The following is a 54,144-nucleotide window of genomic DNA, read 5'->3' as shown; positions in this document are numbered from 1 at the left end:
TGGCTACCACTTCACTTGACCTGGCCAAGGTCCGCAACATCGGGATCATGGCCCACATCGACGCGGGCAAGACGACCACCACCGAGCGGATCCTGTTCTACACCGGTGTGTCTTACAAGATCGGTGAGGTCCACGACGGCGCTGCCACCATGGACTGGATGGAGCAGGAGCAGGAGCGTGGCATCACGATCACCTCTGCTGCCACCACCTGTCACTGGCCGCTGGAAGACGTCGACCACACCATCAACATCATCGACACCCCGGGCCACGTCGACTTCACCGTCGAGGTGGAGCGTTCCCTGCGTGTGCTCGACGGTGCCGTGACGGTGTTCGACGGCGTCGCCGGCGTCGAGCCCCAGTCCGAGACGGTGTGGCGTCAGGCGGACCGCTACGGCGTCCCGCGTATCTGCTTCGTCAACAAGCTCGACCGGACCGGTGCCGAGTTCCACCGCTGCGTCGACATGATCTCTGACCGCCTGGGCGCTCAGCCGATCGTGATGCAGCTGCCGATCGGTGCCGAGGCCGACTTCAAGGGCGTCGTCGACCTCGTGACGATGAAGGCCTTCGTCTGGTCTGCCGAGGCCACCAAGGGCGAGATGTACGACGTCGTCGACATCCCGGCCACGCACACCGAGGCTGCCGAGGAATGGCGCGGCAAGCTGCTCGAGGCCGTGGCCGAGAACGACGAAGAGATCATGGAGCTGTACCTGGAGGGCGAGGAGCCCTCCGCGGAGCAGCTGTACGCCGCGATCCGTCGTGTCACCATCGCGTCCGGCAAGTCCAAGGACACCACCGTCACCCCGGTGTTCTGCGGTACCGCGTTCAAGAACAAGGGCGTGCAGCCCCTGCTCGACGCGGTCGTGCGCTACCTCCCCTCCCCGCTCGACGTCGAGGCCATCGAGGGCCACGCCGTGAACGACGCGGAGGAGGTCGTCAAGCGCAAGCCGTCCGACGACGAGCCGCTGTCCGCCCTCGCGTTCAAGATCATGAGCGACCCGCACCTCGGCAAGCTCACCTTCGTCCGGGTCTACTCGGGCCGCCTGGAGTCCGGCACCGCCGTGCTGAACTCCGTCAAGGGCAAGAAGGAGCGCATCGGCAAGATCTACCGCATGCACGCGAACAAGCGTGAGGAGATCGACTCGGTGGGCGCGGGCGACATCGTCGCCGTCATGGGTCTGAAGCAGACCACGACCGGTGAGACGCTGTGCGACGACAAGCAGCCGGTGATCCTGGAGTCCATGGACTTCCCGGCGCCGGTCATCCAGGTCGCCATCGAGCCCAAGTCCAAGGGTGACCAGGAGAAGCTGGGTGTCGCCATCCAGCGTCTCGCGGAGGAGGACCCCTCCTTCCAGGTTCACTCGGACGAGGAGACCGGCCAGACCATCATCGGTGGTATGGGCGAGCTGCACCTCGAGGTGCTGGTCGACCGTATGCGCCGTGAGTTCAAGGTCGAGGCCAACGTCGGCAAGCCGCAGGTCGCGTACCGCGAGACGATCCGCAAGGCCGTCGAGCGCGTGGACTACACCCACAAGAAGCAGACCGGTGGTACCGGTCAGTTCGCCAAGGTGCAGATCGCGATCGAGCCCATCGAGGGCGGCGACGCCTCGTACGAGTTCGTGAACAAGGTGACCGGTGGTCGCATCCCGAAGGAGTACATCCCTTCGGTCGACGCCGGTGCGCAGGAGGCCATGCAGTTCGGCATCCTCGCCGGCTACGAGATGACGGGCGTCCGCGTCACGCTTCTCGACGGTGCCTACCACGAGGTCGACTCCTCCGAGCTCGCCTTCAAGATCGCCGGATCGCAGGCCTTCAAGGAGGCCGCGCGCAAGGCCAGCCCCGTGCTGCTCGAGCCGATGATGGCCGTCGAGGTCACCACGCCCGAGGACTACATGGGTGAGGTCATCGGCGACATCAACTCCCGCCGTGGCCAGATCCAGGCCATGGAGGAGCGGGCCGGTGCCCGCGTCGTGAAGGGCCTCGTGCCCCTCTCGGAGATGTTCGGCTACGTCGGAGACCTCCGCAGCAAGACATCGGGTCGCGCAAGCTACTCGATGCAGTTCGACTCCTACGCCGAGGTTCCGCGGAACGTCGCCGAGGAGATCATCGCGAAGGCCAAGGGCGAGTAACGCACCGCGTTCACACGCTTTAGGCTTGACTCCGGAGCCTCAGGGGCATTCCGCCACAATCGTGACCACGATCGTGGGGAATGCCCGGGACCCGGCTTTCCAGCAAAGATCACCTGGCGCCGATGAAGCAAGGCGTTCAGAACCACTCCACAGGAGGACCCCAGTGGCGAAGGCGAAGTTCGAGCGGACTAAGCCGCACGTCAACATCGGCACCATCGGTCACATCGACCACGGTAAGACGACCCTCACGGCCGCCATTACCAAGGTGCTGCACGACGCGTTTCCGGACCTGAACGAGGCCTCGGCGTTCGACCAGATCGACAAGGCTCCCGAAGAGCGCCAGCGCGGTATCACCATCTCCATCGCGCACGTCGAGTACCAGACGGAGACCCGTCACTACGCCCACGTCGACTGCCCCGGTCACGCGGACTACATCAAGAACATGATCACCGGTGCTGCCCAGATGGACGGCGCCATCCTCGTGGTCGCCGCCACCGACGGCCCGATGCCGCAGACCAAGGAGCACGTGCTCCTGGCCCGCCAGGTCGGCGTTCCGTACATCGTCGTCGCCCTGAACAAGGCCGACATGGTGGACGACGAGGAGATCCTGGAGCTCGTCGAGCTCGAGGTTCGTGAGCTCCTCTCCGAGTACGAGTTCCCGGGCGACGACCTGCCGGTCGTCAAGGTCTCGGCGCTCAAGGCGCTCGAGGGCGACAAGGAGTGGGGCCAGTCGGTCCTGGACCTGATGAAGGCCGTCGACGAGTCGATCCCGGAGCCGGAGCGCGACGTCGACAAGCCGTTCCTCATGCCGATCGAGGACGTCTTCACGATCACCGGTCGCGGTACGGTCGTCACCGGCCGTATCGAGCGTGGTGTCCTGAAGGTCAACGAGACCGTCGACATCATCGGCATCAAGACCGAGAAGACCACCACCACGGTCACCGGCATCGAGATGTTCCGCAAGCTGCTCGACGAGGGCCAGGCCGGTGAGAACGTCGGTCTGCTGCTCCGTGGCATCAAGCGCGAGGACGTCGAGCGCGGCCAGGTCATCATCAAGCCCGGTTCGGTCACGCCGCACACGGACTTCGAGGCCCAGGCCTACATCCTGTCCAAGGACGAGGGTGGCCGCCACACGCCGTTCTTCAACAACTACCGTCCGCAGTTCTACTTCCGTACGACTGACGTGACCGGTGTTGTGACCCTCCCCGAGGGCACGGAGATGGTGATGCCGGGCGACAACACCGAGATGAAGGTGGAGCTCATCCAGCCCATCGCCATGGAGGAGGGCCTGAAGTTCGCCATCCGTGAGGGTGGCCGGACCGTGGGCGCCGGCCAGGTCACCAAGATCACGAAGTGATCCTGGGCCTGACCTGGTAGCTCCAGCATGAGCTGAGCTCCTGAAGGGGCCCGTACGACTTCGGTCGTACGGGCCCTTTCGCCTGCCCGGTGAGCGGTGGATGGGCGGCAGATGAACCGTCGGCGAATGCTGGCCCGGGTTACCCGTGAGGCAGCTGTGACGCACCTAGCCTGTTCACCGGTATGTGGAGCGGCCTGTGGCGGGGGTGCTGAAGAGGGGCTGGACACGTCGTTCGCGCGGTTGCGGAACGCGGGGGAGAGGAGCTGAGCGATCAGTTCGCCGTGCTCGGGTAGAGCGGCAGGTCCGCTGTGGAGATCGTCCACTCGGCGATGGTGACGTCCTCGCCGTAGACGAAGTCCTTGCGGGTCGCGTAGCGCGGGCCGGCCGGTGTCCGGTGGATGTCGGAGAGGACCGCGCCGGAACCGGTGCGCGGATCGAAGATCACGTACAGCGGGATGCCCAGCAGGGGGTAGTCCCGTACCTTGCTCACCCAGTCGTTGTCCGGGTTGGAGCGGGACACGACTTCGATGGCGGCGATGAGCGTACGAGGGTCGAAGGACCCGTCTCCCTCCATGTCCGCCTCGGAGATCAGCATCACGTCGGGGTGTCGCATGACGCCCTCGGGCTCGTCCTCCACGTCAGGTGTCCCCGTGTGAGCCACGAGGTCTTCCGGCATGACCTTCTCAAGGCGTTTGCGGAGGCGCAGAGTGGTGAGCTCGTGCTGCTTCACGGGCGCCATCATGTCGTGGACGATCCCTTCCTTGGTGATCTCGAATTTGCCGGGGAGGGTGTCGTCCATGGACTGAACGAAGTCCCGCATGGTCCGGTACAGGCGGGAAGCGCCCTGCCGCGCGTTGTCCGGGGCGATGGTCATGGCGCTCGCTCCTCGTCGTCTGTGCCCGGAGGCAAGGATCGTCGCTTTCATGCTAGGCGGCCTCCCGGAGTTCGGATCGGCAGTCGCGGCAGCGACCGGGACCCGCGGCGCGGAAGGCGCGGTCGCAGTCCTCGCAGGTCTGGAGCGGATGTCGGACGGCTGGTGGTGGAGCGGGCGCCCGGAACGGTGGTGGAGGGGGCAGCTGGGCGGACAGGCGGTGGGCCAGGAGGGCGGCGGGGCGGCGTAGGCCTTCGGGCGGCAGGTCGGCGGTCAGGGCCTGTTGTACGGCCGTGGCGCCGACGTCGCGCTCCAGCCAGGCGGCTACGCCGGGGGCGAGGTGGCTGGTGTCGCACGCGGAGAGGAGCAGGCTGGGGTCCTGGCGGCGGAGGTCCGCGAGGAGGTCGGCGGCCGTCTGGAGGAGTGCGGGGGAGGGGTACGCGGGTTGCGGTACGGCGGGGAGGGGCTTGCGGGGTGTGCGCTGCCTCGGCGCCTTGTGGACGGCTGGTTCGTCGTCCGTACGATGCCGTCCGGGCTGGTTGCACGAGATCGTGCGGGTGACGATACGACCGCTGGGGAGCCGTTCCCGGACGCGGCGCAGGTAGCCGTGGGTCTCCAGCTCGCGCAGGGCGGCGGCGATACGGGTCGTGCCCTCGGGGAAGCGGGCGGCGAGCGTCTTGATGTCGACGCGGGCGCCCGCGGGGAGGGACTGGATGTACACGCCCAGCCCGATCGCGAGGCCCGACAGCTCCCGGTGCTGGGCGAGGTGGTTGCCGATCACCGTGAAGCGGGTGGTGTGGCGGGTGTTGTCGTGGGCGAGGCCGCCGCCGGGGTGGGGGTGCCGCCGGTTCGGGTGTTTGTTGGCGGCAAGCCGGGACTGGGCGTGCGCGGGCACGCTAGGGTTTTCCGTGTCCATCAGGAAGTTGGAGCCTTCCTCGGTGGTCAGGCCCTCGCACTGGGATTGCAGTCCCGGCGAGGGCCGTCGCATGTCTGCGGTTGTTGCGCTGAGCGTAGGGCAGGCAACCGGCCTCGAATCCAGCCGAGTTGGTGATGTTCACCCGCGTGGGTGAGGCGCTGCCGCGGGCGGGAGGAGGGGTGGGGCTTGGTGGGGTGCTTTCACTCTCGTGGTCCTTGGGGGAGACCGCCCGTGGCACCGGAGCACGCGTTTCCGTGGTCCGGCGGGAGGCCGAGTTCGGCCCACACGGTCTTGCGTGGGCACGGTCCCGGCGTCGTACCCCAGCGGTCGGCCAAGGCGTCGACCAGGAGGAGTCCTCGCCCTGACTCGGCGTCCTCGGCGGGGTGCCGGGGCTGAGGCCGGCAGTCGCCGCGGGTGTCGGAGACCTCGATACGGAGGGTGTCGCCCACGACATACAGCAGGCACCGGAAGTCGCGGCCCGCGACTCGACCGTGGGTCGCCGCGTTGGTCGCCAGCTCGGCGACGATGTGCGCTGCCGGGTCCGTCGGCAGTCCCCAGGTGCGGAGTTGTTCGGTGGCGAGCAGGCGGGCCAGTCGCGCTCCGCGTGGCGTGGACGAAAGCTGCACACCGAAGTTGCGGATGGGGGAGTCGAGTTGGGGGATTTCTTGCTTCACGTCACTCAGCGTGGCCGTGCGCGCCTACCGTGAACAGTGACGACGCCGATGCGTACGGTGACTGTCCGGAGCTTGTCCAGTGGTGTCCGGGCTTGTCGGCACCGGCCGTGCGGGTAGGGGCGTCGCGGCACGGTCGTACGACGGAGGGGCGCGGGATGTCGGTGGACGGTGAGGCTGGGCGGCTCAGGAGTGAGGCGGACGAGCCGGGGTGGGAGGTGGACCCGGACGACGACTGGGGAATCGCCGTAGTAGCCACTGTGGGGCGGCAGTTGAAGCTGCGGCGGGAGGCGGTGGGGATGCGGGCCGCCGACTTCGGGGCGGCGGTCGGCTACGGCGAGGACATGGTCTACAAGATCGAAGGTGGGAAGCGGATTCCCCGGCCCGACTATCTGGACAGGGCGGACGAGGTGTTGGGGGCGGGGGGACTGCTGTCGGCGATGAAGGAGGACGTGCGGAGGGTCAGGTATCCGAAGAAGGTTCGGGATCTGGCGCAGATGGAGGCGAACGCGGTCGAGCTTCAGCTGTACGACCCCCTGAATATCCACGGGCTGTTGCAGACGCCGGAGTACGCACGTGGGCTTCTCCTGATGCGACGCCCCGCGTACACCGAGGACGAAGTGGAGCGGTTCATCGCTGCGCGCGTTGCCCGCAAAGCCGTCTTCGAGCGAGACCCCGTGCCTGAGCTCAGCTTCGTCCTGGAGGAGTGGACGCTTCGACGTCCCCTCGGAGGGAAGCCTGCGTTGCGTCGCCAGCTTGAACACCTGTTGGAGACAGGAAACTTGAGGAACGTCGAGCTTCAGGTGATGCCGATGGATCGCGAGGAGCACGCGGGACTGGCAGGCGGCATTGAGGTGCTGAAGTTCGAGGACGGCACGGCAGTGGGGCGTTCGCAGGCAGTGGTGAACGGCCGACCGGTAACTGAGCCCAAGCAGCTCCGTATCCTTGAACTGCGGTATGGCATCATCCGAGCTCAGGCCCTCACACCGCGTGAGTCGAGGGCCTATATCGAGCAACTGCTGGGGGAAACATGATTCGCAGCGCCTCCGCCGGGGACGCCTCCGAACTGGCCTGGTTCAAGAGCAGCTACAGCAGCAGCAGCGAGGGCGACTCCTGCGTCGAGGTCGCCACCACCCCCGCCACCATCCACGTCCGCGACTCCAAGGTCACCGACGGCCCCCGGCTGACCCTCCGCCCGGCCGCGTGGACGGACTTCGTGTCGTACGCCGCCGGGGCCTGACCCCCGCCATCCGCGTGGCACCGGGTGCTTCCCGTTACAGCCGACGTACGTGATCAGCGTAGGAGCGCGGGGCGGTGAGGGCGGAGCACCTACGGTCGTACGGGCCCCGTTGCTGTGGGCCGGCCCTCACTGCATGTTCTGCAGGTGCGGGTGGTCGTAGGAGGCGGTGCAGACGTAGAGCTGCAGGGCGTAACCACGCCCGATGGTGAGCTGCGTGCCGCAGGCGGGGCCGAGGAAGTGAAGCCCGGCGTGGTCGGCGTCCTCGACGGGCCGCCAGCTGTGGCTGCCGCCGTTCCACTCGACGCCGTGGATGGTGAGCAGCGGCCGGACGTCCGCGCCGCACTCGGGGCAGGCCATGGGGAAGGGGTCGGAGAAGCTCCAGGGGGCGTGCCCGCCGAGCTTGCAGCCGGGGGCGACGGCGAGGTCGTACTGGTAATCGAAACTCTGCCCGTCCCACTCTGCTATCCGCTCCGCCAGCTCCTCGGGCAGTTCGTGCGGGGCCGGGTACTCGGTGACGGCCTCCGGGTGCAGCACGCACGGCTCGGGCAGGTAGTCGTCGTTTCCGATGACCGTGGGCCGCGGGGGGCTCGTGAGGGGCTCCTTGACGTCGGTGGCCGACCGCCAGCGGAGCTCGGTGCGGGGCAGATAGTCCTCGTCGTGGTCGAACGGGCACCACAGCAGCTGGAGGACGTCGGCGCCGTCCGGGCACGGCAGCGAGGGGATGTCCGAGGCGTGGATCTGGAGCACGGGCACCATCGGGACCGCGCCCTCCTGCGCTATCCGCCTCGGCGTGGTCGCACGGTCGGCGACCGAGCGTTCCTCGGGGGTCAGGAGCTCGGTGCCGGGAGAACCGGCACCGGGCCGGTTCCAGGCCTCGGTGAGGATACGGCGGTACAGGTGCACGTCCTCGGGTGCGTGGCCGAGGTGCCAGGGCCCGGCGTGCTCCGGGCAGGTGGGCCAGGGCTCGTCGGCCGGCCACAGCAGCGGACCGCCGAGCGAGCTGTCCGCGGCGGTCGGTCTCCCAGTGCGCGGATGCAGCCGTACGGCGGTACGCGCGAGGGGCGCCAACTCGGGGAAGTGGGCGGTGACGTCGACGGGCCGGGGCGGAGTGGTGCGAACCATGCCGGACAGGCTAGGGGCCGGGACTGACAGCGCCCTCGGCCCGACGGCACCGACCGGCCGCCTTCCCGTCGGACTGCTACGCCGGTGCCCGAGTCGTGGGGGCACGTGTTTGACCTTCGTCACGCCCGGGGTATTCTCTCCGGCCCGATTGGCCAGCCCCCTGCCCCGTATGGCAGACTAGCGGGGTTGCTCGGTCGAGTGTTGATGCTGCGCGCCTCCCGCCGGGGGGACCGGAAGCGAGTCCCACAGTACTCGTCGCCCTAACTGCCGTACGGCAGCGCTGGGGCGGACGTACGGGAATCTTCCGGGAAGTGTCAGTGCGGCACCGGCCAGGCACCCGGTGGGCTTTTCGCCCCCGGCTTGCGGTTCCGGAAGGGCCGTGCTTCCCAGCAGGGATGTTCGAACAAGGGACATCTGTGTCAGCGGGAGCGCGACACGCCCGACCGCGTGGGTCGGAGGAAACGAAGGAAATGCCGGGTCCAGAGCGTACGAGAGACAGGACTACTGAGTAGCCATGGCGGGACAGAAGATCCGCATCCGGCTCAAGGCCTACGACCACGAGGTCATCGACTCCTCGGCGAAGAAGATCGTCGAGACGGTGACCCGCACTGGTGCGTCGGTCGCGGGCCCGGTGCCGCTGCCCACTGAGAAGAACGTGTACTGCGTCATCAAGTCGCCGCACAAGTACAAGGACTCGCGCGAGCACTTCGAGATGCGCACGCACAAGCGCCTGATCGACATCCTCGACCCGACGCCCAAGACCGTTGACTCTCTGATGCGACTCGACCTCCCGGCCGGTGTCGACATCGAGATCAAGCTCTGAGGGTCGGTGATCTGAGAATGGCTAAGCAGATCAAGGGCATCCTTGGCGAGAAGCTCGGCATGACGCAGGTGTGGGACGAGAACAACCGTGTTGTTCCGGTCACCGTCGTCAAGGCCAGCCCCAACGTCGTCACCCAGGTCCGTACGAACGACACCGACGGCTACGAGTCCGTCCAGATCGCGTTCGGCGAGATCGACCCGCGCAAGGTGAACAAGCCCCTCAAGGGCCACTTCGCCAAGGCCGACGTCACTCCCCGCCGCCACCTCGTCGAGATCCGTACCGCTGACGCCAGCGAGTACACCCTCGGCCAGGAGATCACCGCCGAGGTGTTCGAGGCCGGCATCAAGGTCGACGTGACCGGCAAGAGCAAGGGCAAGGGCTTCGCCGGTGTCATGAAGCGTCACAACTTCAAGGGCCTCGGCGCCGGACACGGCACCCAGCGCAAGCACCGCTCTCCCGGTTCCATCGGTGGCTGCGCCACCCCGGGCCGCGTGTTCAAGGGCCTCCGCATGGCGGGTCGTATGGGCAACGAGCGGGTCACCACCCAGAACCTGACCGTCCACGCCGTTGACGCGGAGAAGGGTCTGCTGCTCATCAAGGGCGCGGTTCCCGGTCCGAACGGCGGCCTCGTCCTGGTCCGCACCGCGGCCAAGGGGGCCTGAGGTAACCGATGAGCACTGTTGACATCCTTTCGCCGGCGGGCGACAAGGCCGGTTCCGTCGAGCTCCCCGCGGAGATCTTCGACGTCGAGAAGATCAGCATTCCGCTGATCCACCAGGTCGTCGTCGCGCAGCTGGCTGCTGCCCGCCAGGGCACGCACAAGACCAAGACCCGCGGTGAAGTCCGTGGTGGCGGCAAGAAGCCGTACCGGCAGAAGGGCACCGGCCGCGCCCGTCAGGGCTCGACCCGCGCGCCGCAGTTCGCCGGTGGTGGCGTCGTGCACGGTCCCGTGCCGCGTGACTACTCGCAGCGGACCCCGAAGAAGATGAAGGCCGCGGCCCTGCGCCACGCCCTCACCGACCGGGCCCGCCACAACCGCATCCACGTCGTCTCCGGCGTCGTCGAGGGCGAGAGCCCGTCGACGAAGTCCGCCAAGACGCTGTTCGGCAAGATCTCGGAGCGCAAGAACCTGCTCCTGGTCGTCGACCGCGCCGACGAGGCCGCGTGGCTGTCCGCCCGCAACCTGCCCCAGGTCCACATCCTGGAGCCGGGTCAGCTGAACACGTACGACGTTCTCGTCTCGGACGACGTGGTCTTCACCCAGGCCGCCTTCGAGTCCTTCGTGTCCGGCACGCCCAGTGCCGAGCGGAACACTGACACCGAAGGGAGCGACGCCTGATGGCTACGCGTCACCCGAGCATCGCCTCCAAGGCCGCCAAGGCCGCCAAGGCCGCGCGCGTCGCCAAGGCGCGTCGCCACGAGGCCGAGGGCAAGAACACCGTCGAGACCCCGCTGAGCAAGTCCTTCACGGACCCCCGTGACGTGCTGCTCAAGCCGGTCGTCTCCGAGAAGAGCTACGCGCTTCTCGACGAGAACAAGTACACGTTCATCGTCGACCCGAGTGCCAACAAGACCCAGATCAAGCAGGCCGTCCAGGCGGTCTTCTCGGTCAAGGTCACCGGGGTCAACACGATCAACCGCATCGGCAAGCGCAAGCGCACCAAGACCGGCTTCGGCAAGCGTGCCGACAGCAAGCGCGCGATCGTGACCCTTGCCGAGGGCGACCGTATCGACATCTTCGGCGGTCCGACCGCCTGAGGGCGGTCCGGATCGTCCGATATCGGACGAGGACTGAGAAATGGGAATCCGCAAGTACAAGCCGACTACGCCGGGCCGTCGTGGCTCCAGCGTCGCCGACTTCGTCGAGGTCACGCGGTCCACGCCGGAGAAGTCGCTGGTCCGTCCCCTGCACAGCAAGGGCGGCCGTAACAATTCCGGTCGTGTGACCGTCCGCCACCAGGGTGGCGGCCACAAGCGCGCCTACCGCGTGATCGACTTCCGTCGTCACGACAAGGACGGCGTGCCGGCGAAGGTCGCGCACATCGAGTACGACCCCAACCGCACCGCGCGCATCGCGCTGCTGCACTACGCCGACGGCGAGAAGCGCTACATCCTCGCCCCGCGCAACCTGCAGCAGGGTGACCGCGTCGAGAACGGGCCCGGGGCCGACATCAAGCCGGGCAACAACCTGGCCCTCCGCAACATCCCGGTCGGTACCACGATCCACGCGATCGAGCTCCGTCCCGGTGGCGGTGCCAAGTTCGCCCGCTCCGCCGGTGCCTCCGTGCAGCTGCTCGCGAAGGAGGGCTCGATGGCCCACCTCCGCATGCCGTCCGGTGAGATCCGCCTGGTCGACCAGCGCTGCCGCGCCACGGTCGGCGAGGTCGGCAACGCCGAGCAGAGCAACATCAACTGGGGCAAGGCCGGCCGCAAGCGCTGGCTGGGCGTCCGCCCGACCGTTCGCGGTGTGGCGATGAACCCGGTTGACCACCCGCACGGTGGTGGTGAGGGCAAGACCTCCGGTGGTCGCCACCCGGTCTCCCCGTGGGGTCAGAAGGAGGGTCGTACTCGTTCGCCGAAGAAGGCTTCGAACAAGTACATCGTCCGCCGCCGCAAGACGAACAAGAAGCGCTAGGAGCGGGTTTAGATGCCGCGCAGTCTCAAGAAGGGGCCCTTCGTCGACGACCACCTGATCAAGAAGGTGGACGCCCAGAACGAAGCCGGTTCCAAGAACGTCATCAAGACCTGGTCCCGTCGCTCGATGATCATCCCGGCCATGCTGGGCCACACGATCGCGGTGCACAACGGCAAGACCCACATTCCGGTGTTTGTCACCGAGTCGATGGTCGGCCACAAGCTCGGCGAGTTCTCGCCGACGCGCACCTTCCGGGGTCACGTCAAGGACGACCGGAAGTCGAAGCGCCGCTAGTAGCGGGGTGGAATGACCATGACAGACACTGGAAGGACAACCATGGAAGCCAGGGCCCAGGCGCGGTACATCCGCGTCACGCCCATGAAGGCCCGCCGCGTGGTGGACCTTATCCGTGGCATGGACGCCACGGAGGCTCAGGCGGTCCTGCGTTTCGCCCCGCAGGCCGCGAGCGTGCCGGTCGGCAAGGTGCTGGACAGCGCCATCGCCAACGCCGCGCACAACTACGACCACACCGACGCCGACAGCCTCTTCGTCTCCGAGGCCTACGTCGACGAGGGCCCGACCCTGAAGCGGTTCCGTCCGCGTGCCCAGGGCCGCGCCTACCGGATCCGCAAGCGGACCAGCCACATCACCGTGGTCGTCAGCAGCAAGGAAGGAACCCGGTAATGGGCCAGAAGGTTAACCCGCATGGGTTCCGGCTCGGCATCACCACGGACTTCAAGTCCCGTTGGTACGCCGACAAGCTGTACAAGGACTACGTCAAGGAAGACGTCGCCATCCGTCGGATGATGACGTCCGGCATGGAGCGCGCCGGCATCTCGAAGGTGGAGATCGAGCGCACCCGTGACCGCGTCCGTGTGGACATCCACACCGCGCGTCCGGGCATCGTGATCGGCCGCCGTGGCGCCGAGGCCGACCGCATCCGCGGTGACCTCGAGAAGCTCACGGGCAAGCAGGTCCAGCTGAACATCCTCGAGGTCAAGAACCCCGAGACCGACGCTCAGCTGGTTGCCCAGGCCGTCGCCGAGCAGCTCTCCTCCCGCGTCTCCTTCCGCCGCGCCATGCGCAAGAGCATGCAGTCGGCCATGAAGGCGGGCGCCAAGGGCATCAAGATCCAGTGCGGTGGCCGCCTCGGCGGCGCCGAGATGTCCCGCTCGGAGTTCTACCGCGAGGGCCGTGTGCCCCTGCACACGCTCCGCGCGAACGTGGACTACGGCTTCTTCGAGGCCAAGACGACCTTCGGCCGCATCGGTGTGAAGGTCTGGATCTACAAGGGCGACGTCAAGAACATCGCCGAGGTCCGCGCCGAGAACGCCGCTGCCCGCGCCGGCAACCGCCCGGCCCGTGGTGGCGCTGACCGCCCGGCCCGTGGTGGCCGCGGTGGCGAGCGTGGCGGGCGCGGTCGCAAGCCGCAGCAGGCTCCGGCTGCCGAGGCCCCCAAGGCCGAGGCTCCCGCCGCCGCTCCGGCTGAGAGCACCGGAACGGAGGCCTGACCGACATGCTGATCCCCCGTAGGGTCAAGCACCGCAAGCAGCACCACCCGAAGCGCCGTGGTCAGGCCAAGGGCGGTACGACGGTTGCGTTCGGCGAGTACGGCATCCAGGCCCTCACGCCGGCGTACGTGACCAACCGCCAGATCGAGGCGGCCCGTATCGCGATGACCCGCCACATCAAGCGTGGCGGCAAGGTCTGGATCAACATCTACCCGGACCGCCCGCTCACGAAGAAGCCGGCCGAGACCCGCATGGGTTCCGGTAAGGGTTCGCCGGAGTGGTGGATCGCGAACGTGCACCCGGGACGGGTCATGTTCGAGCTGTCCTACCCCAACGAGAAGATCGCCCGTGAGGCCCTGACTCGCGCAGCCCACAAGCTGCCGATGAAGTGCCGGATCGTCAAGCGCGAGGCAGGTGAAGCGTGATGTCGGCCGGTACCAAGGCGTCCGAGCTGCGCGAGCTGGGTGACGAGGAGCTTCTGGCGAAGCTTCGCGAAGCCAAGGAAGAGCTGTTCAACCTCCGCTTCCAGGCGGCGACGGGCCAGCTCGAGAACCATGGCCGTCTGAAGGCGGTCCGCAAGGACATCGCGCGGATCTACACCCTGATGCGCGAGCGTGAGCTGGGCATCGAAACGGTGGAGAACGCCTGATGAGCGAGAACAACGTGACTGAGACTGTAAACACCAGCGGCTCCGCCGCGGGTTCGGCGCGCGGCTTCCGCAAGACCCGTGAGGGTCTCGTCGTCAGCGACAAGATGGACAAGACCGTCGTCGTCGCCGTCGAGGACCGCGTCAAGCACGCGCTGTACGGCAAGGTCATCCGCCGTACGAACAAGCTCAAGGCGCACGACGAGCAGAACGCCGCGGGCGTCGGCGACCGTGTCCTCCTCGCGGAGACCCGGCCGCTGTCCGCGACGAAGCGCTGGCGCGTCGTCGAGATCCTTGAGAAGGCCAAGTAGGTAATTCGCGCAAGCGAATTCCCATAGACACGCCTGCGGGATACCCCGCAGGACAGTTCCGCCAGGCTCGGCAGGGGCTCCACCTCGTGAAGAGGCGGCCCCTGCCGGGAACCGGCAGACAAACAGGAGATAGACGTGATCCAGCAGGAGTCGCGACTGCGCGTCGCCGACAACACTGGTGCGAAGGAAATCCTTTGCATCCGTGTGCTCGGTGGCTCCGGTCGCCGCTACGCGGGCATCGGTGACGTCATCGTCGCCACCGTCAAGGACGCGATCCCCGGTGGCAACGTGAAGAAGGGTGACGTCGTCAAGGCGGTCATCGTTCGCACCGTCAAGGAGCGCCGCCGTCCGGACGGCTCGTACATCCGCTTCGACGAGAACGCCGCCGTCATTCTGAAGAACGACGGCGACCCTCGCGGCACCCGTATCTTCGGCCCCGTCGGCCGTGAGCTGCGCGAGAAGAAGTTCATGAAGATCATCTCGCTCGCGCCGGAGGTGCTGTAAGCATGAAGATCAAGAAGGGCGACCTGGTCCAGGTCATCACCGGTAAGGACAAGGGCAAGCAGGGCAAGGTCATCGCGGCCTACCCCCGCGAGGACCGCGTCCTGGTCGAGGGTGTCAACCGGGTCAAGAAGCACACCAAGGCCGGCCCGACCGCCAAGGGTTCGCAGGCCGGCGGCATCGTCACGACCGAGGCCCCGATTCACGTGAGCAACGTTCAGCTCGTCGTGGAGAAGGACGGCAACAAGGTCGTCACGCGTGTCGGTTACCGCTTCGACGACGAGGGCAACAAGATCCGCGTTGCCAAGCGGACGGGTGAGGACATCTGATGGCTACCACCACCACTCCGCGTCTCAAGACGAAGTACCGCGAGGAGATCGCGGGCAAGCTGCGTGAGGAGTTCTCGTACGAGAACGTCATGCAGATCCCCGGCCTCGTCAAGATCGTGGTCAACATGGGTGTGGGCGACGCCGCCCGCGACTCCAAGCTGATCGAGGGCGCCATCCGCGACCTCACCACGATCACCGGTCAGAAGCCGGCCGTCACCAAGGCCCGCAAGTCCATCGCGCAGTTCAAGCTGCGTGAGGGCCAGCCGATCGGTGCCCACGTCACGCTCCGCGGTGACCGCATGTGGGAGTTCCTGGACCGCACCCTGTCGCTCGCGCTGCCGCGCATCCGCGACTTCCGTGGTCTGTCCCCCAAGCAGTTCGACGGCCGTGGCAACTACACCTTCGGTCTCACGGAGCAGGTCATGTTCCACGAGATCGACCAGGACAAGATCGACCGCGTCCGGGGTATGGACATCACCGTGGTGACCACGGCGACCAACGACGCTGAGGGCCGCGCGCTCCTTCGTCACCTCGGCTTCCCCTTCAAGGAGGCGTGAGCGAGATGGCGAAGAAGGCTCTGATCGCGAAGGCTGCTCGCAAGCCCAAGTTCGGCGTGCGTGGCTACACGCGCTGCCAGCGCTGCGGCCGTCCCCACTCCGTGTACCGCAAGTTCGGCCTGTGCCGCGTGTGCCTTCGTGAGATGGCTCACCGTGGCGAGCTGCCGGGCGTGACCAAGAGCTCCTGGTAATCCCCCTAATAAGGGATTCCAGAGGCTCTCGGTAAGCACTGGGCGTGTCAGGCGCCCTCCTCTCCATGGCTTAGGCTTGGAGGGTTGGGCGCCTGACGGTCGCCCGTACGACTTACTACGCCGTAGGTCCACCGCGCCGCACCCGTCCCGTCTCGGATCGGGGAGAGGGATGGCGCACCAGGAAACCCCGGCGAGAGAGGCCGAAGGCCAATTCATGACCATGACTGATCCGATCGCAGACATGCTTACGCGTCTGCGCAACGCGAACTCGGCGTACCACGACTCCGTGGCGATGCCGGCATCGAAGATCAAGTCGCACATCGCGGAGATCCTCCAGCAGGAGGGCTTCATCACGGGCTGGAAGGTCGAGGACGCCGAGGTCGGCAAGAACCTCGTCCTGGAGCTGAAGTTCGGCCCCAACCGTGAGCGCTCCATCGCGGGCATCAAGCGGATCTCCAAGCCCGGTCTCCGGGTGTACGCGAAGTCCACCAACCTGCCGAAGGTGCTCGGCGGCCTCGGCGTGGCGATCATCTCCACGTCGCACGGGCTCCTCACCGACAAGCAGGCCGGCAAGAAGGGCGTGGGTGGGGAAGTCCTCGCCTACGTCTGGTAGCGGAAGGGAACGGAGGAAACAGCTATGTCGCGTATTGGCAAGCTCCCCATCACGGTTCCCGCCGGCGTGGACGTCACCATCGACGGCCGTACGGTCTCGGTCAAGGGCCCCAAGGGCTCGCTGACCCACACCGTTGCCGCGCCGATCGACATCGCCAAGGGTGAGGACGGCGTCCTGAACGTCACCCGCCCCAACGACGAGCGTCAGAACAAGGCCCTGCACGGCCTGTCCCGCACGCTGGTGGCGAACATGATCACCGGCGTGACCCAGGGTTACGTGAAGAAGCTCGAGATCAGCGGTGTCGGTTACCGCGTGACGGCCAAGGGCTCGAACCTCGAGTTCGCGCTCGGCTACAGCCACCCGATCACCGTCGAGGCGCCCGAGGGAATCACCTTCAAGGTGGAGAACCCGACCCGCTTCCAGGTCGAGGGCATCGACAAGCAGAAGGTCGGCGAGGTTGCGGCCAACATCCGCAAGCTGCGCAAGCCCGACCCGTACAAGGCCAAGGGCGTCAAGTACGAGGGCGAAGTCATCCGCCGCAAGGTCGGAAAGGCGGGTAAGTAAGCCATGGCATACGGACAGAAGATCCTCAAGGGCGACGCCTACAAGCGCGCCGCGATCAAGCGCCGCCACATCCGGATCCGCAAGCGGATCAACGGTACGGCGGAGCGTCCTCGTCTGGTCGTGACCCGCTCGAACCGCCACATCGTGGCCCAGGTGATCGACGACCTCAAGGGTCACACCCTTGCGTCGGCGTCCACCCTGGACGCGTCGGTCCGCGGTGGCGAGGGCGACAAGTCCGCGCAGGCGAAGTCGGTCGGCGCCCTGGTCGCCGAGCGTGCCAAGGCCGCCGGTGTCGAGGCTGTCGTATTCGACCGTGGTGGCAACCAGTACGCCGGGCGCATCGCCGCCCTGGCGGACGCCGCCCGCGAAGCCGGACTCAAGTTCTGAGTCGCCCGTCGCGTCAGCGACAAAATCGTTGGCGCGAAGCTAGCGGAAAAAGAGAGAGGTAATTCCAATGGCTGGACCCCAGCGCCGCGGTGGCGGTGCCGGTGGCGGCGAGCGGCGGGACCGGAAGGGCCGTGACGGCGGCGCAGCTGCCGCCGAGAAGACCGCGTACGTTGAGCGCGTCGTCGCGATCAACCGCGTCGCCAAGGTTGTGAAGGGTGGTCGTCGCTTCAGCTTCACCGCGCTGGTCGTGGTGGGCGACGGTGACGGCACCGTGGGTGTCGGTTACGGCAAGGCCAAGGAGGTGCCGGCCGCCATCGCCAAGGGTGTTGAGGAGGCCAAGAAGCACTTCTTCAAGGTCCCCCGTATCCAGGGCACCATCCCGCACCCGATCACGGGTGAGAAGGCTGCCGGCGTCGTGCTGCTCAAGCCCGCGTCCCCCGGTACCGGTGTTATCGCCGGTGGCCCGGTGCGTGCCGTGCTCGAGTGCGCCGGTATCCACGACGTGCTGTCGAAGTCGCTCGGCTCGTCCAACGCGATCAACATCGTGCATGCGACCGTGGAGGCCCTGAAGGGTCTGCAGCGTCCCGAGGAGATCGCGGCCCGCCGTGGTCTGCCGCTCGAGGACGTCGCTCCCGCGGCTCTGCTGCGCGCGCGTGCCGGGGCTGGTGCTGCGTAATGGCTCAGCTCAAGATCACGCAGACGAAGTCGTACATCGGCAGCAAGCAGAACCACCGTGACACCCTGCGCTCCCTTGGTCTCAAGGGCATCAACACGCAGGTCGTCAAGGAGGACCGCCCCGAGTTCCGCGGAATGGTGCACACCGTCCGCCACCTCGTGACGGTCGAGGAGGTCGACTGATCATGGCGGAGAACAACCCGCTCAAGATCCACAACCTCCGTCCCGCCCCGGGCGCCAAGACCGCCAAGACCCGTGTCGGTCGTGGTGAGGCGTCGAAGGGTAAGACGGCCGGTCGTGGTACCAAGGGTACGAAGGCCCGCTACCAGGTTCCGGAGCGCTTCGAGGGTGGGCAGATGCCCCTCCACATGCGTCTTCCGAAGCTGAAGGGCTTCAAGAACCCGTTCAAGACCGAGTACCAGGTCGTGAACCTCGACAAGCTGGCCGCGCTCTACCCCGAGGGTGGCGAGGTCACGGTCGAGGGCCTCGTGGCCAAGGGTGCTGTGCGCAAGAACAGCCTCGTCAAGGTCCTCGGCCAGGGCGAGATCTCCGTGGCGCTGCAGGTGACGGTCGACGCCGTCTCCGGCTCCGCCAAGGAGAAGATCACCGCCGCCGGCGGTACCGTCACCGAGCTCGTCTGAACCCCTCAGGCGTCTTGATGACTTGAGCGATCCCGACCGGGGATACCCACAAATGGGGTATCCCCGGTCGGTCGTTCCAAGGGGGCAGTCTCGCCGGTATGGTGGCCTGCACTGCCTACTTTCACAGAGTGCTTCAGCTGGGGCACTCTGAGCGGCAGTCGACCGTTACGTAATTCGTCGTTCTATTCGGACTCTCAAGACCGTCACCCTTGACGCAGTAGCGCGGGGGTCGCAGGAGGCACCGTGCTCACCGCGTTCGCCCGGGCGTTCAGGACGCCCGACCTGCGCAAGAAGCTGCTCTTCACGCTCGGCATCATCGTGGTCTACCGGGTCGGTACCCACATCCCGATCCCGGGCGTCAACTACACGGCCGTCCAGCAGTGCGTGGACGAGGCCTCCGGCAACCAGGGCCTCTTCGGTCTGGTCAACATGTTCAGCGGTGGCGCGCTGCTGCAGATCACGATCTTCGCGCTGGGCATCATGCCGTACATCACGGCGAGCATCATTCTGCAGCTGCTGACCGTGGTGATCCCGCGCCTGGAAGCCCTGAAGAAGGAGGGCCAGGCCGGCACGGCGAAGATCACGCAGTACACCCGCTACCTGACCGTGGCGCTCGCCATCCTGCAGGGCACCGGTCTGGTGGCCACCGCCCGCAGCGGCGCCCTGTTCTCCGGCTGCACCGTGGCCAGCGGGATCGTCCCGGACCGTTCGATCTTCGCCACCATCGTCATGGTCGTCACCATGACCGCCGGTACGGCCGTCGTCATGTGGCTCGGCGAGCTCATCACCGACCGTGGCATCGGCAACGGCATGTCGATCCTGATGTTCATCTCGATCGCCGCGACCTTCCCCTCCGCGCTGTGGGCCATCAAGAAGCAGGGCGACCTGGCGGGCGGCTGGATCGAGTTCGGCACCGTCATCGCCGTCGGCCTGGTCATGGTCGGCCTCGTGGTCTTCGTGGAGCAGGCCCAGCGCCGCATCCCGGTGCAGTACGCGAAGCGCATGATCGGCCGCCGTTCCTACGGCGGTACGTCCACCTACATCCCGCTGAAGGTGAACCAGGCGGGTGTGATTCCCGTCATCTTCGCGTCGTCGCTGCTCTACATCCCGGCACTGATCGTCCAGTTCACCAACTCCACGTCGAGCTGGGCTGCTTGGATCAGGAAGAACCTCGCGGACACGGCGGCACCCGCGCACATCACGCTGTACTTCTTCCTGATCGTCTTTTTTGCCTTCTTCTACGTGGCCATCTCCTTCAACCCCGAGGAAGTCGCCGACAACATGAAGAAGTATGGTGGCTTCATCCCGGGCATCCGGGCTGGCCGACCGACCGCTGAGTACCTCAGTTACGTGCTCAACCGGATCACCTGGCCGGGTTCGCTGTACCTGGGCCTGATCGCTCTTGTGCCGACGATGGCGTTGGCTGGTTTCGGGGCAAACCAGAACTTCCCGTTCGGCGGGACCAGCATCCTGATCATCGTGGGTGTCGGTCTTGAGACCGTGAAGCAGATCGAGAGCCAGCTCCAGCAGCGCAATTACGAAGGGTTCCTCCGCTGATGCGTATCGTCCTCGTCGGGCCGCCGGGTGCCGGTAAGGGAACGCAAGCTGCGTTCCTCGCCAAGAACCTGTCCATCCCGCACATCTCAACGGGCGACCTGTTCCGGGCCAACATCAGCAAGCAGACGGAGCTCGGCAAACTCGCGAAGTCCTACATGGACAAGGGCGAGCTGGTGCCGGACGAGGTCACCATCGCGATGGCCAAGGACCGCATGGAGCAGCCGGACGCCGTGAACGGCTTCCTGCTGGACGGCTTCCCGCGCAACGTCTCGCAGGCCGAGGCGCTGGACGAGATGCTGAAGTCCGAGGGCATGAAGCTGGACGCCGTGCTCGACCTCGAGGTCCCCGAGGAAGAGGTGGTCAAGCGGATCGCCGGCCGCCGTATCTGCCGCAACGACTCGTCGCACGTCTTCCACGTGTCCTACAAGGCACCGAAGCAGGAAGGCGTCTGCGACGTCTGCGGCGGGGAGCTCTACCAGCGCGACGACGACTCCGAGGACACCGTCCGCACGCGGCTGGAGGTCTACCACACGCAGACCGAGCCGATCATCGACTACTACAAGGCCCAGGGCCTGGTGGTCACGATCTCGGCGCTCGGCAAGGTGGAGGACGTCACCGCTCGCTCGATGGAGGCGCTCAAGCGGGGCGAGTAGCTCTGCGCCTGTCCGGCCGCGGTTCCCTCCGGGGGCCGCGGCCGACGTGTGTGCGGGGTGAGCGCGGCCGTCGTCCCGGGGGCTCTGCTCCCGGGCCCCCGCCGGCCTGGACGGCCACGTCCCCAGACGCCGGACGGGCTGGATGTGCTCGCCCCGTATCGTTGATGGTGTCCGTATCTCCCTGGTCCAGAAAGGCCGTAGCCGTATGGTGCAGATCAAGTCCCCCCAGCAGATCGCCAAGATGCGTGAGGCGGGGTTGGTCGTTGCCGCCATTCACGCGGCGACCCGCGAAGCCGCCGTTCCCGGGGCCACGACCAAGGATCTGGACCAGGTGGCCCGCAAGGTGCTCGCCGAGCACAACGCCAAGCCGAACTTCCTCGGCTACGGCGGCTTCCCCGCGACGATCTGCACCTCCGTGAACGAGGTCGTCGTCCACGGCATCCCCTCCGACGACGTCGTCCTCAAGGACGGGGACGTCATCTCCATCGACTGCGGCGCGATCATCGACGGCTGGCATGGAGACGCCGCCTACACCGCCTTCGTGGGGTCGGGGCACGCTCCGGAGCTGATCGAGCTCTCCCGGGTGACCGAGGAGTCGATGTGGGCCGGTATCGCGGCCATGAAGCAGGGCAACCGGCTCGTCGACATCTCGCGGGCCGTCGAGACGTACATCCGCCGTCAGCCCAAGCCGGGTGGCGGGAAGTACGGGATCATCGAGGACTACGGCGGCCACGGCATCGGCACCGAGATGCACATGGACCCGCACCTGCTGAACTACGTCGACCGCCGCCGGGGCAAGGGCCCCAAGCTGGTCCCCGGTTTCTGTCTCGCCATCGAGCCGATGGTCTCCCTGGGCACCCCGAAGACGGAGGTCCTGTCGGACGACTGGACCGTGATCACCACGGACGGCACATGGTCCTCCCACTGGGAGCACTCCGTCGCCCTGACGGAGCAGGGTCCGCTGGTGCTCACTGCTCCGGACGGCGGAAAGGCGAAGCTCGCCGAATACGGAATCACGGCGGCTCCGGACCCACTGGCCTGAGGCCGAGACGGGGTCGGCGGCAGGGCGAAGCCGGCGCGTACGGGTCAGGGCACCGGATCCGCTCGGTTAATGATCTCCGGCGTGGGGCAGACTTCCTCGATTCGTCTTTCCGGGTGCACTGACGTAGACTGACTCGTCGGCTCTCGTGCACCCGCATGTCTGCATGCGCCCGTAAGGGATGCAAGGGAGTCGATCAAGGTAGTCGATTCGAAGGGCGAAGCGTGGCCAAGAAGCAAGGTGCCATCGAGATCGAGGGCACTGTCGTCGAGTCTCTTCCGAACGCCATGTTCAAGGTCGAGCTCCAGAACGGCCACCAGGTCCTGGCACACATCAGCGGCAAGATGCGTATGCACTACATCCGCATCCTCCCTGACGACCGGGTCGTGGTGGAGCTGTCTCCGTACGACCTGACGCGTGGCCGGATCGTCTACCGCTACAAGTAGATCTTGCCCACGTCCCGCGCGAGCGGGGCCGCCGGCAACTGACCCGGAGAACCTCACATCCCATGAAGGTCAAGCCGAGCGTCAAGAAGATCTGCGACAAGTGCAGGGTGATCCGCCGTCACGGTCGGGTCATGGTCATTTGCGAGAACCCGCGCCACAAGCAGCGCCAGGGCTGACGCACGACCGAACCTCTGCGGTTCGCAGATCTTCGCGCGACGCGAGCAGTACATGTTCATACGCAGGACCCAGGCACCCCGGTGCCTGACACCCCCGGCTCGGAGGCCGGGGACCCAGTTCGTACCTGGTACGGCGGCTGGGAGCCGGTCCTGTGGAAGACCTCCGAAGATCACCAGGAGCCATTGAATGGCACGCGTTTCCGGTGTTGACATCCCGCGCGAAAAGCGCGTGGAGGTCGCCCTCACCTACGTGTTCGGCATCGGCCGGACCCTTTCGCAGGAGACGCTGGCAGCGACCGGCGTCGACCCGAACACCCGCGTTCGCGACCTCTCCGAGGAGCAGCTCGTCGCGATCCGCGAGTACGTGGACAACAACATCAAGACCGAGGGTGACCTCCGTCGCGAGATCCAGGCCGACATCCGCCGCAAGGTCGAGATCGGCTGCTACCAGGGTCTGCGTCACCGCCGCGGTCTGCCCGTCCGCGGTCAGCGCACCAGCACGAACGCCCGTACCCGCAAGGGCCCGCGTCGCGCCATCGCCGGCAAGAAGAAGCCGGGCAAGAAGTAGTCCACAGCGGACGCCTGTCCACGGTCTTCGCTGTAGGACCGACCACCTCCCGTAGGAGTTATAGATGCCCCCCAAGGGTCGTCAGGGCGCTGCCAAGAAGGTGCGCCGCAAGGAAAAGAAGAACGTCGCTCACGGCCACGCGCACATCAAGAGCACGTTCAACAACACGATCGTCTCGATCACGGACCCCTCGGGCAACGTGATCTCCTGGGCCTCCGCCGGCCACGTCGGCTTCAAGGGCTCGCGCAAGTCGACCCCCTTCGCCGCGCAGATGGCCGCCGAGTCGGCCGCCCGCCGCGCGCAGGAGCACGGCATGCGCAAGGTGGACGTGTTCGTCAAGGGTCCCGGCTCCGGCCGTGAGACCGCGATCCGCTCCCTCCAGGCCACCGGCCTCGAGGTCGGCTCGATCCAGGACGTCACCCCCACCCCGCACAACGGCTGCCGTCCGCCGAAGCGTCGTCGCGTCTGACGCACGGCAGTTCTGGGATTTCGGGCGGTACGGCACCGTAAAAGGGCCGTATCGCCCGTACCCTTGCAGTACCCCGTGCCGCTTTCGGCTCGGTTCCGTCGGACGTCAAATAGCGGGCGTCCACGAAAGAAGGATCTGATCCACACATGCTGATCGCTCAGCGTCCCTCGTTGACCGAAGAGGTCGTCGACGAGTTCCGCTCCCGGTTCGTGATCGAGCCGCTGGAGCCGGGCTTCGGCTACACCCTCGGCAACTCCCTGCGTCGTACGCTCCTCTCCTCGATCCCGGGTGCGGCGGTCACGTCGATCCGCATCGACGGCGTTCTGCACGAGTTCACCACCGTGCCGGGCGTCAAGGAGGACGTCACCGACCTCATCCTCAACATCAAGCAGCTGGTCGTCTCCTCGGAGCACGACGAGCCTGTCGTGATGTACCTGCGCAAGCAGGGCCCGGGCCTCGTGACCGCCGCCGACATCGCGCCCCCGGCCGGTGTCGAGGTGCACAACCCCGACCTCGTCCTCGCCACGCTCAACGGCAAGGGCAAGCTGGAGATGGAGCTGACGGTCGAGCGCGGCCGCGGTTACGTCTCCGCCGTGCAGAACAAGCAGGTGGGCCAGGAGATCGGCCGGATCCCGGTCGACTCGATCTACAGCCCCGTGCTCAAGGTCACCTACAAGGTCGAGGCGACCCGTGTCGAGCAGCGCACCGACTTCGACAAGCTGATCGTCGACGTCGAGACCAAGCAGGCGATGCGTCCGCGTGACGCCATGGCCTCCGCCGGCAAGACGCTGGTCGAGCTGTTCGGTCTCGCCCGCGAGCTCAACATCGACGCCGAGGGCATCGACATGGGCCCGTCCCCCACGGACGCCGCCCTCGCCGCCGACCTGGCGCTGCCGATCGAGGAGCTGGAGCTCACCGTCCGGTCGTACAACTGCCTCAAGCGTGAGGGCATCCACTCCGTGGGTGAGCTCGTCGCCCGCTCCGAGGCGGACCTCCTGGACATCCGTAACTTCGGTGCGAAGTCCATCGACGAGGTCAAGGCGAAGCTGGCCGGTATGGGCCTGGCCCTGAAGGACAGCCCGCCCGGATTCGACCCGACCGCCGCGGCCGACGCGTTCGGTGCCGATGACGATGCTGACGCCGGTTTCGTGGAGACCGAGCAGTACTGAGTGCTCCGCGGGGTGGCCGTACTGCGACTGCGGGCCGGCTGTGGCCGGTCGCGCAGTTCCCCGCGCCCTTTCCAGGCCCCTTCGGGGGCCTGGATCTCCGACGGGCAGCCGCTCGCTCGGATACTGACCCCGGTACCTGATACGGCCGGGGCAGACACCTAGGAGAAACACCATGCCGAAGCCCACCAAGGGTGCCCGTCTGGGCGGCAGCGCCGCGCACGAGAAGCTGCTCCTCGCGAACCTCGCGAAGGCGCTGTTCGAGCACGGCCGTATCACCACCACCGAGGCGAAGGCCCGCCGCCTGCGCCCGTACGCCGAGCGTCTGGTCACCAAGGCGAAGAAGGGCGACCTTCACAACCGCCGTCAGGTGCTCCAGGTCATCACGGACAAGAGCGTCGTCCACACGCTCTTCACCGAGATCGGCCCGCGCTACGAGAACCGTCCGGGTGGCTACACCCGCATCACCAAGATCGGTAACCGCCGTGGCGACAACGCGCCCATGGCCGTCATCGAGCTGGTGGAGGCGCTGACGGTGGCGCAGCAGGCGACCGGCGAGGCCGAGGCCGCCACCAAGCGTGCGGTCAAGGAAGACGCCCTCAAGAAGGAGGAGGCCGTCGAGGCCAAGTCCGACGAGGTCGTCGAGGACGCCGCGCCGGCCGAGGAGGCCGCCGAGCCCGCCGCGGAAGCGGCTGACGAGAGCGGCAAGGACGCCTGAGGCTCTGCCTTGCGTTGAGCGGGTCCGCCCCCTGCGGGGCGGGCCCGTTCTCACGTTTTCGCGGAGCATGCAGCGCTGAGAGGATCTAGGGGTGAGTGACGACGTACAGCCCGGGTTCGTACGGGTGCGGATGGATCTCTCGTACGACGGGACCGCGTTCTCCGGGTGGGCCAAGCAGGCCGGGGGACGGCGCACCGTGCAGGGCGAGATCGAGGACGCCCTGCGTACCGTCACCCGGTCCAGGGAGACGTACGAGCTGACCGTGGCCGGCCGCACCGACGCCGGCGTGCACGCCAGGGGACAGGTCGCCCATGTCGATCTGCCCCGGGAGGTCTGGGCCGAGCACCACGGCAAGCTGCTCAAGCGTCTCGCCGGGCGCCTGCCCAGGGATGTACGGGTGTGGGCTCTCAGGGAGGCGCCCAGCGGCTTCAACGCCCGCTTCTCCGCCGTCTGGCGCCGGTACGCCTACCGCGTCACCGACAACCCGGGCGGGGTCGACCCCCTCCTGCGCAACCACGTCCTGTGGCACGACTGGCCGCTCGACGTCGACGCCATGAACGAGGCGGCGCGGGGGCTCCTCGGCGAGCACGACTTCGCCGCCTACTGCAAGAAGCGCGAGGGCGCGACCACCATCCGCACGCTCCAGGAACTGCGGCTCGAAAAGGGCGCCGACGGGATCATCACCGCCACCGTCCGGGCCGACGCCTTCTGCCACAACATGGTGCGCTCGCTGATCGGCGCCCTGCTGTTCGTCGGCGACGGGCACCGCGGGCCCGAGTGGCCCGGGAAGGTGCTCGCGGCGGGCGTACGGGACTCCGCGGTGCACGTCGTACGGCCGCACGGGCTGACGCTGGAGGAGGTCGGCTACCCCGCCGACGAGCTGCTGGCCGCGCGGAACAAGGAGGCGCGGAACAAGCGGTCGCTGCCCGGCGCCGGGTGCTGCTGACCCCGCTCCGGGCGGGCCCGGCTCGGAGGCCGGGCCCCGGGCCCCGCTACTGGTTGGCCGCGGCCGACGCCTGGGCCTCGCCCCGGCGGCGGATCTGGCGGAACGCGAACTCCGCCAGGTCGTCCCCGGTTGTGTACACCTTCGTGTCCTTCGTCGTCACGTCCTTGCCGCCGGTGAAGCCGGCGATCGTGAAGTAGGCGTAGCGGCCGTAGGCATTGGTCGTGGAGCGGCAGACGGCGGAGTTGCAGAACGCCTTGACGCCCTCGCCGGACAGCGACTCCACGATGCTCTTGCTGTCGGCCTGGCCCTTCGCCTTGGTGGCCTGGGCCTCGGTGTCGAAGACGGCCACACCGACCGTCACCGCGACGCCGTCCCTGGTGTAGGTGACGCGCAGCAGACGGGTGCAGTCGTTGCTGGTGAGGACCTTGGCGAGAGTGCCCTGGGCGGCCGACGCGCAGTTCTTCGTATCGGCCTCCGGGCCCTTCTTGTACACGGTCTCGCCCACGGTCAGCTGCGTGCCCGGGAAGAGGATGTCCACGCCGAGCGGCGCCGTGTCCTTGCTCTTGCTGGCGACGAAGTCCTTCGGGTCCAGCGGGGGAGGCGCGCTGGTCGGGGCGAACGACGGGGCTGTCCCGGAGGACTCGCTCGGGATGTCCGCGGTCGCCGGCAGCTGGGACGGCTTGTTCGACGCCTCGTCGCCGCCGCCCGAGGACACCAGGGCCGCGGCGACGACGGCGCCTATCGCCACGGTGGCGAGCGCTCCGCCGCCTATGAAGAGAACCCGGCGCCGCTTGTTGCGCGTCTCGGAGGCCTCGGCGAGCGCGGCCCAGTCCGGGGTCTGGTCGGTGCCGCGGTTCCACGACTGCTGGGAATTCGGTTTCCAGGGATCCCACTGGGACTGGGGTCCCCCCTGCCCATAGTTCATGGGGACGCATCTTAGACGGGGGACGCGGGGTGCCGGATCTCCTCAAGGGGCCCTGAAGTCACTGGCGTTCGGCTGGGAGGCGAGCGCAAAAGCGACATCTGGGGGTGGTTGGTGCGAAGACGGGCCTCACTCTCCGTGCCCGGATCGTCGCAGATGTGGGGCCGGTAGAGTGGATGTCGGCAGCGATCCCTCGTTTTGACCCGTCCGGGTCCCCCCAGGTATCCTGCTTGTTCGTTATGTGTATTGGCTTGCTCATTCTCACGTGAGGGGCCCTTACACCGGTCCACCAGGCCGATGACCAGCGACCAGCACGCGGTTTGCGTCACCGCAGTGCGGTCAGGGCTGTCGTGATCGTCTTCGGTGACCTTGTCAGGACCATTCACTGAAGAAGCGAAGGCTACGAACCGTGCGTACGTACAGCCCCAAGCCCGGCGATATCACCCGCCAGTGGCATGTCATCGATGCCCGGGACGTCGTCCTGGGCCGTCTGGCGTCGACCGCCGCGACCCTTCTGCGGGGCAAGCACAAGCCGATCTACGCGCCGCACGTCGACACTGGTGACTTCGTCATCATCATCAACGCCGACAAGGTGCACCTGTCCGGCAACAAGCGGACGCAGAAGATGGCGTACCGCCACTCCGGCTACCCGGGTGGTCTGCGCTCCGTCCGTTACGACGAGCTGCTCGACAAGAACCCCGAGAAGGCCGTCGAGAAGGCCGTCAAGGGCATGCTCCCGAAGAACACCCTGGGCCGTCAGATGCTCTCGAAGCTGAAGGTCTACGCGGGCGAGAACCACCCGCACGCTGCGCAGCAGCCGGTTCCGTTCGAGATCACCCAGGTCGCGCAGTAAGTCCGGCCACCCCTAAGACCGAAGAGAATCTGAGGAGAATCGTGGCCGAGACCACTGCCGAGCAGCCGCTCGAAGAGATCGACATCGACAGCTACACCACGGAGTCGGACGTCCCCGTCGAGGGCGAGTACACCTCCGAGTCCCTCGCGTCCCGCTTCGGCGAGCCGCAGCCGGCCGCCGGCCTGGGCCGTCGCAAGAACGCCATCGCCCGCGTCCGGATCGTCCCGGGCACCGGCAAGTGGAAGATCAACGGTCGCACCCTCGAGGACTACTTCCCGAACAAGGTGCACCAGCAGGAAGTCAACGAGCCCTTCAAGGTGCTCGAGCTCGAGGGCCGTTACGACGTCATCGCCCGCATCGCGGGTGGCGGTGTCTCCGGTCAGGCCGGTGCGCTCCGTCTCGGTGTCGCCCGTGCGCTGAACGAGGCCGACGTCGACAACAACCGCGGCCCGCTCAAGAAGGCCGGCTTCCTCCGCCGCGACGACCGTGCGGTCGAGCGGAAGAAGGCCGGTCTGAAGAAGGCCCGCAAGGCCCCGCAGTACAGCAAGCGCTAAGCTTCGCTGCCTGCTCGTCCCTCGAACGCCCCGGCGGCACGCCACTGTGCCGCCGGGGCGTTCGTTTATCACGACCGTGGGCGTATAACGGCACAAGACGCTCAAAGACTTGTGTGATCGGATGCCTGGGCATGGAATGCCTGGGACGCGGAAGCCGCGTGTACGGGCTGCGCCGGCACTGGCTTATGGAACTGACGCTTCCTCAGGAGGACAAGTGGGACGACTCTTCGGCACGGACGGCGTGCGCGGTGTCGCCAACGCGGATCTGACGGCCGAGATGGCCCTCGGCCTCTCTGTCGCCGCGGCGCACGTACTGGCCGAGGCGGGAACGTTCGAGGGCCACCGGCCGACCGCCGTGGTCGGGCGGGACCCGCGCGCGTCCGGGGAGTTCCTGGAGGCCGCCGTGGTCGCCGGCCTCGCCAGCGCGGGCGTGGACGTCCTGCGCGTCGGCGTGCTGCCGACGCCGGCCGTGGCCTATCTCACGGCCACGCTCGGCGCCGACCTCGGCGTGATGCTGTCGGCCAGCCACAACGCCATGCCCGACAACGGCGTCAAGTTCCTCGCGCGCGGCGGGCACAAGCTCGACGACGAGCTGGAGGAACGGATCGAGGCCGTCTACGAGGAGCACCGCACCGGCGCTCCCTGGGACCGGCCGACCGGCGCCGGCGTGGGGCGCGTACGGACGTACGAGGAAGGCTTCGAGCAGTACGTCGCCCATCTCGTCGGCACGCTTCCGAACCGGCTGGACGGCCTGAAGATCGTCCTCGACGAGGCGCACGGAGCGGCCGCGCTGGTCTCGCCCGAAGCCTTCTCGCGGGCCGGTGCCGAGGTCGTCACGATCGGCGCCGAGCCGAACGGGCTCAACATCAACGAGGGCTGCGGCTCCACGCACCTCGGCCTCCTCAAGGCCGCCGTCGTCGAGCACGGCGCGGACCTCGGCATCGCGCACGACGGTGACGCCGACCGCTGCCTGGCCGTCGACCACACGGGTGAGGAGGTGGACGGCGACCAGATCATGGCCGTACTCGCGCTGGCGATGCGGGAGCGTTCCGCACTGCGCTCCGGCACCGTCGTCGCGACGGTCATGTCGAACCTCGGCTTCAAGCTGGCGCTGGAGCGGGAGGGGCTGACGCTCGTCCAGACCGCGGTCGGTGACCGCTATGTGCTGGAGGAGATGAAGGAGCACGGCTACGCCCTCGGCGGCGAGCAGTCCGGGCACGTGATCATTCTGGATCACGCGACGACGGGCGACGGCACGCTGACCGGGCTGATGCTGGCCGCACGGGTCGCGGAGACCGGGCGGTCACTGCGTGAGCTGGCGGCTGTCATGGAGCGGCTGCCGCAGGTGCTGATCAATGTGCCGGACGTCGACAGGTCCCGGGTCGGCAGCTCGGCCGAGCTCGCCGCCGCCGTTGCCGAGGCGGAGCAGGAGCTGGGCGAGACGGGGCGGGTGCTGCTGCGGCCGTCGGGTACGGAGCCGCTGGTTCGTGTGATGGTCGAGGCCGCCGACATCGATCAGGCGCGGTCTGTGGCCGGGCGGCTCGCGGATGCGGTGAAGTCCGCGCTGGGCTGATCGGTCGGGTGGGGGCGGGGATTTCTGCGGAGTGCGGGCCGCTGGTTCGTCGTGGCTTGTCGCGTGGTTCCCCGCGCCCCTGAGGCCTGCCCTCAAGGCATGCTGGTGCGCCGGCGCTGCTTGGCCCACAGCCATTTCTGGGTCACGAGGGTGAGGGTGCCCGCCACGACGATGCCCAGGAGGTTTAGCAGGAGCTGGTTCGTCGAGCCGATCGTCTGGCTCATGTCGCCGTAGCTGAGTGCGACTGCCGCGTTGGCGGCGGCCGGGACCGTCGTCACCGAGATGGCCACGCCCACCAGGGCACCCGACTTGGCGGAGGTCAGGGAGAGGGTGCCGGCGACGCCGGCGAGGACGGCCACGACGAAGGAGAAGGCGTCGGGCGCGTAGACGAAGCTGGTGTTGGGGCGTTCGGCCTCCAGCAGGTCCTTGCTGAAAAGGTCCAGCGCGTCCATGAACCAGCTGAAGCCCACCGTGACCGCCATGGCCACCGCGAAGCCGACCAGCAGCGCGATCAGCGAACGCAGCGCCAGGCGCGGCGCCCGCTGCACGATCGAGGTGGAGATTCCCGCCAGCGGACCGAACTCCGGGCCGACCGCCATCGCGCCCACGATCAGGACCGCGTTGTCGAGCACCACACCGCAGGCCGCGATCATGGTGGCCAGCGTGATGAAGGCGACGTAGGTGACGGAGAGCGTCGACTCCTCGTGCGTCGCGTCCGTCAGGTGCTCCCACAGCACCGCGTCCGCGCCCTCGCCGGGCGCCTCCGCCTCGGCCTGCTCGGCGCGCTTGGACAGCGACAGGTCGATGTTCTCGACGGCGATGGAGCCGGTGCGGTCGATGCCCAACACCTGCAGCCCGCTGAGGAGTTCGTCACCGGCCTCGCGTGCCACGTCGCACATCACGACGTCCCCGGCGGGGTTGCGGGCGGCGCCGGGAACGACGACGACGTGCGTGGTGCCGACCGTCGTCTCGATCAGACGGACCACGTCGTCGGTCTTCTCGGCCGGAGTGATCAGGCGCAGATGCAGCATGAGGCCTTTCTAACAGGCCTTCGTCACGGCTCCCGGACAGGCCCTAGTGCCGCGTCAGCCAAGGTTCGCCCCGTCGCGACGCCCGGCACGCCCTCTCGCCGCACCGGCCGAAAGCCCAGTACGTCCAGTACGAGGACTTCCAGCCGGCACGCCGAGAGCACGCACCGGACGCCGCTCCTTGACGGGCAAACCTTGGCTGACGCGGCACTAGAGCTTGCGCAGGCTCAGCCGCTGCACCTTGTGGTCCGGGCCCTTGCGCACGACGAGGGTGGCCCGGCCGCGGGTGGGGGCGACGTTCTCGGTCAGGTTGGGCCGGTTGATGGTGCGCCAGGTCGTGCGCGCGTAGTCGAGGGCATCCTCCTCCGACACCTGTGTGTACTTGCGGAAGTACGACGACGGGTTCTGGAAGGCGGTCGCGCGCAGCTTGTTGAAGCGGTTGAGATACCAGCGCTCGATGTCCTCGGTGCGGGCGTCGACGTACACGCTGAAGTCGAAGTAGTCGGCGAGACCGACCCGGGTGCGGCCGTCCTTGCCGGGCAGCGCGGGCTGCAGCACGTTCAGGCCCTCGACGATCAGGATGTCGGGGCGGCGGACCGTGAGCTTCTGACCGGGGACGATGTCGTAGATGAGGTGGGAGTAGACGGGGGCCGTGACCTCGTCCTTGCCCGCCTTGATGTCGGCGACGAAGCGGGTGAGGGCGCGGCGGTCGTACGACTCGGGGAAACCCTTGCGCGACATCAGGCCGCGGGCTTCCAGCTCCTTGGTGGGCAGCAGGAAGCCGTCCGTGGTGACCAGCTCGACGCGGGGGTGTTCGGGCCAGCGGGAGAGCAGGGCCTGCAGGAGGCGGGCGACGGTGGACTTGCCGACCGCCACGGAACCGGCGACCCCTATGACGAAAGGGGTGCCGGACTGGGAGCCCTGCTCGCCGAGGAAGGTGTTCAGGGCGCCTCTGAGGCCGTCCGTGGCGCCGACGTAGAGGTTCAGGAGCCGGGACAGCGGGAGGTAGATGTCCCGCACCTCGTCGAGGTCGATGACGTCGCCGAGGCCACGCAGCTTCTCGACCTCCTCGGCGGTGAGCGGCAGCGGCGTCTTGTCGCGCAGCGCGCTCCACTCGGATCGGGTGAGGTCGACGTAGGGAGTCGCCTCCGGCCGCTGCCGGTGGGCGCTCCGGGGCATCGAGGAGACCGGAGAGATCACAGTCCAATTGTTAACGGAGTTTGAAGGGGGTGGGGGGTGGAGTGCGTCACGCAGGGGCAGGGGCAGGGGCAGGGGCAGGGGCAGGGGCAGGTCGGGGGTGCCCGCGCGTCGCCAGGATGCTCGGGTTCGAGGGAGCACTCCGGCTTCGTGGCCCGCTGAAATATCCGAATTCGGGCACGAAGTGCCGTGTTCCGCCAGCTCCCGACGCTTAGTGGTCGACGCCGGAAGTCCTTCGGGGGTTGATCAGGCTGCCAGTGCGACGGAGGATTCTTGGTGTCGGTCGGTGAGGGTGTGCCGGTCGAGCCGGGCCAGCAGATCGTCCAGGTCGGAGGTGGTGAACTTCCACTGGAACGGCTGTGCCGTGGCGTTGTAGCGGTCTTCGAAAGCTCGGAGCCGGTCCCGGACCTCGGTCAGGTCCGTGAAGTCGTTGGGTTGGACGACCTTGCGCTGCACGATGGAGAAGAAGATCTCGATCTGGTTGGTCCAGGAGGCGTGGATGGGAGTGTGAACCATGACCGCGTTCGGAAACGCCGTGGTCAGACGGTCGATGGCCTTCTTCCCCCGGTGGGAGGAGCCGTTGTCGACGATCCAGAAGACGCGTTTCGCGCTGGCGTAGGGCTCGGTGGCCATGACCTGGGCGACCAGGGCCATGAAGGGCACGATGCCGGTCTTCGGCTCGCAGCGGCCGAAGACCTTCGCGCGGTGGACGTCGTAGGAGGCCAGGTAGGCCAGCGCGCCGCCGCGGCCGTACTCGTGGTTGACGCGCATCGCCCGGGCCCGGCCCGGGGCCAGGGTCGGATGGCAGCGGCAGCGGGCCTGGACCGAGGTCTTCTCGTCGCTGGAGAGGACGTACTCGTCCTCGCCCCAGCGGGGCACCCTCGAATGTGCGGGCGTAGAGGTCCAGGACCCGCTGGGCCTTGGCGCGGAAGTCCGGGTCGCGGATGAAGATCCAGGACCGGTACTGCCAGGGCTTGAGCGCGTCCTCGCGCAGCCAGCGGCGCACAGTGGACGCGGAGACGGAATCGGTGATCCCGCGCGCGGTCAGCTCGGCGGCCAGCTCCGGGCACGACCAGCGCGCCAGCGGTACGCCGGTCTCGGCGGGCAACTGGCAGGCCAGCGCCTTGGCCTCTGCGACCTGCACCGGAGTGAAACGGGCGGGGCGTCCTGAGCGCTTGCGATCAGCCAGGGCCGGCAGCCCGCCGGCGGCGAACCGGCCCCGCCAAGCGCGAACCGTGTCCATGTGCAAACCCGTCTCGCGGGCGATGCGCGCGTTGGAGCGCCCCCGCGCCGCGTGCAGGACGACCTGCGCGCGGACCCGCAGCCGGTACTCGGTCTTGTGACCGTAGGCCATCTTCTTCAGCCGCTCGCGCTCGGCGGCGGTTAGCAGCACGGGGCGGGCGCAGGGTATGCGCATGGCAGGAGGAACGGCCGATCTCGTGAAGTGGATCACTGACGGTTGTGCAGCCTGCCGCGAAACGTTGGCGTCGCCGGCTCGCCCAACGATGCCCTGGACTGCGCCTGCGCCCTGCCCTATGACGGACCGGCCCTGCGGTCTGGGTCATTGGCGCTGAGATTGATCTTGATGCCCGTCCGGCTGCTGGCCTTCTCTGGGCTGCCCCGGGCCAGCGCCGGCACACGTAGACAGGTAGACAGCCTCAAGTTTGGACAGATCTGGGCAGTCGGACCTCCGTGCTCTCTCAGCTCAGCTGGCGTGAAGGATCCGAAAGCGATCGGGTTCCGCCGGATCTCGATCAACGACTTGGATCGGCGTCCCAGCCCATTGCCAAACGCTGATGCCCGGCGTGCGGGAGAACTGGATCTGCCCGCGGGTGCCTACGACCGCGACGCGCGGCCAGGATTCGGCGATGCGCGCCCGGTCCGCGCCGTGAGAACGCAGCACATCGGCGAGGACGGTGACCGTGTCGTAGCCCTCGAAGGCGACGAAGGAGGGCGCTTCGCCCAGCTGCTCAAGCAGGGCCTTCTCGACTCGTGCACCGAGTGGGCTGAGGCGCTCGGGCAGGTAGCGCAAGAACGGGACCCCGGCGCCATCGTCGCCCAGCGATGTCGCCCACTCGGCGAACTCCGGTTGCCCGGCCGGAGCACCGATCAGGATCTCGGCGAGGCGCTGGTCGCCGCGGACGGACTTGACGATCGGCACTGCCGGATCCGGGTGGCCGACCAGAAGAAGAAGGGCCGTCGCCCGATTGTCGGCGAGTTCGTCGCACACGTCCGCAGGGGTGAGCGCACTCATGTCGAGTTCGACGACGGTGCCGCCACGTGCAGCGAGGCGGTCCCGCAAAATAAGGGTACCGGTTGCCCAGTAGACACTCGGCTGGGCCGCTACGGCGATGCGACGGTGGCCCGCGCCGAGGAGGAAGTCCGCGTAAACCTGCCAGCCGCGGGACTGCGGCGGGGAGAGGCGCGCGACCCATTCCGTCGGCTGTTCGGTGAGCGCGTCGAGAACCGCTGAAGAGCAGAGGAACGGCAGGCCGAGGGCGTCGGCCCTGCCGGCAGCGGCGCGCGCGACGACGCTGTGATACTCCCCCGCCAAGGCGGCCGCCCCCAGGCCGGCCAATTCGTCCACGGCCGCCGCAGCCCTCTGTGGATCAGCCGCGGTGTCTCGGACCACCAGCTCAAGTGGTCTTCCGCCGATCCCGCCGACTTCATTGACTTCGCGAACGCCCAGCTCCAGTCCGGCGAGCAAGTGTTGGCCCGCCTCGACCCAGCCGGGCCGAGTCAGCGGAACGAGAGCGCCGATCCGGATGGACAATCCGTCAGTCCGCTCCGCCCCAGGCGGCGATGGTGGCGTATTCATCCGTTGGCGTCTCCCTTGTGACGAGTCGGTTGCAGTCCGCCCGGTGCGCAGAGCGGCAAGGCCCGGTAGTACGCGTTCATCTCATCTCGCCGTGGCGGGCGCACCTGGGTGATCATGCCGGACATTGCATCCACCACCATCGCCAATAGGCAACCGATTATTTCCAGGTGCCCCCTGACTGCACCTGCGGCCTCTACCTCGCCGGACCGAACCTGCGATCCTCACTCCGCATGCGCCCTGACCTCACGTCAACCCTCGAAGGACTTCCGGCGTCGACCACTTAGGCTGCGCCCCATGTGCGGAATCGTGGGATACGTGGGGTCGCAGTCGCCGCTCGATGTCGTGATGGCCGGGCTGAAGCGACTGGAGTACCGGGGGTACGACTCGGCAGGTGTCGCCGTGCCGACGGACGGCGGGCTGGCGGCCGCGAAGAAGGCCGGGAAGCTGCTCAACCTGGAGAAGGAGCTGGCCGGCCGGCCGCTGCCGACCGGCACGACGTGCATCGGGCACACGCGGTGGGCGACCCATGGAGCGCCCACCGACGCGAACGCTCACCCGCATCTCGACAACGCGGGACGCGTCGCCGTCGTGCACAACGGGATCATCGAGAACTTCGCCGCCCTGAGGACCGAGTTGGAGGAACGGGGCCACGACCTCGCCTCCGAGACCGACACCGAGGTCGTGGCGCATCTGCTCGCCGAGGAGTTCTCGTCGTGCGCCGATCTGGCGGAGGCGATGCGGCTGGTGTGCCGGCGTCTGGAGGGTGCGTTCACGCTGGTCGCGGTACATGCTGACGAGCCTGATGTGGTCGTGGGGGCGCGGCGGAACTCGCCGCTCGTGGTGGGCGTTGGAGAGGGCGAGGCCTTTCTCGCCTCGGACGTCGCCGCGTTCATCGCCCACACGCGGTCGGCGATCGAGCTGGGTCAGGACCAGGTGGTGGAGCTGCGCCGGGACGGGGTGACGGTGACCGGCTTCGACGGTCGCCCTGCCGATGTGCGCTCGTATCACATCGACTGGGACGCGTCGGCGGCGGAAAAGGGGGGTTATGACTACTTCATGCTCAAGGAGATCGCCGAGCAGCCCAAGGCTGTCGCCGATACTTTGCTCGGGCGCATCGACGCCTCCGGCTCGCTGACCCTGGACGAGGTGCGGATCCCTCCGGGAGTGCTGCGGGAGATCGACAAGGTCGTCATCATCGCGTGCGGTACGGCCTTCCACGCCGGGCTGATCGCCAAGTACGCCATCGAGCACTGGACCCGCATCCCGTGCGAGGTGGAGCTGGCGAGCGAGTTCCGCTACCGGGACCCGATCCTCGACCCGCGCACGCTGGCCATCGCGATCTCGCAGTCCGGCGAGACGATGGACACGCTGATGGCGCTGCGGCACGCCCGCGAGCAGGGCTCCAAGGTGCTGGCGATCTGCAACACCAACGGCTCGACCATTCCTCGCGAGTCGGACGCGGTGCTGTACACGCACGCCGGGCCGGAGGTCGCCGTCGCGTCGACCAAGGCGTTCCTGACCCAGCTCGTCGCCTGCTATCTGGTCGCGCTGTACCTGGGCCAGGTGCGAGGCACCAAGTGGGGCGACGAGATCGGTGCCGTGATCCGAGACCTCTCGCAGATCTCCGGCGAGGTCGACCGGGTCCTGGAGACCATGGAGCCGGTACGGGCCCTTGCGCGCTCGCTCGCCGCCAAGAAAACGGTGCTGTTCCTGGGTCGGCACGTGGGGTATCCGGTTGCGCTCGAAGGCGCGCTGAAGCTCAAGGAACTCGCCTATATGCACGCCGAGGGCTTCGCGGCGGGCGAGCTGAAGCACGGCCCGATCGCGTTGATCGAGGAGGATCTTCCGGTGGTTGTCGTCGTGCCGTCGCCGCGCGGGCGGTCTGTCCTCCACGACAAGATCGTGTCGAACATCCAGGAGATCCGCGCGAGGGGTGCGCGGACCATCGTGATCGCGGAGGAAGGGGACGAGGCGGTCGTGCCGTACGCGGACCACCTGATCCGCATTCCCGCGACACCGACGTTGCTGCAGCCGTTGGTGGCGACGGTTCCCTTGCAGGTGTTCGCATGTGAGCTGGCTACGGCTCGGGGGAACGAGGTGGATCAGCCACGGAACCTGGCGAAGTCGGTGACGGTGGAATAGGGGGACTTGAGGGCTTCGACGAAGGTGGTGAAGGCTCCGGTGGGGAAGGAGAGGGCGGCCCTGGCCGGGGCCTTCGAGTCGCGGATGGCTATGTGGGTGGGGTGATGAGCGATCTCCACGCAGTCGTTGCCGTCGCCCTCGCCGGAGTAGGACGACTTCCGCCAGTTGTCGGTGGTCATAGTGTGCCTCACAGCTCTTTTGCCAGCCTGTGGATGAAGCCACGTGAATTTTCTGGCTCGAGTGATACAGCCTCCACTTTACGGAAGCGCGTTCGATAGGCGTTGAGTTGTGCTTCGGAATCGATGAAGACCGAGCCGTGGGGCGCGTCACGCACGACCGTGTCCAGCTTGGGTAGGAGGCCACCCACGTAGGTCATGGTGCTTGAAGCTCTGGAGAAGCCGTCCAGGTCGAAGGGGATGACGCGCAAAGTGATGTGGTCCGCCTCGGAAAGCTCAACCAGTCGCACGAGTTGAGCCTGTGAGGCGGCGCGGTCGCTGACCCTGATGCGTAGCGCCGCCTCGTGGATCACCACCTCGTACGGGATGGTGATCTCCTGGCGTTCCATTCGGTGACGGACGCGCAGCTCAAGCTCGTCAGAGGTGAGTTCGGGAACCCTGGACGAAAAGACGGCGCGAGCGTAGTGCTCCGTCTGCAGCAGACCTGGTACGAACAGAATGGCTACATCGCGCCGGAACGAGGCGTGGTGGTCCAGCTCCGACAGGTCCATGAACGATGTGGGCAGCAGGCCTCGGTACTCCTCCCACCAGCCCTTTGTCCGGTCGGTCGCCATCGTGACCAGCGCGTCGATGAACTCGTCGTCCGTGCAGGCGTAGTGGGACGCAAGGCGGCGAAGTCGCTTTTCGCTCACGCCCGCGAGTCCCGACTCGATGTGAGTGATCTGGGCGGGGCTCACTCCGAGCAGTGCGGCCGCCTGGCGGGCGCTGAGGCCTGCCGCCTCGCGGAGTCTGCGCAGTTCAGTCGCCAGGCGCATCTGGCGGGCCGTCGGTTCGCGCCTCAAAGCTCTCGACCACTCCTAGGTTCAACGCGCCGATTCGCGCGCCTCGTTCGGCGTCAGTTTACGCGATCGGCTTGCTGCATCTCTAGATTTAGATCTACTGTCAGTGACGCGCCGCACACACTGTGAGATGCCGGGGATCCGGAAGCGCAACGCTCCGTCCTGCCATGACGGGTGCGGCACTGCCCTGCCCTTCATCCACAACCCTCCTCTCCACGAACGGAGTTCACGCATGCCTGTAAACGAGCCGAGCGAGCCCTGGGAGTACTCCCTCTACATCCCGAACGACCTTCGCGCCGTGACCGTCAGCCGCCGCACCCTGCGCCTCATCCTGACCATGCACGGATTGATCAGCCTCGTCGATGTTGCCGAGCTACTGGCGACGGAGCTCGTCTCCAACGCCGTACGGCACACGAAAGGGCCCGCTGCCCTGCGGGTGCGGTGGTCTGCCGGCGTGCTGCGGATCGGGGCGTGGGACGCCGACCCGGCGCCGCCCGAGCCGCCGGTGCCACTGGAGCGGGTCGCCGAGATGGAGGAGGGGCGAGGGCTGGCGCTGGTCCGGGCGTGCGCCGACCTGTGGGGCTGGCAGCCGCTGGCCAGGGAGGGCAACCGGGGCAAGTACGTGTGGTGCGAACTGACCGCAGTGGCCTGATCGTTTTTTCGCCACTCGCAAGAGTGAACGCCTCCGATCGCCCGGACAGTCGTCCCTCCGCTTCACCAAGGTTGCGCACATGGTCACCTCCACCCACGAGGCCTCGCACCGGATCTTTCAGGATCATCCGGAGGTCCTCGCCCCTGTCTTCGAGGCGCTGGGAATGGCGCCGCCCGTGAAGGCGGACATCGAACCGATCACCCCCGATGCCACCGAGATCAAACCGTTGGAGCGCCGTGTGGATACGGTGCTGAAGGCCGCGACGTCCGAGGGGAACGACTTCCTGCTCGCCATCGAGGCGCAGACCAGGCGAGCTCCCGACAAAGGGGCCAACTGGGCCTATTATGTGGCCTATCTGCAGGCGAAGTTCGACCTGCCGGTCCTGCTCGTCGCGGTCTGCCGCAATCGTTCCACCGCGGCGTGGGCGGCCGGGCCCTTCGAGTGTCGGGTCGGCCCCTGGGCGACCCAGGTCACGCGTCCCTTCGTGCTGGGGCCGGACACCGTCCCCCGGATCACGGACGAGTCGGAGGTGGCGCGCCAGCCGGCGCTGGCGACGCTCTCCGCCATGGTTCACAGCGAGAGTGAGGGCATCGCGGCCATACTGGAGCTGCTGGCCCGCGGAATGCGGTCGTTCGACAAACCCACCGTCATGTACTGGTCTGAGCTGTTGGAAGTCGGCCTGGAGAACACTCCGGCCCGCGAGACGTGGAGAGAGCTGGAGAAGATGGTCATCAGTTACTTCCCTGGCAGGGGCACGGTTTTCGAGGAGGCGTACATGGACGGCCAGGCCGAGGGCAGGGCCGAGGGCCAGGCCGAGGGCAGGGCCAAGGGTGTCCTGCGCGTTCTGGAGGTGCGCGGGCTCCCCCTCTCCGACGACGTCCGTGAGCGCATCACCCTGTGCGCCGACCTCGACCGCCTCGACGACTGGCTCGACCGGGCCGGTACGGTCTCGCGAGCCGACGAGCTGTTCGTCGAGGGCCCCGAGGTTTCGTAAAGTGCGCGGATGAGCATCATCGGGGTCGGAATCGACGTGGCCGAGATCGACCGGTTCGAGGCATCGCTGAAGCGGACGCCCGGGCTGGCCGAACGGGTCTTTCTGCAAAGCGAGTTGCTGCTGCCGACCGGGGAGCGCCGGGGCGTCGCCTCACTCGCCGCCCGCTTCGCCGCGAAGGAGGCACTCGCCAAGGCGCTGGGCGCCCCGGCGGGCCTGCACTGGACGGATGCGGAGGTCTTCGTCGAGGACAGCGGACAGCCGCGCCTGCGGGTGAAGGGAACGGTGGCGGCGCGGGCGGCCGAGCTCGGGGTGCGGTCCTGGCATGTGTCACTGAGCCATGACGCGGGCGTGGCGTCGGCGGTGGTGATCGCGGAGGGGTGAGGCTGGCTGCCGCGGGGCGCGGTGGCGGACCAACGGTCGCCTTCCAGGAGGCGTCCATCGCCTTGCCGGGGTGTCAGGTGGGGCAGACTCGTGCGCATGCGTACTGCGTACTGCGTGGAGACGGTCAGGGCGGCTGAGCGGGAGTTGATGGCGCGGCTTCCGGACGGGGCGTTGATGCAGCGTGCGGCGGCCGGGCTCGCCGCCGCCTGTGCCGGGTTGCTGGGGCGGGTGTACGGCAGCCGTGTCGTTCTTCTGACCGGCAGCGGTGACAACGGAGGTGATGCCCTGTATGCCGGTGCCCGTCTGGCCCGGCGAGGGGCCGGTGTCACCGCGGTGCTGCTCGCCCCGCAACGCACGCACCCCGGCGGTCTTGCCGCCCTGCGCCGGGCGGGCGGTACGGTCGCGCGGCCTGGTACCGCCGAGGATCTGATCGAGCGGGCCGACCTCGTCGTCGACGGGATCGTCGGGATCGGCGGCAAGGGCGGGCTGCGGCCGGACGCGGCGCCGCTGGCCGCGTTCGCCTGGCGGGCCCGGGCCGCGGTCGTCTCCGTGGACCTGCCGAGCGGCGTCGACGCCGACACCGGAGAGGTCCACGGGGCCGCGGTACGGGCCGATGTCACGGTCACCTTCGGGACGCACAAGCCGGGCCTGCTGATCGATCCGGCGCGCGCGTACGCCGGCTCGGTGCGGCTCGTCGACATCGGGCTCCGGCCCCAACTGCCCGCCGAGCCCGAGCTGGAGGCCCTGCAGCACGCTGACGTGGCCGCGCTGCTGCCCGTACCCGGTCCCGAGAGCGACAAGTACCGGCGGGGGGTCGTCGGCATCGCCGCCGGGTCGGCGCGTTACCCGGGGGCGGCCGTGCTCGCCGTGTCGGGGGCGTTGCGGGGCGGGGCCGGCGCCGTGCGGTACGTCGGGCCCGCTCAGGACGCGGTGATCTCCCGTTTTCCCGAGACGCTCGTGTCGGACAAAGGGCCGCGGAAGGCGGGGCGTGTTCAGGCGTGGGTCGTCGGGCCCGGGGCGGGGGACGACGCGGCGACCGTGGCGGAGGTGCTGGCGGCGGACGTACCCGTGCTGATCGACGCGGACGGGCTGCGGCTGGCCGACCGGGACGCCGTACGGGCTCGTACGGCGCCGACGCTGATGACCCCGCACGCGGGCGAGGCGGCCGCGTTGCTCGGGGTGGCGCGCGAGGAGGTCGAGGGGGCCCGGCTGGCCGCGGTGCGGGAGCTGGCGGGGCGGTATGGGGCGACGGTGCTGTTGAAGGGGTCGACGACCCTGGTGGCCGACTCCGGGGGAGGGCCTGTGCGGGTGAACGCGACCGGGACGTCCTGGCTGGCCACGGCAGGCAGCGGGGATGTGCTGTCGGGGCTGGCGGGGTCGTTGCTGGCCGCGGGCCTCTCGGCGGTGGACGCGGGGAGCGCGGCGGCGTATCTGCACGGGCTTGCCGGGAGGTTCGCCGCGGACGGGGCACCGGTCGGGGCGCATGACGTGGCGGCGGCGATTCCGGGGGCCTGGCGGGATGTACGGGGCTGAGGGGCGCACGGGGAGCTTCGCCCTCGCCCTCGTCCGCGCCTTCGCCTTCGCCCTCGTCCGCGAACGCCGGACGGGCTAATTGTGCCGGGGCATGCCGCGCGCCACCCCCCGCCCGTGCGGCACTCACGTTTCTCTGATCGCATGATCAGCAGACATATCGCATGCCGAGGTGTCGCCGTGCTGCTCGCCGCGGTGACAGCCCTCCCCGCGGCAACCGCATCGGCGGAACCCGTGCGCCCGGCCGGCGGTCCCGCGGAGGGAGCGGCCGGGGATCCCAGGGGGGCGTCAGCACTTACGTCCGTGCCAGGTGGTCCGCCTCCAGAGCGAGGAACAGGTCGACCCTCCCCTCCAAGCGCAATGCGTCGCGACCAGCCAGCTCGCTGATCCGAAGCAGTCGTTTGCGTAGCGTGTTCACGTGGATGTACAAGGCTTCTGCGGTGGCGGCGAACTGCGCCTCGTTGTCCAGGAACGCGCGCAGGGTTGCCTCCAGCTGCGTACCGCGCGTCGTGTCGTGCTCTCGCAGCGGGGTGAGGAGGGCGTCGGCGAAGCTGCGCAGATCCTGTGAGGCGAGGCGCCCCAGCAGGGCAGTATGGGAGGGAAGCTCGGAGAATCGGGCCACGGCCGGGCCGCCTGAAGGGCGTCGGGACAGGATCTGGCATGCCTCCCTCGCCTCCATCAAGGGGGTCCGGAGCTTCGAGCAGTCCGTGACCGGACCACCGAGCCCCAGGACGGTCCTGTTCTTGGGGAACTGCCGGTCAAGGGTGGCAACCAAGTGTCCCGCCCAGTCAGGAAGCCCGCTCTCGACCCGTCTCCAGGCGAACACGGCGACAATGTCCCGGCTCCCAGGAGCGAGTACAGCGGGAATGCCCTCGGTCGCGAACGTCCTCATGGCTGCCTCAGCCAATGCTGGTGAGGCTGTGGTGCCGTCCTCGGCAAACGCGAATGCACAGACGGCCAGCGGTCCCTCGGCACCCACTCCGAACGCTTCCAGGCGGCTTGACAACTCACCGGACGCTCCGACCCCCGAGAGGATCATGTCGACCAGTTCGCCCGCGAACCGCATTTCGATGGCCTGCACGGCCTGATGTCTTGCGACTTCCAGACTGAGGAAGTGTGCGCCCTGTTCCAAGGCACCCTGCTCCGCCTCGCTGAGCGTCGCGGCCGGACGCATGCACAGCAGAGCGGCGTCGGCCTCGCCGAAGACTCCGACGGGAAACAGCACAGCGGGCCCGTCAGAGGACAGTGTCACTTCCAGCGGAGGTGGATGCCGGGCCATGGCCTGGGCAACGAGTGCCAGGTCGTTCTCATGCAGTCGCGCTTCGGTCGCCGCCAGCAGTCGGCCCGTCCGGTCCACGACGGCAAGCGGCAGATCCAGGTCCCGGCGCAGGACGCGGAGTACCCCTCCGGCTCCTGCGCCGCTGGAGATCGCATCAGCCAGTGCGTTGCCCCGACGCACGGAGGCAACGAGTGTGTTTTGCCGCTCTTCGGCGTAGGCGCTGGCAGCGGCCCGGGACAACGCGGTGAACGGGACGGCCACGGACAGTTCGAGGAGTGGCAGCTGAGCGTTGCGGCATGCCTCGACGAGGTCGGGGGGAGTGGAGCGAACGCTTTCGCGCAGCCCGAAGACGATTCCTGCGCCTTCGGCCGAGCGGATGCTCGCGACGAAGGACTCCGCGGAAAGCGGCGAGTCATGCCAGAGCCCGTTGGTCATCACCAGTTCCTGGCGGCCCACGTACGGCGAGGGATCCGGCAGCTCGGTGTTGTGTACCCACGCGATTTCGGTATCGAGAGCACTGGCTGCCCCGGGAACGAGTACTCGGAGTTGGAGGGCACTGTCCTCGAGCAGGGTGCGCAACGTCAGCATGGTGTTCACTTAACCACCATTTGCGGGAAAACTGAACGTCTTCTCCACTGACGCCGAGCGGCGCTGGCTGCTTTTGTCGTCTTCATCACCGGCCCATGCGTTCTGGTCCTGGAGGCGCCATGCCCGCTAAACAATCAACCGACCTCACCTTTGCAACGGTCGACTCGTCGTTCGACGCCCATGGGGTGGCGCCGATCCCTGCGGAAGCCCGGGACTGCAGCGTGTGGGAGCAGTTCTGGATCTGGACCGGTGCGAACATTGCACCGATCAACTGGGTCCTGGGAGCGCTCGGGGTCACCCTGGGTCTGAGTCTGGTCGAGACCCTCGTCGTCGTCGTGGTCGGCAATCTCATCGGCTGTGCCGTGTTCGGGTTGTTCAACCTCATGGGGCACCGCACCGGGGTAAACCAGATGGTCCTCGGGCGCGCGGCCTTCGGCCGCCGGGGAGCCGTTGTACCCGGTGTCATGCAGGGCCTGCTTGCCATGGGGTGGGTGGGGGTCAATACCTGGGTGATCCTCGATCTGGCGATCGCCATGCTGGGCAAGCTCGGCATCCACGGGGGTGAGGGTCTCAAGTACCTCGTCGCCGGTGTCGTGATGGCTTTGCAGCTCGCTCTCGCGACGTACGGGTTCTACGCGATCCGCACCTTCGAGAAGTACACGGTGCCGCTCACCGTGCTGGTGATGGCCGTGATGACTGTCATCGCACTCACCCAGGTCGAACTGGACTGGACCGGCAGCACCGCCACGTCGGGCGGCAGCAAGTTCACCGCCGTCACACAACTGCTCACCGCCATCGGTGTGGGCTGGGGGGTGAGCTGGCTCCCGTACTCGGGGGACTACAGCCGCTTCGTCAAGAAGGACACGTCTGGGCGCAAGGTCTTCTGGGCCACCGCACTGGGCATGTATGTTCCGACGGTCTGGCTCGCCGCACTCGGCGCCGCCCTGGCCAGCTCCGGCAACAGTGGCGATCCCTCCCAGCTCGTCATCGGAGCGTTCGGTGTCATGGCCCTGCCCGTGCTGCTGCTGATCATGCACGGGCCCATCGCCACCAATGTCCTCAATCTGTACTCCTGCTCCCTCGCCGCTCTCACCATCGGCGTGCGCGTGGCCCGCTGGAAGTTCACGCTTCTGGCCGGGGCGGTTGCATCGGTCGTTCTGGTGCTCTTCATGCAGTCCGACAGCTTCGCCCACGCCTTCGACAAGTGGATGTCCTCGATCCTGGTCTGGATCAGTCCCTGGGCCGGCGTCATGCTCGTCGACTTCTTCATCCTGCGGCGGGGACGGCTGAATGTGCCGGCCCTGTACCAGGAAGATGTGAACTCTCCCTACGGCTTGGTGAATCGCAGGGCGTTGCTGAGCCTCGGGCTCGGAATCGTGGCCGGCTGGAGCTGGCAGTACGGGCTCATCCCGATCATGCAGGGCCCGCTGGCACGGGCCCTGGGCAACACAGACTTCTCATGGCTGTCCGGCAGCCTGGTGGCCGGCGGCCTCTACTTCGTACTCGCCCGTGGCCGGGCGCGCTCATCGTCGGCCCTCCCACACATCCAGACGGAGGAGTCCGCGACGTCAGACGCGCGTACCCACTGACCGCTCGGGCGTGACCGCAGTGTGCGGCGCGGTCACGCCCGAGCAATCCACACCTGGGGGCTATGCAGGGGTGTCCCCCGGGCGGGGATAGAACGGGCGTACGGCCATGCCGTGCGCCCGTTGTGTACTTCACGCCATCAAACAGCCTGCCGGTGTATGAGTACACAACCAATGAGTGAATTTGGTGGATGAATAGACCTGCCACTCGGCTGGCTGCGCTTGATTTCGTAGGCGCATGACAGCAGCGACGTCCGTACTGGAACGCATCGAGATCCCCGCGTCCGAGGGACGAGCGGTCCTCGTACACGCAGGTCAACAAGTGAGAATCATCGACGTGGCGGGGCGGCAGGTCGGCGACGTGTTCGCCTTCGCGCGTGACAACACGGCGGAGTACCACAGCGCTTCGCATACCAGGGCCTACGTGAACCGCCTCTTCCCGGCGGTCGGCGAGTCGTTCCTCACGAATCTGCGCCGGCCGATTCTCACGCTCGTCGAGGACTCCTCGCCCGGCCGCCACGACATGCTCATTGCCGCCTGCGACCCCGCCCGCTACGCAGCCCTGGGAGCCCCCAGCGGCCATGCCTCGTGTGCGGACAACCTCGAGGAGGCCCTGGCATCCGTGGGCTGTCGCACTGATGTCATTCCCCAGCCCATCAACGTCTTCATGGACATCCCAGTCGATGAGCAGGGGGCACTGACCTGGGAAACGTCGTCGTCGCGAGCCGGCGACCACATCACCTTCGAGGCGGCCATGGACTGCGTTATCGCGGTGTCCGCCTGTCCCCAGGACCTTGTGGGCATCAACAGCGGCACCCCATCACCCCTCACCCTGCTGGTGCTCGATGCACCAGATGTGATTCCCTCCCCGGCACTTCGAGCAGAGCGGAACTGATAATGACCGACACCACGACACGCGCAGTGCACCCGGCCCTGGAATCCGCGCTGGTCAAGGGAACCCGGCTGGCCAACCGGCTCGCCGTCGCTCCCATGACCCGGGTCTCGGCGACGGAGGACGGCACGCCGACTGAGCAGATGGCCGAGTACTACGGCGCATTCGCCGACGGCGGCTTCGGCCTGGTGATCAGCGAGGGAACGTACACCGACACGGACTTCAGCCAGGGGTACTTCAACCAGCCCGGCATTGTCTCCCACGCGCACATCGAGGGCTGGGCCAAGGTCACCGCCGCTGTTCACGCGGGCGGTGCCCGCGCAGTCCAGCAGCTGATGCACGCGGGCGCATTGTCCCAGGGCAACCGCTACCGCTCCGAAACCGCCGGACCGTCGGCTGTGCAGCCCAAGGGCACCAGGATGCCGGAGTACGGAGGCGGCTCCGGCCCGTGGCAGACTCCGCGCGCAATGGAGCAGACGGACATCGACGTCGCCGTCCGCGGATTTGTGTCCGCCGCGGTCAACGCACGCCAGGCCGGATTCGACGGCGTTGAGGTGCACGCCGCCAACGGATACCTGCTGGACCAGTTCCTCACGCAATACACCAACCTGCGCACGGACGAGTACGGCGGCTCCGTCGAAAACCGCATCCGGCTGACGGCACAGGTGACCAAGCACATCCGTGCGGCGGTGGGCGACGACTTCTGGGTCGGCGTGCGGCTCTCCCAGGGCAAAGTCAACGACTTCGTGTACCGCTGGCCAGGCGGCGCGGCCGACGGCCAGGTCATCTTCAGCGCCTTGGCCGAGGCCGGCGCCGACTATCTGCACATCGCGAGTGAGGGACGCGACTGGATCGAGACGGCCAGGCTCGACGGCGACGAGACGATCACCGCGCTGGCCAGAAAGGTCACCGGACTGCCGGTGATCGCCAACGGCGGCATGCACGACAGCGAGCAGGCTGCGCGGCTGCTGACCGAAGGCCACGCCGATGTTCTCTCCCTCGGCCGAGGTGCGCTCGCAAACCCGGATCTCCCGCGCCGGCTGGCGGACGGCCAGACGCTGGAGCGGTTCGATCATGCGATGCTCGAGCCGAGTGCCTCGCTGGACAACGCGGGTCAGCGGCTGAAGGGCGCCGCGGCTTCGTAGCCGACGGCAACACAAGCGAACCGTGTGGCGGGCCGGTGCCGCTTCTTCACCGGCCCGTCGGCGACAAGGAGCAAGCCGATGAACAACAGCTGGCACGGCGGGGCTGCCGCCGTGGTGACCCTGACCTTCGACGTGGACGCCGAGACGCCCGTCCTCGCCCACGGGCGCCGGTACGCCGACCACGCCTCTACGATGTCGCACCAGGCATATGGCCCGGACGTCGGCGTACCACGAATCCTCGATCTTCTGGACGGCACGGGTGTACCGGCGACGTTCTTCATCCCGGGATGGGTGGCCGAGCAGCGCCCTGGCCTGGCTGCGAGCATCGTAGACCGCGGTCACGAGGTGGCTCATCACTCCTACAGTCATCGCCCACCCACGTCCATGACGCCTGAGCAGGAACGCGATGACTTCGAGCGGGCGCTGGCGGTCTTCGCAGCCCAGAACGTGCCGATCCTCGGGCACCGCGCCGCGAACTGGTCGGCAAGCAGGTTCACTTGCGACCTGGTCGCCGAGTACGGTCTGCTGTACGACTCCTCGCTCATGGCGGATGACCGCCCCTACCACCTTGAGACGTCCAACGGCCGGATCGCGGAGCTGCCCGTGCACTGGTCGCTGGACGACTGGGAGCAGTACGCGTTCCTTCCTGAACCGCACGTGGGGTCGGTCATCGAGTCGCCGCGCAAGGTGCTGGAGATGTGGACCGACGAACTCGACGCCATGCGGCACTACAGGTGTCTGTTCAATCTCACCAACCACCCCTTCCTCAGCGGCCGTCCCTCACGCGCAGTAGCCCTGCGCAAGCTGATCGAGCACGCCCAGGACCGAGGCGACGTCCGTTTCGCCCGCTGCGAGGACGTAGCCCGGGCCGTGCAGGGCGACCCGCAGCTTCCCGTGCGTCGGCTCGCCCCCCTCACCGCACTTGGTGACACCTACCCCACAGAGTGAACTGATCCGCCGACCGGCCGGACCCCTCAGGTGGCACGATCCCGGCTCCGGGCCGGTCGAAGGACGGGTGGCGACACACGCACCTGGAAAGAGGGCGACGTGACTGCACGTACGGCACCGCCGGGCTTGCCGCCCACAGGAGGTGACGCGGGGACGACCGCTCTCGCTCGACCGGTCGTACAAGTCGACCCTGCGCATGTTCCCGACAAGCGGATCTTCGGGTTGCTGACAGCGACGGTTGTCCCCCGGCCCATTGCCTGGACCTCGACGGTCAGCGAAGACGGGGAGTTCAACCTGGCTCCCTTCAGCTTCTACACCGTTGTGTCGACCGCACCGCCCATGCTGTCCCTGACCATCGAGGAAGCTGGCAACGGAAGTCAGAAAGACACCCTGCGCAACATCGAGGCGACCGGCCAGTTCGTCGTGAACTCGGTGACTGCCGACCTCGCCGAACAGATGTACCTCAGCAGCCTCGAATACCCCCCGGACGTAGACGAGTTCCTCATCTGCGGAGTAACCCCCACTCCCTCGCACCGCGTCGGAGCACCGCGCGTGGCCGAGTCCGGGATCAGTATGGAATGTGTCCTGCATACCCTGCTCAGGCCCGGGAACGACACGCTCGCCATCGGCGAGATCGTCGCGTTCCATATCGCCGAAGACCTGTTCTCCGACAACGGACACCTCGACCTCGACGACTTGGCACCAATCGGGCGCGTCGACTCACGCTTCATTCGCGTGACCCAGCCGTTCAGGCTCCCTGCAGACCCTGACACAGACAGGACCAACCAGTGAGGCGAGCCCCGAAGCGGAAGTCCAAGGAAGAGATTGTGGAAGCCACACCCGCCGCCCGCGGGGCGACTGTCCCCCCGCACACCGACGGGGTGTCGATCGCCGCCGGTCTGGCCGCAGGAGACCTCGACGCCCGCGACATCGCCAGCCAGGCGGTCGAACGTGCGCTGGCTCCCGAGGCCGAAGGCGTCTTCATCAGCCTGACGCGGGAACGCTCGGTCCACGAAGGACAGGCCAGCCACGAAAGACACAGCGAAGGGCGTACGTGGGGCCCCCTGGACGGCGTACCGGTAGCCTTCAAGGACATGTTCGACGTCGCCGGCACTGTCACCACGGCGGGTTCGCGCACGCGTACCGAACATCCGGCCGTCGCAAACGACGCCGCTGTGGTCAGGAAGCTCACGGACGCCGGCATGGTCTGTGTGGGCAAGACCAACCTCAGCGAATTCGCCTTCTCCGGACTCGGAGTCAATCCGCACTTCGGCACCCCGGCCAACATCGGCCCCGGCCACCAGCGGCTCGTTCCGGGAGGATCATCGTCCGGGTCGGCGATGGCGGTCGCCCTGGGCATCGTGCCGATAGCAATCGGCACCGATACCTCGGGCTCGGTCCGCGTCCCCGCAGCGTTCTGCGGCGTAGTCGGGTACAAGGCAAGCGAACGCCGCTACAACCCACATGGTCTGCTCACGCTGTCGCAGACCCTGGACACCGTCGGCATCCTCGCCACGTCGATGCGCGATGTCATGGCAACCGACTTCGTGCTCGCCGGTGAGCCTCTGCACAAGGGCAGCGCTCCGCTGCGACTGGTAGTCCCCGCCGGTGAGCTGCTCACCGACTGCACTCCGCAGGTCCGCGACCACTTCGACGCCTGCCTGTCCGCCCTGTCAGATCACGGTGCCCGCATCGAGGAGCAGGAAATCCCCGTCCTTTCGTGGGCGCAGGACCTCATGGACCACCACGCCACCGTCGTGGAAGTGGAGGCATACGCGCGATATGGGCATGTGCTGCGCTCGCCCTACCGTGAGCAGGTGGACAGGGGGGTCCTGCGCAGGCTCGAGCAGTTCACGTCGGGCGGCCGCAGCGCCGAACCGCTGTATCGCGCCATGAACGGGCTGCGCCGGGAACTGCACCGTCAACTCGACGGCAGGATGCTGCTCTGCCCCACGGTTCGGCACACGGCTCCCGCGCTCGAGCCCCTCCTGGCCGACGACCGCTTCTACGACGCGACGAACCGCCGCACGCTGCGGACCACGATGCTGCTGAGCTACCTCGGAATGCCCGGAGTGACCCTCCCGGTCGGAACCGTCGAGACCGGCAACATCGGACTGCTTGTATCGGCACCACAAGGACACGACGCGCGCCTTCTGCCCTGGTCCGCAGCTGTTGAGCGGATGGTGGGCGTGACCGTTAGCTAGTGCCACGGCAGGCAACGTTCGCCCCGTCGCGATGCCCGGCCCGTTCCCCCACTGCCTCAAAGGCGCGGGGGCCCCACGCCGCACCGGGCACAAGCCCAAGTACATCCAGTACGAGAGCGCACCCGGCACGCCGAGCACGCATCGGACGCCACTCCTTGACCGGCAAACGTTGCCTGCCGCGGCCACCAGGCGGCCGAAGGCGGGGAACCACACCGACCAAACCCCGGAAACCAGGCGGCCTCACGGCCCTGTCCGGCTCCTCTGAGACACTGGGGGCGCCATGAGTGAGACAGCAGCCGCGCCGACCGCGCCCCCGCGCGCCCGCGCCGAGATCGATCTGGGCGCCTTGCGCGCCAATGTGCGGACCCTGCGTGCCCTCGCGCCGGGCGCGGCCCTGATGGCCGTTGTCAAGTCCGACGCGTACGGCCACGGGGCGGTGCCGTGTGCCCGAGCGGCCGTCGAGGCGGGGGCGGCGTGGATCGGCACGGCCACGCCCGAGGAGGCCCTCGCGCTGCGCGCCGGAGCCGGGCTGCCGGAGCACACCAGGATCATGTGCTGGCTGTGGACGCCGGGCGGGCCCTGGCGGGAGGCCATCGAGGCCGACCTCGACGTGTCGGTGAGCGGGATGTGGGCCCTGCGGGAGGTCACGGAAGCCGCCCGGCAGGCCGGCGCGCCCGCGCGCGTGCAGCTCAAGGCCGACACCGGGCTCGGGCGCAACGGCTGCCAGCCCGGCCGCGACTGGGCCGAGTTGGTGGGTCACGCTCTGACGGCCGAGGCCGAGGGGCTGGTCCGGATCACCGGGCTGTGGTCGCACCTCGCCTGTGCCGACGAACCCGGGCACCCTTCCGTCGCCGCCCAGCTCACCCTCTTCCGGGAGATGGTGTCGTACGCCGAACAGCAGGGCGTCCGCCCCGAGGTGCGCCACATCGCCAACTCCCCGGCCACGCTCACCCTCCCGGAGACCCACTTCGACCTCGTCCGCACCGGGATCGCCCTCTACGGCATCTCGCCCAGCCCCGCGATCGGCACCCCGGCCGACTTCGGGCTGCGCCCGGTGATGACGCTCTCGGCTTCGGTCGCGCTCGTGAAGCACGTTCCAGGGGGTCACGGCGTCAGTTACGGGCATCATTACGTCACACCGGGCGAGACCACCCTCGGCCTGGTCCCCGTCGGCTACGCGGACGGCATTCCACGGCACGCCTCCGGGACGGGCCCGGTGCTGGTCGGCGGCAAGTGGCGCACGGTCGCGGGCCGGGTCGCGATGGACCAGTTCGTCGTCGACCTCGGCGGGGACGAGCCCGAACCCGGCGCGGAGGCGGTCCTGTTCGGTCCCGGCGACCGCGGCGAGCCCACGGCCGAGGACTGGGCCCAGGCGGCGGGGACGATCGCGTACGAAATCGTCACGCGGATCGGAGCGCGCGTTCCTCGCGTCTATGTGAATGCGTCTGCGTGAACGAGGCACAAGTTCACGTGAATGTGTTCGAGTGAACGCGTTCCCGTGAACGACCAACAAGTCCGGTGACCCGCACGGTGAAGAGGAGCGGTACGTGAGCGAGAGCAGCGCGGAGGCAGTCGCGGCCGTCGCCTCCGCCACGGCGGCGGCCGGGAACTGGCGCCGGGCGACCGGCATCGCCGGCGTCGCGATAGGCGTGGTGGCCGCTGGCGCGGCCGCCGGTGTGGCGATCGAGCGGCTCACGCTCGGACGAGGCATGCGCATGAAGGCGCGGCTCGCCCTCGACTCGGCGGGACCGTACGGGTCGCTGCGCGGCACCCCCGGCAAGGCGTACGCCGACGACGGCACCGAGCTGTACTACGAGGTCGACGATGTGGACCCGGAAGCCGTGCCCGCGCTCGCCCCGCGCCGCCGGCGGCTGTTCGGCCGCAAGGCCCCCGCCCCGGTCACCGTCGTCTTCAGCCACGGCTACTGCCTCAGCCAGGACTCCTGGCACTTCCAGCGCGCCGCGCTGCGCGGAGTCGTGCGGACCGTGCACTGGGACCAGCGCAGCCACGGCCGGTCCGGGCGCGGAGCGGCGCAGACCCAGGACGACGTGCCGGTCAGCATCGACCAGCTCGGCCGCGATCTGAAGGCCGTCATAGACGCAGCCGCGCCCGAGGGGCCCATAGTGCTCGTCGGGCACTCGATGGGCGGAATGACGGTGATGGCGCTGGCCGACCAGTATCCGGAACTGATCCGCGACCGGGTCGTGGCCACCGCCTTCGTCGGTACGTCGTCCGGAAGGCTCGGCGAGGTCAACTTCGGTCTGCCCGTCGCCGGCGTCAACGCTGTGCGGCGGGTGCTGCCCGGAGTGCTGAAGGCGCTGGGGCAGCAGGCCGCCCTGGTGGAACGGGGGCGCAGGGCCACCGCCGACCTGTTCGCCGGGATCATCAAGCGGTACTCGTTCGCGTCCCGGGACGTCGACCCGGCCGTCGCCCGGTTCGCCGAGCGGATGATCGAGAGCACGCCGATCGACGTGGTCGCGGAGTTCTACCCGGCGTTCACGGACCACGACAAGGCCGAGGCGCTGGCCTGCTTCACCATGCCGGTACTGGTCCTGGCCGGAGTCAGTGATCTCGTCACGCCCAGTGAGCACAGCGAGGCCCTCGCCGACCTGCTGCCGGACGCGGAGCTCGTGCTCGTTCCGGACGCCGGGCACCTCGTCATGCTGGAACACCCGGAAGTGGTCACCGACCGCCTCGCCGACCTGCTCACCCGCGCCGGTGCCGTCCCCGCAGGGGCTACCGTAAGTGGCTATGGAAGCACCAGCAGCGCCGCACGACCCGGCTGAACCCCTCTCCGCGGACCTCACCATCACCTCCCCCGACCAGATGCGGGAGTTGGGCCGCAGGCTGGCCAAGCTGCTGCGCGCGGGTGACCTCGTGATGCTCAGCGGGGAGCTCGGCGCGGGCAAGACGACGCTGACCCGGGGGCTCGGCGAGGGCCTCGGCGTCCGTGGCGCGGTCACCTCCCCGACCTTCGTGATCGCCCGCGTGCACCCGGGCCTCGGCGACGGCCCGCCACTGGTCCACGTGGACGCGTACCGTCTGGGCGGCGGCCTCGACGAGATGGAGGACCTCGACCTCGACGTGTCCCTGCCCGAGTCGGTGATCGTCGTGGAGTGGGGCGAGGGCAAGGTCGAGGAGCTGACCGACGACCGTCTGCAGGTCGTCATCCACCGGGCGGTCGGGGACACGACGGACGAGGTGCGCCACGTGACGCTGACCGGACTGGGGGAGCGCTGGGCGGCGGTCGACCTGAGCGTGCTTTCCGCGTGAGCTGCGGGCTGGTCTGAGCGTGCTTTCCGCGTGAAGCGGCGGGCTGGTGGGTCTGAGCGTGCTTTCCGCGTGAAGCGGCGGGCTGGTGGGTCTGAGCGTGCTTTCCGCGTGAAGCGGCGGGCTGGTGGGTCTGAGCGTGCTTTCC

Annotated in this window: 64 protein-coding genes and 1 pseudogene (1 of these 65 cut by a window edge); 52 read left to right on the top strand and 13 right to left on the bottom strand. The window is 67.9% G+C overall.

Annotation, left to right across the window (positions count from 1 at the left end; all coding sequences use genetic code 11):
* A protein-coding gene (fusA, locus tag ACZ562_RS08455) for an elongation factor G (protein ID WP_471175227.1) crosses the window boundary here: on the top strand, window positions 1-2,126 show its 3' portion. 1 nt of this gene lie to the left of the window's left edge; only the last 2,126 of its 2,127 coding nucleotides appear in the window; its start codon straddles the left edge of the window (only 2 of its three bases are visible, at window positions 1-2); the stop codon is at window positions 2,124-2,126.
* Window positions 2,127-2,289: 163 nt separating this feature from the next.
* Complete coding sequence (gene tuf, locus ACZ562_RS08450) at window positions 2,290-3,483, top strand: elongation factor Tu (RefSeq protein ID WP_471175225.1); 1,194 nt, start codon at window positions 2,290-2,292, stop codon at window positions 3,481-3,483.
* A gap of 271 nt (window positions 3,484-3,754) precedes the next feature.
* Here tuf and ACZ562_RS08445 read toward each other — a convergent pair whose 3' ends face one another.
* The 3 genes from ACZ562_RS08445 to ACZ562_RS08435 all read right to left on the bottom strand — a co-directional run bounded on the left by ACZ562_RS08445 (window position 3,755) and on the right by ACZ562_RS08435 (window position 5,944).
* Window positions 3,755-4,357: a Uma2 family endonuclease gene (locus tag ACZ562_RS08445; protein WP_471175222.1), complete on the bottom strand. Its 603-nt coding sequence runs from the start codon at window positions 4,355-4,357 to the stop codon at window positions 3,755-3,757.
* Window positions 4,358-4,409: 52 nt separating this feature from the next.
* Window positions 4,410-5,270, bottom strand: coding sequence for a helix-turn-helix domain-containing protein (locus tag ACZ562_RS08440; protein ID WP_471175674.1), 861 nt, complete (start codon window positions 5,268-5,270; stop codon window positions 4,410-4,412).
* A gap of 200 nt (window positions 5,271-5,470) precedes the next feature.
* Window positions 5,471-5,944, bottom strand: coding sequence for an ATP-binding protein (locus ACZ562_RS08435; protein ID WP_471175220.1), 474 nt, complete (start codon window positions 5,942-5,944; stop codon window positions 5,471-5,473).
* 155 nt (window positions 5,945-6,099) lie between these two features.
* Here ACZ562_RS08435 and ACZ562_RS08430 point away from each other — a divergent pair, with 155 nt between their 5' ends.
* Window positions 6,100-6,975, top strand: a complete 876-nt coding sequence (locus tag ACZ562_RS08430; protein ID WP_471175218.1) for a helix-turn-helix domain-containing protein — start codon at window positions 6,100-6,102, stop codon at window positions 6,973-6,975.
* Window positions 6,972-7,181 carry a DUF397 domain-containing protein gene (locus ACZ562_RS08425; RefSeq protein WP_471175216.1) on the top strand — a complete coding sequence of 70 codons (210 nt, stop codon included), beginning with the start codon at window positions 6,972-6,974 and terminating at the stop codon, window positions 7,179-7,181. The genes ACZ562_RS08430 and ACZ562_RS08425 overlap by 4 nt, the downstream gene beginning before the upstream one ends.
* A 126-nt stretch (window positions 7,182-7,307) precedes the next feature.
* On the opposite strand, the gene ACZ562_RS08420 is transcribed toward ACZ562_RS08425, so the two are convergent.
* Window positions 7,308-8,303, bottom strand: a complete 996-nt coding sequence (locus ACZ562_RS08420) for a hypothetical protein (RefSeq protein ID WP_471175214.1) — start codon at window positions 8,301-8,303, stop codon at window positions 7,308-7,310.
* A 514-nt stretch (window positions 8,304-8,817) separates the two neighbouring features.
* On the opposite strand from ACZ562_RS08420, the gene rpsJ reads away from it, so the two are divergent.
* The 31 genes from rpsJ (at window position 8,818) to truA (ending at window position 26,425) form a co-directional block, all read left to right on the top strand.
* Window positions 8,818-9,126 (top strand): 30S ribosomal protein S10, encoded by a 309-nt coding sequence (gene rpsJ / locus ACZ562_RS08415; RefSeq protein WP_003948644.1) that lies wholly within the window; start codon window positions 8,818-8,820, stop codon window positions 9,124-9,126.
* Between the two features lie 17 nt (window positions 9,127-9,143).
* A complete protein-coding gene (gene rplC, locus ACZ562_RS08410; protein WP_471175212.1) occupies window positions 9,144-9,788 on the top strand; it encodes a 50S ribosomal protein L3 in 645 nt (214 codons plus the stop codon).
* 8 nt (window positions 9,789-9,796) lie between these two features.
* A complete protein-coding gene (gene rplD / locus ACZ562_RS08405) occupies window positions 9,797-10,465 on the top strand; it encodes a 50S ribosomal protein L4 (protein ID WP_471175210.1) in 669 nt (222 codons plus the stop codon).
* Window positions 10,465-10,884 (top strand): 50S ribosomal protein L23, encoded by a 420-nt coding sequence (rplW, locus tag ACZ562_RS08400; RefSeq protein ID WP_471175208.1) that lies wholly within the window; start codon window positions 10,465-10,467, stop codon window positions 10,882-10,884. The genes rplD and rplW overlap by 1 nt, the downstream gene beginning before the upstream one ends.
* A gap of 40 nt (window positions 10,885-10,924) precedes the next feature.
* Window positions 10,925-11,761, top strand: a complete 837-nt coding sequence (gene rplB / locus ACZ562_RS08395) for a 50S ribosomal protein L2 (RefSeq protein ID WP_030788280.1) — start codon at window positions 10,925-10,927, stop codon at window positions 11,759-11,761.
* A 12-nt stretch (window positions 11,762-11,773) separates the two neighbouring features.
* On the top strand, window positions 11,774-12,055 hold the full coding sequence (gene rpsS, locus ACZ562_RS08390) for a 30S ribosomal protein S19 (protein ID WP_010986346.1): 282 nt from the start codon (window positions 11,774-11,776) through the stop codon (window positions 12,053-12,055).
* A 42-nt stretch (window positions 12,056-12,097) separates the two neighbouring features.
* The gene (gene rplV / locus ACZ562_RS08385; protein WP_023547379.1) at window positions 12,098-12,445 is read left to right on the top strand and encodes a 50S ribosomal protein L22; all 348 of its coding nucleotides are present in this window, start codon (window positions 12,098-12,100) and stop codon (window positions 12,443-12,445) included.
* On the top strand, window positions 12,445-13,272 hold the full coding sequence (gene rpsC / locus ACZ562_RS08380; protein ID WP_010986347.1) for a 30S ribosomal protein S3: 828 nt from the start codon (window positions 12,445-12,447) through the stop codon (window positions 13,270-13,272). Before rplV ends, rpsC begins: the two co-directional genes overlap by 1 nt.
* A 5-nt stretch (window positions 13,273-13,277) precedes the next feature.
* Window positions 13,278-13,697 (top strand): 50S ribosomal protein L16, encoded by a 420-nt coding sequence (gene rplP / locus ACZ562_RS08375; protein WP_004927269.1) that lies wholly within the window; start codon window positions 13,278-13,280, stop codon window positions 13,695-13,697.
* Window positions 13,697-13,921: a 50S ribosomal protein L29 gene (gene rpmC, locus ACZ562_RS08370; protein ID WP_030831683.1), complete on the top strand. Its 225-nt coding sequence runs from the start codon at window positions 13,697-13,699 to the stop codon at window positions 13,919-13,921. The genes rplP and rpmC overlap by 1 nt, the downstream gene beginning before the upstream one ends.
* A complete protein-coding gene (rpsQ, locus tag ACZ562_RS08365) occupies window positions 13,921-14,229 on the top strand; it encodes a 30S ribosomal protein S17 (RefSeq protein ID WP_471175204.1) in 309 nt (102 codons plus the stop codon). The genes rpmC and rpsQ overlap by 1 nt, the downstream gene beginning before the upstream one ends.
* A gap of 135 nt (window positions 14,230-14,364) precedes the next feature.
* The gene (rplN, locus tag ACZ562_RS08360; RefSeq protein WP_003998823.1) at window positions 14,365-14,733 is read left to right on the top strand and encodes a 50S ribosomal protein L14; all 369 of its coding nucleotides are present in this window, start codon (window positions 14,365-14,367) and stop codon (window positions 14,731-14,733) included.
* 2 nt (window positions 14,734-14,735) lie between these two features.
* A complete protein-coding gene (rplX, locus tag ACZ562_RS08355; protein ID WP_158923770.1) occupies window positions 14,736-15,059 on the top strand; it encodes a 50S ribosomal protein L24 in 324 nt (107 codons plus the stop codon).
* Window positions 15,059-15,616 (top strand): 50S ribosomal protein L5, encoded by a 558-nt coding sequence (rplE, locus tag ACZ562_RS08350; RefSeq protein WP_030788262.1) that lies wholly within the window; start codon window positions 15,059-15,061, stop codon window positions 15,614-15,616. The genes rplX and rplE overlap by 1 nt, the downstream gene beginning before the upstream one ends.
* Before the next feature lie 5 nt (window positions 15,617-15,621).
* Window positions 15,622-15,807 carry a type Z 30S ribosomal protein S14 gene (locus ACZ562_RS08345; RefSeq protein WP_003948630.1) on the top strand — a complete coding sequence of 62 codons (186 nt, stop codon included), beginning with the start codon at window positions 15,622-15,624 and terminating at the stop codon, window positions 15,805-15,807.
* A gap of 214 nt (window positions 15,808-16,021) precedes the next feature.
* A complete protein-coding gene (rpsH, locus tag ACZ562_RS08340) occupies window positions 16,022-16,420 on the top strand; it encodes a 30S ribosomal protein S8 (RefSeq protein ID WP_030380853.1) in 399 nt (132 codons plus the stop codon).
* Window positions 16,421-16,444: 24 nt separating this feature from the next.
* Entirely contained in the window at window positions 16,445-16,984 is a 540-nt protein-coding gene (gene rplF / locus ACZ562_RS08335) for a 50S ribosomal protein L6 (RefSeq protein WP_037747984.1), read from the top strand.
* A 3-nt stretch (window positions 16,985-16,987) separates the two neighbouring features.
* A complete protein-coding gene (gene rplR / locus ACZ562_RS08330) occupies window positions 16,988-17,371 on the top strand; it encodes a 50S ribosomal protein L18 (RefSeq protein ID WP_471175200.1) in 384 nt (127 codons plus the stop codon).
* A 67-nt stretch (window positions 17,372-17,438) separates the two neighbouring features.
* Window positions 17,439-18,047, top strand: a complete 609-nt coding sequence (gene rpsE / locus ACZ562_RS08325; RefSeq protein ID WP_030671799.1) for a 30S ribosomal protein S5 — start codon at window positions 17,439-17,441, stop codon at window positions 18,045-18,047.
* Window positions 18,047-18,229 carry a 50S ribosomal protein L30 gene (rpmD, locus tag ACZ562_RS08320; RefSeq protein ID WP_005481207.1) on the top strand — a complete coding sequence of 61 codons (183 nt, stop codon included), beginning with the start codon at window positions 18,047-18,049 and terminating at the stop codon, window positions 18,227-18,229. Before rpsE ends, rpmD begins: the two co-directional genes overlap by 1 nt.
* Window positions 18,230-18,231: 2 nt before the next feature.
* Window positions 18,232-18,687 carry a 50S ribosomal protein L15 gene (gene rplO / locus ACZ562_RS08315; protein ID WP_067018996.1) on the top strand — a complete coding sequence of 152 codons (456 nt, stop codon included), beginning with the start codon at window positions 18,232-18,234 and terminating at the stop codon, window positions 18,685-18,687.
* Window positions 18,688-18,930: 243 nt separating this feature from the next.
* Complete coding sequence (secY, locus tag ACZ562_RS08310; protein WP_471175197.1) at window positions 18,931-20,244, top strand: preprotein translocase subunit SecY; 1,314 nt, start codon at window positions 18,931-18,933, stop codon at window positions 20,242-20,244.
* A complete protein-coding gene (locus tag ACZ562_RS08305) occupies window positions 20,244-20,897 on the top strand; it encodes an adenylate kinase (RefSeq protein WP_471175195.1) in 654 nt (217 codons plus the stop codon). Before secY ends, ACZ562_RS08305 begins: the two co-directional genes overlap by 1 nt.
* Before the next feature lie 205 nt (window positions 20,898-21,102).
* The gene (gene map, locus ACZ562_RS08300) at window positions 21,103-21,939 is read left to right on the top strand and encodes a type I methionyl aminopeptidase (protein ID WP_471175193.1); all 837 of its coding nucleotides are present in this window, start codon (window positions 21,103-21,105) and stop codon (window positions 21,937-21,939) included.
* Window positions 21,940-22,160: 221 nt separating this feature from the next.
* Window positions 22,161-22,382, top strand: a complete 222-nt coding sequence (gene infA / locus ACZ562_RS08295; RefSeq protein WP_003948620.1) for a translation initiation factor IF-1 — start codon at window positions 22,161-22,163, stop codon at window positions 22,380-22,382.
* Window positions 22,383-22,444: 62 nt separating this feature from the next.
* Entirely contained in the window at window positions 22,445-22,558 is a 114-nt protein-coding gene (gene rpmJ, locus ACZ562_RS08290) for a 50S ribosomal protein L36 (protein ID WP_003998809.1), read from the top strand.
* 187 nt (window positions 22,559-22,745) lie between these two features.
* A complete protein-coding gene (gene rpsM, locus ACZ562_RS08285) occupies window positions 22,746-23,126 on the top strand; it encodes a 30S ribosomal protein S13 (protein WP_030811707.1) in 381 nt (126 codons plus the stop codon).
* Window positions 23,127-23,190: 64 nt separating this feature from the next.
* Window positions 23,191-23,595: a 30S ribosomal protein S11 gene (gene rpsK, locus ACZ562_RS08280; RefSeq protein ID WP_003956432.1), complete on the top strand. Its 405-nt coding sequence runs from the start codon at window positions 23,191-23,193 to the stop codon at window positions 23,593-23,595.
* Window positions 23,596-23,741: 146 nt separating this feature from the next.
* Window positions 23,742-24,764 (top strand): DNA-directed RNA polymerase subunit alpha, encoded by a 1,023-nt coding sequence (locus ACZ562_RS08275; protein WP_003966937.1) that lies wholly within the window; start codon window positions 23,742-23,744, stop codon window positions 24,762-24,764.
* 172 nt (window positions 24,765-24,936) lie between these two features.
* Window positions 24,937-25,479 (top strand): 50S ribosomal protein L17, encoded by a 543-nt coding sequence (rplQ, locus tag ACZ562_RS08270; RefSeq protein WP_471175191.1) that lies wholly within the window; start codon window positions 24,937-24,939, stop codon window positions 25,477-25,479.
* A 91-nt stretch (window positions 25,480-25,570) separates the two neighbouring features.
* Window positions 25,571-26,425: a tRNA pseudouridine(38-40) synthase TruA gene (gene truA, locus ACZ562_RS08265; protein WP_471175189.1), complete on the top strand. Its 855-nt coding sequence runs from the start codon at window positions 25,571-25,573 to the stop codon at window positions 26,423-26,425.
* Between the two features lie 46 nt (window positions 26,426-26,471).
* On the opposite strand, the gene ACZ562_RS08260 is transcribed toward truA, so the two are convergent.
* Entirely contained in the window at window positions 26,472-27,350 is an 879-nt protein-coding gene (locus ACZ562_RS08260) for a hypothetical protein (RefSeq protein WP_471175187.1), read from the bottom strand.
* A gap of 406 nt (window positions 27,351-27,756) precedes the next feature.
* Here ACZ562_RS08260 and rplM point away from each other — a divergent pair, with 406 nt between their 5' ends.
* The 3 genes from rplM to glmM all read left to right on the top strand — a co-directional run bounded on the left by rplM (window position 27,757) and on the right by glmM (window position 30,327).
* The gene (gene rplM / locus ACZ562_RS08255; RefSeq protein WP_471175185.1) at window positions 27,757-28,200 is read left to right on the top strand and encodes a 50S ribosomal protein L13; all 444 of its coding nucleotides are present in this window, start codon (window positions 27,757-27,759) and stop codon (window positions 28,198-28,200) included.
* A gap of 41 nt (window positions 28,201-28,241) precedes the next feature.
* Window positions 28,242-28,754, top strand: a complete 513-nt coding sequence (gene rpsI / locus ACZ562_RS08250; RefSeq protein WP_471175183.1) for a 30S ribosomal protein S9 — start codon at window positions 28,242-28,244, stop codon at window positions 28,752-28,754.
* A 214-nt stretch (window positions 28,755-28,968) separates the two neighbouring features.
* The gene (gene glmM / locus ACZ562_RS08245; RefSeq protein ID WP_471175181.1) at window positions 28,969-30,327 is read left to right on the top strand and encodes a phosphoglucosamine mutase; all 1,359 of its coding nucleotides are present in this window, start codon (window positions 28,969-28,971) and stop codon (window positions 30,325-30,327) included.
* Window positions 30,328-30,419: 92 nt separating this feature from the next.
* Here the strand turns inward: glmM and ACZ562_RS08240 are convergent, their stop codons facing one another.
* The 5 genes and pseudogenes from ACZ562_RS08240 to ACZ562_RS08220 all read right to left on the bottom strand — a co-directional run bounded on the left by ACZ562_RS08240 (window position 30,420) and on the right by ACZ562_RS08220 (window position 35,370).
* Entirely contained in the window at window positions 30,420-31,358 is a 939-nt protein-coding gene (locus tag ACZ562_RS08240) for a DUF389 domain-containing protein (protein ID WP_471175179.1), read from the bottom strand.
* Window positions 31,359-31,565: 207 nt separating this feature from the next.
* Window positions 31,566-32,534, bottom strand: a complete 969-nt coding sequence (gene coaA / locus ACZ562_RS08235) for a type I pantothenate kinase (protein ID WP_471175672.1) — start codon at window positions 32,532-32,534, stop codon at window positions 31,566-31,568.
* A gap of 264 nt (window positions 32,535-32,798) precedes the next feature.
* Entirely contained in the window at window positions 32,799-33,431 is a 633-nt protein-coding gene (locus ACZ562_RS08230) for a transposase (protein WP_471175177.1), read from the bottom strand.
* 124 nt (window positions 33,432-33,555) lie between these two features.
* Window positions 33,556-33,906 (bottom strand): annotated as a pseudogene (locus ACZ562_RS08225) (helix-turn-helix domain-containing protein); the annotation flags it as partial.
* 351 nt (window positions 33,907-34,257) lie between these two features.
* Window positions 34,258-35,370, bottom strand: a complete 1,113-nt coding sequence (locus ACZ562_RS08220; RefSeq protein WP_471175175.1) for an ABC transporter substrate-binding protein — start codon at window positions 35,368-35,370, stop codon at window positions 34,258-34,260.
* A gap of 294 nt (window positions 35,371-35,664) precedes the next feature.
* On the opposite strand from ACZ562_RS08220, the gene glmS reads away from it, so the two are divergent.
* Window positions 35,665-37,512 carry a glutamine--fructose-6-phosphate transaminase (isomerizing) gene (gene glmS, locus ACZ562_RS08215; RefSeq protein WP_471175172.1) on the top strand — a complete coding sequence of 616 codons (1,848 nt, stop codon included), beginning with the start codon at window positions 35,665-35,667 and terminating at the stop codon, window positions 37,510-37,512.
* Here the strand turns inward: glmS and ACZ562_RS08210 are convergent.
* Window positions 37,473-37,691, bottom strand: a complete 219-nt coding sequence (locus ACZ562_RS08210; RefSeq protein WP_471175170.1) for a DUF397 domain-containing protein — start codon at window positions 37,689-37,691, stop codon at window positions 37,473-37,475. The genes glmS and ACZ562_RS08210 overlap by 40 nt on opposite strands.
* A gap of 8 nt (window positions 37,692-37,699) precedes the next feature.
* A complete protein-coding gene (locus ACZ562_RS08205) occupies window positions 37,700-38,503 on the bottom strand; it encodes a helix-turn-helix domain-containing protein (protein ID WP_471175168.1) in 804 nt (267 codons plus the stop codon).
* 256 nt (window positions 38,504-38,759) lie between these two features.
* On the opposite strand from ACZ562_RS08205, the gene ACZ562_RS08200 reads away from it, so the two are divergent.
* The 4 genes from ACZ562_RS08200 (at window position 38,760) to ACZ562_RS08185 (ending at window position 42,087) form a co-directional block, all read left to right on the top strand.
* A complete protein-coding gene (locus ACZ562_RS08200; RefSeq protein WP_471175166.1) occupies window positions 38,760-39,179 on the top strand; it encodes an ATP-binding protein in 420 nt (139 codons plus the stop codon).
* 79 nt (window positions 39,180-39,258) lie between these two features.
* On the top strand, window positions 39,259-40,173 hold the full coding sequence (locus tag ACZ562_RS08195) for an RpnC/YadD family protein (protein WP_471175164.1): 915 nt from the start codon (window positions 39,259-39,261) through the stop codon (window positions 40,171-40,173).
* A gap of 9 nt (window positions 40,174-40,182) precedes the next feature.
* On the top strand, window positions 40,183-40,554 hold the full coding sequence (locus ACZ562_RS08190; protein WP_471175162.1) for a holo-ACP synthase: 372 nt from the start codon (window positions 40,183-40,185) through the stop codon (window positions 40,552-40,554).
* Window positions 40,555-40,650: 96 nt separating this feature from the next.
* Entirely contained in the window at window positions 40,651-42,087 is a 1,437-nt protein-coding gene (locus tag ACZ562_RS08185; RefSeq protein ID WP_471175160.1) for an NAD(P)H-hydrate dehydratase, read from the top strand.
* Between the two features lie 292 nt (window positions 42,088-42,379).
* Here ACZ562_RS08185 and ACZ562_RS08180 read toward each other — a convergent pair whose 3' ends face one another.
* A complete protein-coding gene (locus tag ACZ562_RS08180; RefSeq protein ID WP_471175670.1) occupies window positions 42,380-43,951 on the bottom strand; it encodes a PucR family transcriptional regulator in 1,572 nt (523 codons plus the stop codon).
* A 119-nt stretch (window positions 43,952-44,070) separates the two neighbouring features.
* Between ACZ562_RS08180 and ACZ562_RS08175 the strand changes: the two genes are divergently transcribed.
* The 9 genes from ACZ562_RS08175 (at window position 44,071) to tsaE (ending at window position 53,999) form a co-directional block, all read left to right on the top strand.
* Entirely contained in the window at window positions 44,071-45,540 is a 1,470-nt protein-coding gene (locus ACZ562_RS08175; RefSeq protein ID WP_471175158.1) for a purine-cytosine permease family protein, read from the top strand.
* Between the two features lie 235 nt (window positions 45,541-45,775).
* Window positions 45,776-46,432 (top strand): DUF1989 domain-containing protein, encoded by a 657-nt coding sequence (locus ACZ562_RS08170; protein WP_471175156.1) that lies wholly within the window; start codon window positions 45,776-45,778, stop codon window positions 46,430-46,432.
* Window positions 46,433-46,434: 2 nt separating this feature from the next.
* Complete coding sequence (locus tag ACZ562_RS08165; RefSeq protein WP_471175154.1) at window positions 46,435-47,574, top strand: oxidoreductase; 1,140 nt, start codon at window positions 46,435-46,437, stop codon at window positions 47,572-47,574.
* A 78-nt stretch (window positions 47,575-47,652) separates the two neighbouring features.
* A complete protein-coding gene (locus ACZ562_RS08160; RefSeq protein WP_471175152.1) occupies window positions 47,653-48,522 on the top strand; it encodes a polysaccharide deacetylase family protein in 870 nt (289 codons plus the stop codon).
* A gap of 99 nt (window positions 48,523-48,621) precedes the next feature.
* On the top strand, window positions 48,622-49,314 hold the full coding sequence (locus ACZ562_RS08155) for a flavin reductase family protein (RefSeq protein ID WP_471175150.1): 693 nt from the start codon (window positions 48,622-48,624) through the stop codon (window positions 49,312-49,314).
* Window positions 49,315-49,349: 35 nt separating this feature from the next.
* Window positions 49,350-50,726 (top strand): amidase family protein, encoded by a 1,377-nt coding sequence (locus ACZ562_RS08150; RefSeq protein WP_471175148.1) that lies wholly within the window; start codon window positions 49,350-49,352, stop codon window positions 50,724-50,726.
* A 280-nt stretch (window positions 50,727-51,006) separates the two neighbouring features.
* Window positions 51,007-52,179: an alanine racemase gene (gene alr, locus ACZ562_RS08145; protein WP_471175146.1), complete on the top strand. Its 1,173-nt coding sequence runs from the start codon at window positions 51,007-51,009 to the stop codon at window positions 52,177-52,179.
* A gap of 94 nt (window positions 52,180-52,273) precedes the next feature.
* Window positions 52,274-53,512 (top strand): alpha/beta fold hydrolase, encoded by a 1,239-nt coding sequence (locus tag ACZ562_RS08140; protein WP_471175144.1) that lies wholly within the window; start codon window positions 52,274-52,276, stop codon window positions 53,510-53,512.
* Window positions 53,478-53,999: a tRNA (adenosine(37)-N6)-threonylcarbamoyltransferase complex ATPase subunit type 1 TsaE gene (gene tsaE, locus ACZ562_RS08135; RefSeq protein ID WP_471175142.1), complete on the top strand. Its 522-nt coding sequence runs from the start codon at window positions 53,478-53,480 to the stop codon at window positions 53,997-53,999. The genes ACZ562_RS08140 and tsaE overlap by 35 nt, the downstream gene beginning before the upstream one ends.
* Window positions 54,000-54,144: the final 145 nt, after the last annotated feature.

The organism is Streptomyces sp. NPDC040410 (genome assembly GCF_055595715.1).
Note: the sequence above shows the minus strand (reverse complement) of the source record. Positions and strands in the feature narration are given on the sequence as shown.

Excerpts from the sequence above, each read along its gene's own strand:
- ACZ562_RS08445 (WP_471175222.1), bottom strand. The coding sequence starts at position 4,357 with ATGACCATCGCCCCGGACAACGCGCGGCAGGGCGCTTCCCGCCTGTAC.
- ACZ562_RS08440 (WP_471175674.1), bottom strand. The coding sequence starts at position 5,270 with ATGGACACGGAAAACCCTAGCGTGCCCGCGCACGCCCAGTCCCGGCTT.
- ACZ562_RS08430 (WP_471175218.1), top strand. The coding sequence starts at position 6,100 with ATGTCGGTGGACGGTGAGGCTGGGCGGCTCAGGAGTGAGGCGGACGAG.
- ACZ562_RS08425 (WP_471175216.1), top strand. The coding sequence starts at position 6,972 with ATGATTCGCAGCGCCTCCGCCGGGGACGCCTCCGAACTGGCCTGGTTC.
- ACZ562_RS08420 (WP_471175214.1), bottom strand. The coding sequence starts at position 8,303 with ATGGTTCGCACCACTCCGCCCCGGCCCGTCGACGTCACCGCCCACTTC.
- rpsJ (WP_003948644.1), top strand. The coding sequence starts at position 8,818 with ATGGCGGGACAGAAGATCCGCATCCGGCTCAAGGCCTACGACCACGAG.
- rplC (WP_471175212.1), top strand. The coding sequence starts at position 9,144 with ATGGCTAAGCAGATCAAGGGCATCCTTGGCGAGAAGCTCGGCATGACG.
- rplD (WP_471175210.1), top strand. The coding sequence starts at position 9,797 with ATGAGCACTGTTGACATCCTTTCGCCGGCGGGCGACAAGGCCGGTTCC.
- rplW (WP_471175208.1), top strand. The coding sequence starts at position 10,465 with ATGGCTACGCGTCACCCGAGCATCGCCTCCAAGGCCGCCAAGGCCGCC.
- rplB (WP_030788280.1), top strand. The coding sequence starts at position 10,925 with ATGGGAATCCGCAAGTACAAGCCGACTACGCCGGGCCGTCGTGGCTCC.
- rpsS (WP_010986346.1), top strand. The coding sequence starts at position 11,774 with ATGCCGCGCAGTCTCAAGAAGGGGCCCTTCGTCGACGACCACCTGATC.
- rplV (WP_023547379.1), top strand. The coding sequence starts at position 12,098 with ATGGAAGCCAGGGCCCAGGCGCGGTACATCCGCGTCACGCCCATGAAG.
- rpsC (WP_010986347.1), top strand. The coding sequence starts at position 12,445 with ATGGGCCAGAAGGTTAACCCGCATGGGTTCCGGCTCGGCATCACCACG.
- rplP (WP_004927269.1), top strand. The coding sequence starts at position 13,278 with ATGCTGATCCCCCGTAGGGTCAAGCACCGCAAGCAGCACCACCCGAAG.
- rpmC (WP_030831683.1), top strand. The coding sequence starts at position 13,697 with ATGTCGGCCGGTACCAAGGCGTCCGAGCTGCGCGAGCTGGGTGACGAG.
- rpsQ (WP_471175204.1), top strand. The coding sequence starts at position 13,921 with ATGAGCGAGAACAACGTGACTGAGACTGTAAACACCAGCGGCTCCGCC.
- rplX (WP_158923770.1), top strand. The coding sequence starts at position 14,736 with ATGAAGATCAAGAAGGGCGACCTGGTCCAGGTCATCACCGGTAAGGAC.
- rplE (WP_030788262.1), top strand. The coding sequence starts at position 15,059 with ATGGCTACCACCACCACTCCGCGTCTCAAGACGAAGTACCGCGAGGAG.
- ACZ562_RS08345 (WP_003948630.1), top strand. The coding sequence starts at position 15,622 with ATGGCGAAGAAGGCTCTGATCGCGAAGGCTGCTCGCAAGCCCAAGTTC.
- rpsH (WP_030380853.1), top strand. The coding sequence starts at position 16,022 with ATGACCATGACTGATCCGATCGCAGACATGCTTACGCGTCTGCGCAAC.
- rplF (WP_037747984.1), top strand. The coding sequence starts at position 16,445 with ATGTCGCGTATTGGCAAGCTCCCCATCACGGTTCCCGCCGGCGTGGAC.
- rplR (WP_471175200.1), top strand. The coding sequence starts at position 16,988 with ATGGCATACGGACAGAAGATCCTCAAGGGCGACGCCTACAAGCGCGCC.
- rpsE (WP_030671799.1), top strand. The coding sequence starts at position 17,439 with ATGGCTGGACCCCAGCGCCGCGGTGGCGGTGCCGGTGGCGGCGAGCGG.
- rpmD (WP_005481207.1), top strand. The coding sequence starts at position 18,047 with ATGGCTCAGCTCAAGATCACGCAGACGAAGTCGTACATCGGCAGCAAG.
- rplO (WP_067018996.1), top strand. The coding sequence starts at position 18,232 with ATGGCGGAGAACAACCCGCTCAAGATCCACAACCTCCGTCCCGCCCCG.
- ACZ562_RS08305 (WP_471175195.1), top strand. The coding sequence starts at position 20,244 with ATGCGTATCGTCCTCGTCGGGCCGCCGGGTGCCGGTAAGGGAACGCAA.
- map (WP_471175193.1), top strand. The coding sequence starts at position 21,103 with ATGGTGCAGATCAAGTCCCCCCAGCAGATCGCCAAGATGCGTGAGGCG.
- rpmJ (WP_003998809.1), top strand. The coding sequence starts at position 22,445 with ATGAAGGTCAAGCCGAGCGTCAAGAAGATCTGCGACAAGTGCAGGGTG.
- rpsM (WP_030811707.1), top strand. The coding sequence starts at position 22,746 with ATGGCACGCGTTTCCGGTGTTGACATCCCGCGCGAAAAGCGCGTGGAG.
- rpsK (WP_003956432.1), top strand. The coding sequence starts at position 23,191 with ATGCCCCCCAAGGGTCGTCAGGGCGCTGCCAAGAAGGTGCGCCGCAAG.
- ACZ562_RS08275 (WP_003966937.1), top strand. The coding sequence starts at position 23,742 with ATGCTGATCGCTCAGCGTCCCTCGTTGACCGAAGAGGTCGTCGACGAG.
- rplQ (WP_471175191.1), top strand. The coding sequence starts at position 24,937 with ATGCCGAAGCCCACCAAGGGTGCCCGTCTGGGCGGCAGCGCCGCGCAC.
- ACZ562_RS08260 (WP_471175187.1), bottom strand. The coding sequence starts at position 27,350 with ATGAACTATGGGCAGGGGGGACCCCAGTCCCAGTGGGATCCCTGGAAA.
- ACZ562_RS08240 (WP_471175179.1), bottom strand. The coding sequence starts at position 31,358 with ATGCTGCATCTGCGCCTGATCACTCCGGCCGAGAAGACCGACGACGTG.
- coaA (WP_471175672.1), bottom strand. The coding sequence starts at position 32,534 with ATGCCCCGGAGCGCCCACCGGCAGCGGCCGGAGGCGACTCCCTACGTC.
- ACZ562_RS08220 (WP_471175175.1), bottom strand. The coding sequence starts at position 35,370 with ATGAATACGCCACCATCGCCGCCTGGGGCGGAGCGGACTGACGGATTG.
- glmS (WP_471175172.1), top strand. The coding sequence starts at position 35,665 with ATGTGCGGAATCGTGGGATACGTGGGGTCGCAGTCGCCGCTCGATGTC.
- ACZ562_RS08210 (WP_471175170.1), bottom strand. The coding sequence starts at position 37,691 with ATGACCACCGACAACTGGCGGAAGTCGTCCTACTCCGGCGAGGGCGAC.
- ACZ562_RS08205 (WP_471175168.1), bottom strand. The coding sequence starts at position 38,503 with ATGCGCCTGGCGACTGAACTGCGCAGACTCCGCGAGGCGGCAGGCCTC.
- ACZ562_RS08200 (WP_471175166.1), top strand. The coding sequence starts at position 38,760 with ATGCCTGTAAACGAGCCGAGCGAGCCCTGGGAGTACTCCCTCTACATC.
- ACZ562_RS08195 (WP_471175164.1), top strand. The coding sequence starts at position 39,259 with ATGGTCACCTCCACCCACGAGGCCTCGCACCGGATCTTTCAGGATCAT.
- ACZ562_RS08190 (WP_471175162.1), top strand. The coding sequence starts at position 40,183 with ATGAGCATCATCGGGGTCGGAATCGACGTGGCCGAGATCGACCGGTTC.
- ACZ562_RS08185 (WP_471175160.1), top strand. The coding sequence starts at position 40,651 with ATGCGTACTGCGTACTGCGTGGAGACGGTCAGGGCGGCTGAGCGGGAG.
- ACZ562_RS08180 (WP_471175670.1), bottom strand. The coding sequence starts at position 43,951 with ATGCTGACGTTGCGCACCCTGCTCGAGGACAGTGCCCTCCAACTCCGA.
- ACZ562_RS08175 (WP_471175158.1), top strand. The coding sequence starts at position 44,071 with ATGCCCGCTAAACAATCAACCGACCTCACCTTTGCAACGGTCGACTCG.
- ACZ562_RS08170 (WP_471175156.1), top strand. The coding sequence starts at position 45,776 with ATGACAGCAGCGACGTCCGTACTGGAACGCATCGAGATCCCCGCGTCC.
- ACZ562_RS08165 (WP_471175154.1), top strand. The coding sequence starts at position 46,435 with ATGACCGACACCACGACACGCGCAGTGCACCCGGCCCTGGAATCCGCG.
- ACZ562_RS08160 (WP_471175152.1), top strand. The coding sequence starts at position 47,653 with ATGAACAACAGCTGGCACGGCGGGGCTGCCGCCGTGGTGACCCTGACC.
- alr (WP_471175146.1), top strand. The coding sequence starts at position 51,007 with ATGAGTGAGACAGCAGCCGCGCCGACCGCGCCCCCGCGCGCCCGCGCC.
- tsaE (WP_471175142.1), top strand. The coding sequence starts at position 53,478 with ATGGAAGCACCAGCAGCGCCGCACGACCCGGCTGAACCCCTCTCCGCG.